The sequence below is a fragment of the Helicobacter heilmannii genome, assembly GCF_001283065.1.
Classification (GTDB): domain Bacteria; phylum Campylobacterota; class Campylobacteria; order Campylobacterales; family Helicobacteraceae; genus Helicobacter; species Helicobacter heilmannii.
Genome location: NZ_CDMK01000003.1, coordinates 36,621 through 94,291 on the forward strand (window position 1 = coordinate 36,621; position 57,671 = coordinate 94,291).

At 46.7% G+C, this 57,671-nt stretch carries 53 protein-coding genes and 1 pseudogene (1 of these 54 only partly in view); 34 read left to right on the plus strand and 20 right to left on the minus strand.

Going from position 1 to position 57,671, the window contains the following annotated elements; all coding sequences use genetic code 11:
* Window positions 1–507 precede the first annotated feature (507 nt).
* Window positions 508–960, plus strand: a complete 453-nt coding sequence (locus AOG36_RS06700; protein ID WP_129593193.1) for a tetratricopeptide repeat protein — start codon at window positions 508–510, stop codon at window positions 958–960.
* Window positions 961–1,898: 938 nt separating this feature from the next.
* Here the strand turns inward: AOG36_RS06700 and AOG36_RS06705 are convergent.
* From AOG36_RS06705 to AOG36_RS06715, 3 genes are all read right to left on the minus strand, one after another.
* On the minus strand, window positions 1,899–2,558 hold the full coding sequence (locus AOG36_RS06705; protein ID WP_129593194.1) for a hypothetical protein: 660 nt from the start codon (window positions 2,556–2,558) through the stop codon (window positions 1,899–1,901).
* Complete coding sequence (locus AOG36_RS06710) at window positions 2,552–4,771, minus strand: type I restriction endonuclease subunit R (RefSeq protein WP_015106688.1); 2,220 nt, start codon at window positions 4,769–4,771, stop codon at window positions 2,552–2,554. The genes AOG36_RS06705 and AOG36_RS06710 overlap by 7 nt, the downstream gene beginning before the upstream one ends.
* Before the next feature lie 123 nt (window positions 4,772–4,894).
* Window positions 4,895–5,230, minus strand: a complete 336-nt coding sequence (locus tag AOG36_RS06715; RefSeq protein ID WP_015106690.1) for a hypothetical protein — start codon at window positions 5,228–5,230, stop codon at window positions 4,895–4,897.
* A gap of 3,167 nt (window positions 5,231–8,397) precedes the next feature.
* Between AOG36_RS06715 and AOG36_RS09395 the strand changes: the two genes are divergently transcribed.
* The 4 genes from AOG36_RS09395 (at window position 8,398) to AOG36_RS06740 (ending at window position 14,002) form a co-directional block, all read left to right on the plus strand.
* On the plus strand, window positions 8,398–11,982 hold the full coding sequence (locus tag AOG36_RS09395; protein WP_442345814.1) for a putative barnase/colicin E5 family endoribonuclease: 3,585 nt from the start codon (window positions 8,398–8,400) through the stop codon (window positions 11,980–11,982).
* A 68-nt stretch (window positions 11,983–12,050) separates the two neighbouring features.
* The gene (locus AOG36_RS06725) at window positions 12,051–12,695 is read left to right on the plus strand and encodes a PBECR3 domain-containing polyvalent protein (protein WP_053825760.1); all 645 of its coding nucleotides are present in this window, start codon (window positions 12,051–12,053) and stop codon (window positions 12,693–12,695) included.
* Between the two features lie 91 nt (window positions 12,696–12,786).
* A complete protein-coding gene (locus AOG36_RS06730) occupies window positions 12,787–13,188 on the plus strand; it encodes a hypothetical protein (RefSeq protein ID WP_053825761.1) in 402 nt (133 codons plus the stop codon).
* A gap of 556 nt (window positions 13,189–13,744) precedes the next feature.
* Window positions 13,745–14,002 (plus strand): hypothetical protein, encoded by a 258-nt coding sequence (locus AOG36_RS06740; protein ID WP_015106700.1) that lies wholly within the window; start codon window positions 13,745–13,747, stop codon window positions 14,000–14,002.
* A 273-nt stretch (window positions 14,003–14,275) separates the two neighbouring features.
* Here AOG36_RS06740 and AOG36_RS06745 read toward each other — a convergent pair whose 3' ends face one another.
* Both AOG36_RS06745 and AOG36_RS09125 read right to left on the minus strand, forming a co-directional pair.
* Window positions 14,276–15,073 carry an HpaA family protein gene (locus AOG36_RS06745; RefSeq protein WP_015106701.1) on the minus strand — a complete coding sequence of 266 codons (798 nt, stop codon included), beginning with the start codon at window positions 15,071–15,073 and terminating at the stop codon, window positions 14,276–14,278.
* A 327-nt stretch (window positions 15,074–15,400) separates the two neighbouring features.
* Window positions 15,401–16,049: pseudogene (locus AOG36_RS09125) on the minus strand (HpaA family protein).
* A 170-nt stretch (window positions 16,050–16,219) separates the two neighbouring features.
* Between AOG36_RS09125 and AOG36_RS08600 the strand changes: the two are divergent.
* Together AOG36_RS08600 and AOG36_RS06755 are read left to right on the plus strand one after the other, a co-directional pair.
* Window positions 16,220–16,396 (plus strand): hypothetical protein, encoded by a 177-nt coding sequence (locus AOG36_RS08600; RefSeq protein ID WP_015106705.1) that lies wholly within the window; start codon window positions 16,220–16,222, stop codon window positions 16,394–16,396.
* Entirely contained in the window at window positions 16,393–17,451 is a 1,059-nt protein-coding gene (locus tag AOG36_RS06755) for a TRM11 family methyltransferase (RefSeq protein WP_084815813.1), read from the plus strand. The genes AOG36_RS08600 and AOG36_RS06755 overlap by 4 nt, the downstream gene beginning before the upstream one ends.
* Before the next feature lie 107 nt (window positions 17,452–17,558).
* Here the strand turns inward: AOG36_RS06755 and AOG36_RS06760 are convergent, their stop codons facing one another.
* Window positions 17,559–18,350 (minus strand): HpaA family protein, encoded by a 792-nt coding sequence (locus tag AOG36_RS06760; protein ID WP_015106708.1) that lies wholly within the window; start codon window positions 18,348–18,350, stop codon window positions 17,559–17,561.
* Window positions 18,351–19,621: 1,271 nt separating this feature from the next.
* On the minus strand, window positions 19,622–20,566 hold the full coding sequence (locus tag AOG36_RS06765) for a hypothetical protein (protein ID WP_053825763.1): 945 nt from the start codon (window positions 20,564–20,566) through the stop codon (window positions 19,622–19,624).
* A 77-nt stretch (window positions 20,567–20,643) separates the two neighbouring features.
* On the opposite strand from AOG36_RS06765, the gene AOG36_RS06770 reads away from it, so the two are divergent.
* The 12 genes from AOG36_RS06770 (at window position 20,644) to mnmE (ending at window position 28,112) form a co-directional block, all read left to right on the plus strand.
* Window positions 20,644–21,132, plus strand: coding sequence for a peptidylprolyl isomerase (locus AOG36_RS06770; protein ID WP_015106711.1), 489 nt, complete (start codon window positions 20,644–20,646; stop codon window positions 21,130–21,132).
* A gap of 6 nt (window positions 21,133–21,138) precedes the next feature.
* Entirely contained in the window at window positions 21,139–21,375 is a 237-nt protein-coding gene (locus tag AOG36_RS06775; RefSeq protein ID WP_015106712.1) for a carbon storage regulator, read from the plus strand.
* Window positions 21,372–22,142, plus strand: coding sequence for a 4-(cytidine 5'-diphospho)-2-C-methyl-D-erythritol kinase (locus tag AOG36_RS06780; RefSeq protein WP_015106713.1), 771 nt, complete (start codon window positions 21,372–21,374; stop codon window positions 22,140–22,142). Before AOG36_RS06775 ends, AOG36_RS06780 begins: the two co-directional genes overlap by 4 nt.
* On the plus strand, window positions 22,139–22,591 hold the full coding sequence (gene smpB, locus AOG36_RS06785) for an SsrA-binding protein (protein WP_015106714.1): 453 nt from the start codon (window positions 22,139–22,141) through the stop codon (window positions 22,589–22,591). The genes AOG36_RS06780 and smpB overlap by 4 nt, the downstream gene beginning before the upstream one ends.
* Window positions 22,592–22,593: 2 nt before the next feature.
* On the plus strand, window positions 22,594–23,061 hold the full coding sequence (gene exbB / locus AOG36_RS06790; RefSeq protein ID WP_015106715.1) for a TonB-system energizer ExbB: 468 nt from the start codon (window positions 22,594–22,596) through the stop codon (window positions 23,059–23,061).
* 9 nt (window positions 23,062–23,070) lie between these two features.
* A complete protein-coding gene (locus AOG36_RS06795) occupies window positions 23,071–23,469 on the plus strand; it encodes an ExbD/TolR family protein (RefSeq protein WP_015106716.1) in 399 nt (132 codons plus the stop codon).
* A 63-nt stretch (window positions 23,470–23,532) separates the two neighbouring features.
* Window positions 23,533–23,667 carry a 50S ribosomal protein L34 gene (gene rpmH, locus AOG36_RS06800; RefSeq protein ID WP_015106717.1) on the plus strand — a complete coding sequence of 45 codons (135 nt, stop codon included), beginning with the start codon at window positions 23,533–23,535 and terminating at the stop codon, window positions 23,665–23,667.
* A 10-nt stretch (window positions 23,668–23,677) separates the two neighbouring features.
* Window positions 23,678–24,037 carry a ribonuclease P protein component gene (gene rnpA, locus AOG36_RS06805; RefSeq protein WP_015106718.1) on the plus strand — a complete coding sequence of 120 codons (360 nt, stop codon included), beginning with the start codon at window positions 23,678–23,680 and terminating at the stop codon, window positions 24,035–24,037.
* A complete protein-coding gene (gene yidD, locus AOG36_RS06810) occupies window positions 24,034–24,354 on the plus strand; it encodes a membrane protein insertion efficiency factor YidD (protein ID WP_015106719.1) in 321 nt (106 codons plus the stop codon). The genes rnpA and yidD overlap by 4 nt, the downstream gene beginning before the upstream one ends.
* Entirely contained in the window at window positions 24,351–25,997 is a 1,647-nt protein-coding gene (yidC, locus tag AOG36_RS06815; protein WP_015106720.1) for a membrane protein insertase YidC, read from the plus strand. The genes yidD and yidC overlap by 4 nt, the downstream gene beginning before the upstream one ends.
* An 8-nt stretch (window positions 25,998–26,005) precedes the next feature.
* Window positions 26,006–26,764, plus strand: coding sequence for a Jag N-terminal domain-containing protein (locus tag AOG36_RS06820; protein ID WP_053825765.1), 759 nt, complete (start codon window positions 26,006–26,008; stop codon window positions 26,762–26,764).
* A complete protein-coding gene (gene mnmE, locus AOG36_RS06825) occupies window positions 26,757–28,112 on the plus strand; it encodes a tRNA uridine-5-carboxymethylaminomethyl(34) synthesis GTPase MnmE (RefSeq protein ID WP_053825766.1) in 1,356 nt (451 codons plus the stop codon). Before AOG36_RS06820 ends, mnmE begins: the two co-directional genes overlap by 8 nt.
* Here the strand turns inward: mnmE and AOG36_RS06830 are convergent, their stop codons facing one another.
* Window positions 28,113–29,855: a porin family protein gene (locus AOG36_RS06830; RefSeq protein ID WP_015106723.1), complete on the minus strand. Its 1,743-nt coding sequence runs from the start codon at window positions 29,853–29,855 to the stop codon at window positions 28,113–28,115.
* Between the two features lie 150 nt (window positions 29,856–30,005).
* On the opposite strand from AOG36_RS06830, the gene AOG36_RS06835 reads away from it, so the two are divergent.
* Window positions 30,006–30,851 (plus strand): ATP-binding cassette domain-containing protein, encoded by an 846-nt coding sequence (locus AOG36_RS06835; protein ID WP_015106724.1) that lies wholly within the window; start codon window positions 30,006–30,008, stop codon window positions 30,849–30,851.
* Window positions 30,848–31,504 carry a class II aldolase and adducin N-terminal domain-containing protein gene (locus AOG36_RS06840; protein ID WP_197271364.1) on the plus strand — a complete coding sequence of 219 codons (657 nt, stop codon included), beginning with the start codon at window positions 30,848–30,850 and terminating at the stop codon, window positions 31,502–31,504. Before AOG36_RS06835 ends, AOG36_RS06840 begins: the two co-directional genes overlap by 4 nt.
* A 9-nt stretch (window positions 31,505–31,513) precedes the next feature.
* Here the strand turns inward: AOG36_RS06840 and AOG36_RS06845 are convergent, their stop codons facing one another.
* Window positions 31,514–32,110: a peroxiredoxin gene (locus AOG36_RS06845; protein ID WP_015106728.1), complete on the minus strand. Its 597-nt coding sequence runs from the start codon at window positions 32,108–32,110 to the stop codon at window positions 31,514–31,516.
* Window positions 32,111–32,317: 207 nt separating this feature from the next.
* On the opposite strand from AOG36_RS06845, the gene AOG36_RS06850 reads away from it, so the two are divergent.
* On the plus strand, window positions 32,318–34,009 hold the full coding sequence (locus AOG36_RS06850; protein WP_082336670.1) for an ABC transporter ATP-binding protein/permease: 1,692 nt from the start codon (window positions 32,318–32,320) through the stop codon (window positions 34,007–34,009).
* Here the strand turns inward: AOG36_RS06850 and AOG36_RS06855 are convergent.
* The 3 genes from AOG36_RS06855 to AOG36_RS06865 are packed head-to-tail and all read right to left on the minus strand — an operon-like array spanning window position 33,954 to window position 38,130.
* The gene (locus AOG36_RS06855) at window positions 33,954–34,625 is read right to left on the minus strand and encodes an HAD family hydrolase (protein WP_053825769.1); all 672 of its coding nucleotides are present in this window, start codon (window positions 34,623–34,625) and stop codon (window positions 33,954–33,956) included. The genes AOG36_RS06850 and AOG36_RS06855 overlap by 56 nt on opposite strands.
* A gap of 15 nt (window positions 34,626–34,640) precedes the next feature.
* Window positions 34,641–35,321 (minus strand): di-trans,poly-cis-decaprenylcistransferase, encoded by a 681-nt coding sequence (locus AOG36_RS06860; RefSeq protein WP_015106730.1) that lies wholly within the window; start codon window positions 35,319–35,321, stop codon window positions 34,641–34,643.
* Window positions 35,314–38,130 (minus strand): FAD-binding and (Fe-S)-binding domain-containing protein, encoded by a 2,817-nt coding sequence (locus AOG36_RS06865; protein WP_015106731.1) that lies wholly within the window; start codon window positions 38,128–38,130, stop codon window positions 35,314–35,316. The genes AOG36_RS06860 and AOG36_RS06865 overlap by 8 nt, the downstream gene beginning before the upstream one ends.
* A 107-nt stretch (window positions 38,131–38,237) precedes the next feature.
* On the opposite strand from AOG36_RS06865, the gene AOG36_RS06870 reads away from it, so the two are divergent.
* Genes AOG36_RS06870 through crcB form a run of 3 tightly spaced genes read left to right on the plus strand, consistent with a single transcriptional unit; the run spans window position 38,238 to window position 39,656 of the window.
* A complete protein-coding gene (locus AOG36_RS06870) occupies window positions 38,238–38,555 on the plus strand; it encodes a rhodanese-like domain-containing protein (protein ID WP_053825806.1) in 318 nt (105 codons plus the stop codon).
* Window positions 38,555–39,235, plus strand: a complete 681-nt coding sequence (locus tag AOG36_RS06875) for a uroporphyrinogen-III synthase (RefSeq protein WP_015106733.1) — start codon at window positions 38,555–38,557, stop codon at window positions 39,233–39,235. Before AOG36_RS06870 ends, AOG36_RS06875 begins: the two co-directional genes overlap by 1 nt.
* 37 nt (window positions 39,236–39,272) lie before the next feature.
* Window positions 39,273–39,656, plus strand: a complete 384-nt coding sequence (crcB, locus tag AOG36_RS06880; protein WP_015106734.1) for a fluoride efflux transporter CrcB — start codon at window positions 39,273–39,275, stop codon at window positions 39,654–39,656.
* Here crcB and AOG36_RS06885 read toward each other — a convergent pair.
* The gene (locus AOG36_RS06885) at window positions 39,640–40,371 is read right to left on the minus strand and encodes an EI24 domain-containing protein (protein WP_015106737.1); all 732 of its coding nucleotides are present in this window, start codon (window positions 40,369–40,371) and stop codon (window positions 39,640–39,642) included. The genes crcB and AOG36_RS06885 overlap by 17 nt on opposite strands.
* Before the next feature lie 118 nt (window positions 40,372–40,489).
* On the opposite strand from AOG36_RS06885, the gene AOG36_RS06890 reads away from it, so the two are divergent.
* The 3 genes from AOG36_RS06890 to efp are packed head-to-tail and all read left to right on the plus strand — an operon-like array spanning window position 40,490 to window position 42,917.
* Window positions 40,490–41,404, plus strand: coding sequence for a peptidylprolyl isomerase (locus AOG36_RS06890; protein ID WP_053825771.1), 915 nt, complete (start codon window positions 40,490–40,492; stop codon window positions 41,402–41,404).
* 9 nt (window positions 41,405–41,413) lie between these two features.
* Window positions 41,414–42,337 carry a class II fructose-bisphosphate aldolase gene (locus AOG36_RS06895; RefSeq protein WP_015106739.1) on the plus strand — a complete coding sequence of 308 codons (924 nt, stop codon included), beginning with the start codon at window positions 41,414–41,416 and terminating at the stop codon, window positions 42,335–42,337.
* Between the two features lie 16 nt (window positions 42,338–42,353).
* Window positions 42,354–42,917 (plus strand): elongation factor P, encoded by a 564-nt coding sequence (gene efp, locus AOG36_RS06900; RefSeq protein ID WP_015106740.1) that lies wholly within the window; start codon window positions 42,354–42,356, stop codon window positions 42,915–42,917.
* Window positions 42,918–43,004: 87 nt separating this feature from the next.
* On the opposite strand, the gene AOG36_RS06905 is transcribed toward efp, so the two are convergent.
* The 7 genes from AOG36_RS06905 to AOG36_RS06935 form a co-directional block, all read right to left on the minus strand.
* Complete coding sequence (locus AOG36_RS06905; RefSeq protein WP_015106741.1) at window positions 43,005–43,577, minus strand: hypothetical protein; 573 nt, start codon at window positions 43,575–43,577, stop codon at window positions 43,005–43,007.
* A complete protein-coding gene (locus AOG36_RS06910) occupies window positions 43,577–44,716 on the minus strand; it encodes an ABC transporter permease (protein ID WP_015106742.1) in 1,140 nt (379 codons plus the stop codon). Before AOG36_RS06910 ends, AOG36_RS06905 begins: the two co-directional genes overlap by 1 nt.
* Entirely contained in the window at window positions 44,709–45,764 is a 1,056-nt protein-coding gene (locus AOG36_RS06915) for an ABC transporter permease (protein ID WP_053825772.1), read from the minus strand. Before AOG36_RS06915 ends, AOG36_RS06910 begins: the two co-directional genes overlap by 8 nt.
* Window position 45,765: 1 nt before the next feature.
* Complete coding sequence (locus tag AOG36_RS06920; RefSeq protein WP_370696103.1) at window positions 45,766–46,710, minus strand: HlyD family secretion protein; 945 nt, start codon at window positions 46,708–46,710, stop codon at window positions 45,766–45,768.
* Between the two features lie 54 nt (window positions 46,711–46,764).
* Window positions 46,765–48,282 (minus strand): TolC family protein, encoded by a 1,518-nt coding sequence (locus AOG36_RS06925; protein ID WP_015106745.1) that lies wholly within the window; start codon window positions 48,280–48,282, stop codon window positions 46,765–46,767.
* Window positions 48,282–49,568 (minus strand): hemolysin family protein, encoded by a 1,287-nt coding sequence (locus tag AOG36_RS06930; protein ID WP_053825773.1) that lies wholly within the window; start codon window positions 49,566–49,568, stop codon window positions 48,282–48,284. The genes AOG36_RS06925 and AOG36_RS06930 overlap by 1 nt, the downstream gene beginning before the upstream one ends.
* A 100-nt stretch (window positions 49,569–49,668) precedes the next feature.
* On the minus strand, window positions 49,669–51,270 hold the full coding sequence (locus AOG36_RS06935) for an inorganic phosphate transporter (protein ID WP_015106747.1): 1,602 nt from the start codon (window positions 51,268–51,270) through the stop codon (window positions 49,669–49,671).
* A 266-nt stretch (window positions 51,271–51,536) separates the two neighbouring features.
* On the opposite strand from AOG36_RS06935, the gene AOG36_RS06940 reads away from it, so the two are divergent.
* From AOG36_RS06940 to AOG36_RS06965, 6 genes are all read left to right on the plus strand, one after another.
* Entirely contained in the window at window positions 51,537–52,928 is a 1,392-nt protein-coding gene (locus tag AOG36_RS06940; RefSeq protein ID WP_015106748.1) for a hypothetical protein, read from the plus strand.
* A gap of 13 nt (window positions 52,929–52,941) precedes the next feature.
* Window positions 52,942–53,616, plus strand: a complete 675-nt coding sequence (locus AOG36_RS06945) for a vWA domain-containing protein (RefSeq protein WP_015106749.1) — start codon at window positions 52,942–52,944, stop codon at window positions 53,614–53,616.
* A complete protein-coding gene (locus AOG36_RS06950) occupies window positions 53,617–56,130 on the plus strand; it encodes a protein phosphatase 2C domain-containing protein (protein WP_015106750.1) in 2,514 nt (837 codons plus the stop codon).
* A gap of 78 nt (window positions 56,131–56,208) precedes the next feature.
* Entirely contained in the window at window positions 56,209–56,478 is a 270-nt protein-coding gene (locus tag AOG36_RS06955) for a NifU family protein (protein WP_015106751.1), read from the plus strand.
* Between the two features lie 9 nt (window positions 56,479–56,487).
* Window positions 56,488–57,096, plus strand: coding sequence for a hypothetical protein (locus AOG36_RS06960; RefSeq protein ID WP_015106752.1), 609 nt, complete (start codon window positions 56,488–56,490; stop codon window positions 57,094–57,096).
* On the plus strand, window positions 57,093–57,671 hold the 5' end (the start) of the coding sequence (locus AOG36_RS06965) for a UDP-N-acetylmuramoyl-L-alanyl-D-glutamate--2,6-diaminopimelate ligase (protein WP_015106753.1). It continues 756 nt past the right edge of the window; the window shows 579 of its 1,335 coding nt (coding positions 1–579); its start codon is at window positions 57,093–57,095; the stop codon falls past the right edge of the window. Before AOG36_RS06960 ends, AOG36_RS06965 begins: the two co-directional genes overlap by 4 nt.

Below are 57,671 nucleotides of genomic sequence, written 5' to 3' on the forward strand. Positions count from 1 at the left end.
CTTGCACATGCGCTCGGGAACTAGGATCAGCCCAAAGTGGGCTGTGAAACTTATGAAAAAATGAAAATTTTTGAAAATTTTGGCGACTTGAATGCATGAGAGTGCATGAGAAGGTAAGCCAAGCTTACGCTTGGCATCTATTTTTGCTCTTGGGGGTAAGCCCCCAAACCCCCAAGAGAGGGTTTTGAAGTGAAAAATGAGTTTGTGTTGTGGCTGTATTGCGCCATTGCAGTAAGGAAGGCTTTGGGGGGTTTAAAATGAGAATGAGTGTTAAAGGCTGTATAACGCCTTTAGAGTATTAAAGAGAACCCAAAATGGGTTAGGGTTGTTGTGTTGATTGTGAGGGCTTCTAGGGTGGTAGAAAGGGTATTAGCTCTCTAAGCTATTGTTTGGTTTTTCTTTTCTTTTGGGTTTGATCGGTGGTGTGTGTTGTCTTTTGAGTGGCTCTTTAGAGTTACTTGTAACACTCTAACACTGCCCCCGCATTAAACATAACTAAATATCAAAATGATAAAACCGATCCGCCTTAGTCTACTTTTTAAAAAAGGCTTAGGAGGTTTTATGGTCAAAACAAAAGAAACATACTGTATCAAGGCAGATGTCTTACTCGATGAAACAATCACCATCAGAGAAACCAAAGGTATCGCATATCTCAATATGGCAAAAACAGTCTATGATGACAAGAATTATCAAAAGGCTGCAGAATACTATCTTAAAGCTGGGGAAGCTGGAGAAGCCACAGGGCACTACGAATTAGGCGGCATGCATTCTTGCAGCCAAGGAATCAAAAAAGATTTTGCCAAAGCTTTGAATATTTTCAAAAGGCTGCAGATATGGGAGGCAAGGGCTCACCAAAAACTAGGGATGATTTACGAATACGGACATGAAAGGCCACAAGACATTGCCAAAGCTAAAGAGCATGATCAAAAAGCTGTGGAACTAGGAGACTTTGTTGCATAAGATGCTTTGGATAGATTGCTCAAAAATAGAACACTCAAGGGTTAACTAGTCCAACAAACCTGTGCTATGTCCCTTTAGGTGGCTCAAATCAGTTATTCTTGAGAGAATATCCATGGGTCTGCTTGGCAATTTCAAGAGTAGAGGGGCTGATTATCTCTCTTCTCTCCAATCTAACACAGATGGGAATTTTTACACAAGTTTTGCCAAAAAACAAATTTGATTTGGTCAAATGTAGATAAAAATGTTCGAAATAGTGTTGATAAATAGATAACACTACATATTTTGTTCGGTATAAATAAACATTTAAACATTGTTTAAAATTGTATTAAATATTTTTTATAACTAGATAGAGTCTGTGGAGCTTGATGGGATCAATTGCTGGAGCTGGAGCACTTAGAATTTATGAGGGATTAAAGGCAATTTCCTTTCATAAGAGAGCGCATGGGTGCTGCAAAATGTAGCACCAATTATCTCATGCCTATAGAGTGCAAGATCGGGAGTTGGAAGTACCAGACCACGGTTCAGGGGGTTTTGCGGTTACCACATCTTAGCTAGCCGTGCCTTTGAGGGTTTATGTGTGTTCTCAAAGTTATACACCGCACTTAGTCACACCTCGCCAAGGATGGCGATAGTTTTTTTAGAGGCCTTCGGGCAGACTTATAAGTCTAGGACAACTAGACCAACATAGCCAATGAGTGCTCTGCAACTAGATAGTGATAACTGCAGGAGGTTTGATAAAAGTGAATGGTTTGTAGAGGGCACTCTAATCTGTACACAAATACTCTCCATCACACCAATAAGCACCATCCCACTCATAAACAACGCACCCTTAAGGTGTGCCAAAACGCATGTGTAAATACTCTTGGTTCTTCTTGGCATCCCATCTGGATTTGTGGCGTGCGTTGTAGGCATCCACTTCCTATATTGCTCAATCCACTTTAGAACCCTTTTGGGCCATTGTGTGCGCCTCGCATCAAAATTTCAAAGAGTTTGCGCCGAATCAAGTCTTCAAAATCTTTATTTTTTGTTAATTCGTTATAAAGTTGTTCGTTGCTCTCAAGCAAGCTCAGCGATTCATCTTTAAATCGTTTGTTAAAACCCATCCATTGATTGTCGTGATCCGAGTTGTTAAAATTTTCCATGAATATGGGATCGGCACGCATGCGACCTAGGGTGTCTTTTAGAGCTTTAGAAGCTTGCTCGCCCAAGGGGACTCCATGCGCCCTACTAAATTCCTCTAAAATCTCTGAAAGCTTTTCTAGCTCGCTTTGGGGCGTGTGGCTAGAGCTATCGGCTTTTGAGGGGTGTAACTTGGCTTGCCCCTCAAGGGCAATGCCCACATCTTGTTGTGCGATCTGCAAGCGGTAATCTTTAAGTTCCACGGCTTTAGTGATGTCCTCATCATCCTCTCTAAAGGGGGCTAGCTTCTTGATGAGTTTTTGGAGCAGTCTAAAAAGTTTTTCTAAGGACAGATCTTGATAGGGCAAGATCTGCACCAAAAAGGCGTAATTTTTGAGATAAGTTTTGGCCTTGCTGTAAAATTCTTGTTGTTTGCTAGGCTCTAAGGCGTGGTAGTGCAGGGCCATTTGATCTAGCATGGCATGGATTTTAGGCAAGGGGGCTTTAAGAGGGCTAGATAAAAGGCCTCAATTTGCTCTTGTGTATACACCCCATAGCCCTCTAAATGGCTTTTTAAGTCATAAAGTTTATTGGGGTCGCTTGGCTTGGCTAAAAAGGTTTGTTTGTAATAGGGCTCAAAGGCTTTGCTGATTTTTTCAGTGTCGTTTTCAAAGTCTAAAATGCAGGTGTCCTTTTTATTTGGGTGTATGCGATTCAAGCGTGATAGCGTCTGCACACATGCCACCCCACTTAAAGCCTTATCCACATACATCGTGTGCAGTAAGGGCTGATCAAAGCCGGTTTGGTATTTGTCTGCCACGATCAAAAAGCGGTATGCATCGGTGTCAAAGGCCTTAGGGGTTTGGCTCTCGCTAAAGCCATTTAAACTTGCCTCGCTTTGTCCTTGCACTTCTCCAGAAAAGGCAACCAAGGCCTTATGGGGGCGTTTTTCCTCTGCTAGTTGTGCTTGAAAGGCTTTAAAATAGCGCATGGCCACTTGACGCGAGCTGGTAATGACCATCGCCTTAGCCCTGCCCCCGATTTTATGATGCGTGTTGGTGTAAAAATGGGCGAGCATCGCTTTTGTTTTTTCTTCAATGCTTTTAGGGTGCTCTTTGACATAGGTTTTAAGCTTTCTAAAGGCGGGGTCCCTTTCATAGAGTGGATCATCTGGGGCTTTAGCCACTAAATTGGCGTAGAATGTGTAGGTGGTGTAAAATTTTAAAACATCCAAGATAAAACCCTCTTCGATGGCTTGTTTCATGGAATACAAGTGGAAGGGAATGAACTGCTCTGCCTTGGTCTTTGTCCCAAAAAGTTCCAAAGTTTCAGGCTTAGGCGTGGCAGAAAAGGCAAAATAAGAGGCGTTTTTGTTAAATTGCTTGGCTTTAATGGTTTGCAGTAAAAACGCATCGGGGTCTAGCTCTTCTTGTGTGGGCGCGCCTGTGGCTTTTTTGAGAGCATCGCCATACGCCCCGCCCTGAGAGGAGTGCGCCTCGTCTATGATGATGGCAAACTTTTTATCTGTGAGGCTGGGCAATTCTTCTAAGATATAGGGGAACTTTTGGATCGTGGCGATGATGACCTTTTTGCCCTGGGCCAACGCCTCCTTAAGTTGGCAACTGCCCTCAGTGATGGCCTCCACAACCCCCTTAATAGAAAAAAAGCTTTGGATGTTCTCTTGTAATTGTTTGTCTAAAATGATGCGATCGGTGATGACCAAGACACTATCAAACAAGGGCTTTTCATCCACGCTAAGCCCCACTAAAGCGTAGGTGAGCCACGCAATGGTGTTGCTCTTGCCGCTGCCCGCGCCATGCTCAATCAAATAACGCCCCCCCACACGATCTTTTAGCACGGCCGCACACAGCCTTTGCACGGCACTAAGTTGGTGGTAACGAGGGAAAATCACCCCCCTGTCCACAGGTTGCAAGAAGTTAAAAATGAGATTTAAAACTTGATCTTTTTGCAGGACTTGCTCCCATAAATACGCGCTTTTGAACCCCTGCGGGTTTAAAGGATTGCCCGCCCCACACTCTAGATCTAAAGCAGCGCTCCCATCGTTTAGCCCCTTGTTAAAGGGGATAAAGTGGGTGCGTGTCCCCTCTAGTTTTGTGGCAAGATAAACAAAGCTTTCATCTAGGGCGAAGTGGGCTAGGGCGTGTTTAAATAGGGGTTCGTGGGGGTCTCTTTTGCCGTATTGTTTAAGGGCGTGCTTGGCATTTTGGGCGTTTAAGCTGTGCTTAAGCTCTAAAGTAAAAAGGGGCAGGCCGTTTAAAAAGATTGCCAAATCTACAGAATTGTTGTTTTTGGTGCTGTAGTGCAATTGGCGCATGAGAGAAAAAACATTGCTTTGGTAGTTTTGCCAAGCGTCTAAATTCTTTTGGGTTTGGGGTTTGTTGTAGGCGAGCTTAAAGCTTAGCCCTAAATGCTCTATCCCCTCTTTAAGCATTTTGAGCATGCCTTTTTCTTTAATTTTTTGTTTTAAGTGCTCTAAGAGGTGTTGTTTAAAATCTGGGTCTCTTTGGCCCAAGTCCTCTAAAGCTTTAGCCTGTGTTTTCTCTAAAAATCCCCACAACAAGGCGGTGTCTAAACCAAGTTCTTTGTGGTAGCAAACACCCCTGGTGTAGCCACTCTGCAGTAAATGCCCCTCTATAAGGGCTTCAAGGTCTTTTTCTTGGTGTTGTTTCAAAGCCTGTCCTTTAAAGGGATTTGGCCTAGCACGGCTTCGCTGATGAGCGCGCTTTTATAGGCTTTAAGGGCTTTTATTTGGGTTTGTAATTTAGCCATGAGACGATCTAACTTTTGGGTTTTTTCATCTAAAAACGCGGCGATGGCGTTGTGTAGCTGTGTCGGCTTGGTTAATCTGTGTAGCTTCTTGCTCTCTTTGCTCTCTTTTTGCTTGAGTGGCTGTAGCCACTCCTTGCACTAGATTTTTTCTAGGTCGCCCTACAGGTCTTTTGCCCTCAAGCTCTGCTGTGAGTATTTTTTTATTCTTGTTAGACAAAGCTAAGAGGTGCTTAAAACCCTCTTGAATCTCCAAAGCTTCTTCAAACAACTCTAGCAAGCCTGCTTTTTGCATTTTTTCTTTAATCTCTTGCAAACGCAGGGCATAGCTTGTGATGTCCGCTGTAGAGTTGATGTCAAACATGGTTAGCTCCTTTGATTGTGGATTAAACGATCGACATAAAATCCCTACATAATATAATAAGTATTTGTGCTTGTTTCAAGGCATTGATTAGGATTTTGGTGTGCTTTGTGGAGAAAAAGTGCATTAAAAATATGACTAATTAGCCGCGCTTTTAGAGCCGCGCTTTTAGAAAAGAGCTTGAAGAAGAGGGGTTGTTGAAACAAGAGGCGATGCCCTTTTTAGAGTTTGTGGAAAACAACATTTACAAAGAAGGGGGGGTGCACTTTAACCAGCTGAACAACGCCTTAAAGAATCTCAACAGCAAGAAATATTACAAAGAAATCAAAGACCCCGGGCTAGAAGACTACCTTAAAAGGGCGGTGCAGCAATTCTTAAAAAAGGATGTGAAGGAGGGCATAGATGCGCTCTTTGCCACGAAACCCGAACTTGCTAGGGACATTAAGGAGCTCTACAACACCACTCTAAAAGATTACGCCCACATGAAAGAAGCCCTGAAAATGGCTAAGCAATTTGGCTTAAGGGATGTGGGGCGGGCTAAGGAAGCCGTGGCGGATGGATTGATCAAGGCGATCAAGGGGCAGGGTGAAGGCGGTGTGGGCAATTTAGATCGGATGCATTTAAACCCCAGCCAAAGAGAAGCGGCAGAATTGCACATTTTAAACCGCCTCTTTACCAAGAGTCTATATGACGAGGAAGCCTTAAAAGTCTTTGACAGCCAAGACTTTTTTAAACGGGTGCAACAGATCGGAGAAAACACCTTCCAATCACAGGCGGCTAAAGACTTTTTAGACATGGCCAGTGGGTTTAACCGCCTCTTTAGAAACGATGCCAAGATCGCCAAAATGCTGGCCCCCGCTAGGACAGAGCGCATAGGCGCGAGCATTGCCACCAGTGTTAGTGGGGCGTTTCAACACCAAATCACCAAAGAGCTTTTTGCGTTTTTGACCCGTTTAGTGCCCCACATCCCTTTTGCCACCCGCATTAATGAAAAGGTGAGCGGAGAGGTGTTGACACACGCCATCAAACAAGCCTTGCTCAAAAGCCACACGATCCAAGACTTTAATAAGAACATCCAAGCTAGGGCGATCACCGCGCGCTTTGACAACTCCACAAAGCGGCTCATCAAGGCGTGGACAGAGGAGCTAGAGCAGGGGGTGGAGCAGATAGGGAGCAGGGCAGCCCCTAAAACCATTGAGCAAGAACAAGCCCTTAAGATTTTAGAAAACCCCCCTAAAGCTGAGATACCCCAAGAGTTAGATGTGCAGGGCTTTTTAAAAAGTTTAGAAGAAGTGGAGAATAAAGACAACTTCATCACCCACTTAAGCAAAAAGCAAGATGCTCAAAGCCGTTTAGCCTACCTTAACCTAGTGGAGCCCACTTTAAAAGAGTGGGATTTGAAGCTGGTTAGGGGTGAGAGAAGCGAATACATCAAAAGCTTTAGCGATGGCAATGGCGGATTTTTTAGCCTACTCATCACGCAAGAGGGGGATAAAAGGCTCATCACCTTTATCCCCAAAACACGGCTAAAATTCTTACAGGATAAAGTTAAGAGTGCCGACCTTATCCAAACCTTTACCGGCCGAGCGGGTGATGGTGTTTGGCCCCGCATAGACAACTCTACCACACCCTCCCTAAAGAGCGATTTAAGCGCGCAAGAGATCAAAGAAGCGGTCAAGAAGTGGGATTTAGCACACCCTAAAGAAACAGACGCTTTAAACTTTGCTTTAGTCAAAGGCCTAGAGCTTACAGAGCTTAAAGAAGTGTTTAAGGCCGACAAGCTCTTAAGACAACTTAGAAGCACAGAAGTGAAAGAAAGCCTAGACAAGGGCTTTAGCCTTGAAGAAGTGCTAAATTACACCCGCCACTTGCCCACTTCTCAAAGAAATATCATCGGCGATGAACTCCACTACTCTAAAGCCCTAGAGAATGGAAAGTCGTTAAAAATTGTTGAAACCTACCAAGCCCCAGAAACCTTACGCTTTAGCCGTATGGATGTGGTGGATGAAAGAATGCCCCCACCTAAAGTGGATGAAACCCCCAACACACCTAAAGGCGATGAGCCCCAAGCTGGCTTGCCTAAAGACGATGAGCCCCAAAGCCCCAACACCCCCAACACCCCCAACACTAATGGGGGAGCAGCTGTAGACTTTAGCCAAATCGCCGCCCAAGCCAAAGAGCAGGCCACAGAGCTTTACTCTAAAGCACAGGCGCAAGAAGGGGGGTTTAGGGAGCTTTTAGAAGGGCTAACACAGCCTAGCAGCACTTTACAGGCTGACAATTTGCTTAAAAGTGTGGGGAGCATTGAGAGTAAGTTAGAGCGTAAACAGGGCAGAGTAGAAAGCCTTAATGACTTGCTAAGGGGGGCTATTGTTGCTAAGAATAGAGATGTTATTAATGACCAGTTAGCCCAAATTGCTATCCATTTTAGAGACTCTAACATCCCCCATCGCATCGAATACAAAGAATACCGGGCGAGTGGCTATGAGGGCGTGCATATTCACTTTAAGCACAATGATGTACCCGCTGAAATCCAGCTACACACTTCTAAGAGTTGGGAAGTTAAGAAAAAGCAAGATGAAAAATACCACATCATCAGAGAAGAGGAAAATAAGAGAACTCTACCTTTTGAGCAGATAGAGAAGCTCAAACAGGAGAGCCGCGCACTAGGTCAAGAGTCCGACTTAGATATTAAGCTTTTTACATCGTTTGATGTGATTTCAACTGAGTCCACTTCTGCAAAATCACTAAAACGCCTAAATGCAGATGAAGAAGAGAACTTAACCCATATCTTGCGGTTAAAGTCAAATTCAAAGGCGACATCTTCAGATGCAGATATGGCGTATAAACGCCCCGATTCAGAGTTAAACCAAAAAGAGGAGATCGCAACCGGGGGTAAGGGGATAGATTCAGACATACAAACTCCTTTAAAAAACGATTCTACCACACCCCCGCTTAAGAGCACGGGTAAAAGCCGCTTGCAAGCAGCGCTAGAAGAGCAACAAGCAAAGCTAGAAGCCAAAGAAGCAGAGATCAAAGCCAAAGCCTTACAAGACAAAGAAAACGCCGACAAGTGGCGCGCTAAACTCGCCCAAATCACCAAAGAAAAGCAAGCCCTAGCCGGCCTTAAAGACAATGACCGCTTGCTGCACATAGGCGAACCCATCCCCATGCAAAGGCTAGAGACTAAGAGCAGTGTGAGCCTTGACGATCAGCACATCTACCCCTTAGATTACGCCATTGTCAAGGCCACAGATTTAAAACCCAACTTCACCAGTGGCACGGGGACACAGGTGCGCACCCAAGCCAACCCCGAAATTGTGGACAAGATCGCCAAAGACTTTAACCCACAGCAGGTTTTCTTAAGGGGGGGGTTTGATGATTTGCCCATTGTGCTTGAAGATGGACAGGTTTTAGCGGGCAACCATAGGGCGCAAGGCATGTTAGAGTTTAGCCCAGAGAGCAGGGCTAAATACGAGCAAGCGGTTTTAGAGCATTATAAAGTCCAGCTGGAGCCTGATGAGTTGTTGGTGCGCCTACCTACAAATGGTTTAGAGCCCAAAGAGCTTTTAAACCTAGCCATGGCTAGCAACATCGAAAGGAGCAGCACACAGGGGGATAAATTCTTAAGCGCGCTGGGCAGATACGATGCCCAGATCACGCCCGAGAATTTAAAACACCTCGATTTAAACGCCGCGAGTGTGGACGATATGGTTTTGCGGGTGGCTACATTCTTGGACAAGCAAGCCAAAAGCCCCGATTTAGAAAAGACGAACTTAGCCCTACTGGGGCACACCGCCCGCAACAATGCGGACTTTTCTCTATCTAGGGTTTTAGATCACGCAGAAAACATTTTGAGCACGAAGGATTTTGTGGCCTTTAAAAAGGGCTTTGTGAACAATGCCGGGTCGTTTTACAATCTTTTAAACAACCCGTATTTGCCAAGTCTCAATCTTAGCATGCACTTGACAAGAGCCATCGATGCGACCGCTAAAGAGCTTGCCACAGACAGCCGTGCCCAAAATTTAAAAGAGCTCCTCGATCTAATGGAGCACCTTTTACGGATCACAGAGCCAGACTTAAAAGCGACTCTAAAGCTTAATCCTAGTGTGTTTGACGACACTTTAGCGCAGGCAATGGGTGTGGGCTTTGCGCGCTTCATGCGGCTTGAAAACCCCGACAGGCATTTATTTGAGTTTTTGCAAAACACCCCCCAAGCTTTAAAAGAGCTGTTGAGCCCAGATATTTTTACCCAAAGAAGCGCGAAGACCTTAAAAGATGCCAGCGTGTATGATTTTGCCAAATTGCTTTTACAAAGCGGGCAAAAGACCCAAGAGCTGAGCAAGGCCGCAGGGCTCTTAGAGCCTTTAGAAGCGCGGGCCAAAGCTTTTAGCAGTGCTGCAGCTACCAAAGAAGCGCAAAACCCCAAGAGTTTAAGAGAGCAGCTAAAAGCCGCGGGCAAGAGCGTGAAAGAGACAAGAGCGCTCTTAGAGCAAAACAAAGAGCAGGGCAAAGAGAACCTTGCCGGCCTGTTGGCCTACAAGAGCCAAAGCGCGCACGAGATCATGAAGAAGGGCGAAGAAGCGGGCTTGAATGGGGCGCAAACGCTCACCGCCTTATATATGTTTGACATGCTCAAAGCTAAAGAAGTCCAAGCGCGCATGCTCTTTAAAAGGGCGGGGGTGTATGACCTGCATTTAAAACCAGAAATCCAAGAAGCGCTAGGCACAAGACAAATCCACCTAACCCCCCAAAGTTTTAGCAAACTAGAGCTCACACAGGCCAAAGAGTTTAGCCCTTTGCTCAAAGCCACCTTTGAAGAGCCCAATGCGTTTGTGAAACAAGCGGACGGGGCTTTAGTCTTTGTCAAGGACTTTGGCACAATGAAGCTCAAAGCCCTTTTAGACCGCCACAACTTCTTAGATTTTTACCCTGTGCGCTCGTTCAATAAAGTGCCCCATGATCAAGAGGTGGTCTTTAGCAACTTGCCAGACTTGCCCCCCACACCTAAGTTAGAAGGGGACAAGCAAGCCCTAGCCCCAAAAGCGGCCACCCGTGTAGAAGAAGGCATCACCCCCAACCCCGCTTTTGGAGAACATTTTGCAGAGTTTGAGCTCAAGGGAGCTGAAGCGGTTAAGAAGTTGTTACAAGAGAAGAGGGGGCAAGTAGCCGGGGCGTTTTATAGGGAGGATTTGGGCGAGAAGGGGGGGTATATTGATCTAATTTGGGGAGCAGATGACAAGAGTGTTAAGGGGCTTAAGGGGGCTAATGGCAAACCTCTTAAACCTTACGGATTGTCTAAGATTGTAGAAAAGCATATTGATGACTTTAGCCCTTTTGCAGGGGATACGCCTTTTGAGAAGTTGGCTAGGGGTATTGAAGAAATTACACAACAAGGTATTATTGTTAATAAGGATGGTGTGCACACCATATGGCTTAAAAGGGATGATGGTTACTACCTAGTGGGTTTATCTAAGGGGTGGTTTGGCAAGGGGAACAATGCGTGGGTGGTTACAAGCTATAAGAAGGNAGAAGGGGACAAGCAAGCCCCGCACGCCAAAGCCTCAAGAAGTGCAGAAGAAGGGGATATTGTGCAAAAATGGCAAGAGGCTTTTAATGTTAAAGAGAATGAACCTTTCATTCCTAAATTTAGTCAAGAAGTGCAAGAAGCCTTAAAACCTATCTTACAGGGGCAAGAGATTAAGCTAACAAAAGGGAGCTTAGAAAAATTAGTTAAGCGCAATAGAGAAGAGTTTTTGCCTTTAATTAGACCGACACTTGAAGGGCCTGATGCTGTGGTTAAACAAGCAGACGGGGCGTTAATTTTTGTTAAAGATTTTCAAGGGAAAAAGTTTTTTACCAGTGTTGCGCGCAGTGGTGATGATAGTGATAGCTGGATCATAAGAAGCAATGCGCCAAAAACGCTTAATAATTTGCAGAACAAGATTAAGGAGGGGGGAGAGGTTTTATATAGTGGCTTGCCCGAACTTCCAATAATCGCTAAGCCCGAATTACCCGCTAAAGCGTTGAATAGCGAGGCAAGTTCGACTAACTCTACCACACCCCCCCTTAAGAAACAAGAGAAAGGGGCTAAAGCTAAGCACGCAGAATATACGCAAATGATCGAGGACGCTACAAAAGAGGGGATTATTAATGAGCATAATTATAAAACGCTCTACGGTATGCTAGAAAAGTCCCCCGACCAAGTCCCCGGTTATATCGCGACAATAAGACAGAATATCGCAAACGAAGCACAAGCATTGCGCAATCATCAGGCTTTCGGTGGGGGTAGTCTTTATACTCCAGAATTTAGCCCCCAAGTGAAAAAAGCTTTAGAGGGGATGATGGACGACTCCACTATAGATGGGCTTTATTTGGATTTGGATCACTCAAGCAAGATTAGCTACCGCCTTAGTGAAGATTCCCCTTTCATCAGTAATGACAAAGTAGGCACGCTAGAGAAAGAAGCCCCTATGGTTAAGAAGACTTTAGAAGACCCGCATTATGTGTTGCACCCCAATGAGAAGGTATCCCCTATTGTCTTTATTAGAGAGGAGGGAGAAGGGTTTTTTGTGGTGAGTATGAGTCCATACCGGCTTGGCCAATGGGGTTTAGGGCGGGTCAATTTAGAGGAATTGGAGGCGTTTAGAAAAATTAATAAACTCACTAAAGCCCTTCAAGGTTTTAGCTTGCCCCCTAAGCCTAAGATAATACGCAAGGCAACTAAACCTAGAAGCGATAACCCCCAAATCTAGAGCTCATCAGCAACACGCCTACAATTAAAGCAAGCAAAGAGGACATCACGCCAGAGTTTTTAGAGGAGGTGAAGAAGCGCAAGAATGAGAAGGTGTGGATAGGGGAACTCACTAACCCACAAATCCTTGAGCAACTAGGGTTTAACACAGACAAGCCCGTTAAAATGTTGTTTGATGGGGATGCGTTAAGGCATATTGAGAGCCGGCATGGAGTTGAAGCACCTATGGTGAAGGATAGGGGGCAACCAGCGGTGGAGCTAGAAGACATTAAAAATTACCCTGAAATCGTGAATAATGCGGATTTGATGAAAGTAGAAAATACCAGCATGGGTAAGCGGTTAGTGATTGGCAAGCAAATTAACGGGTATATGGCGGTGGTGGAAGTGATAGGCACCAAAAACAACCAATTAACCCTAAAGATGATGTATAAAGAAAATGGCAAGCTAAAAAATGCCAAAGAGTTTAAAGAGTCCATCAGTAACCACAATGTGGCGGATTCACGCCCGTTACATACGGGTGATTCCTTAGATACTGCTATGGACGCGACTAACCCTACCACCCAAGAGGTTAAAAGTCAAGAGCGCGCACCTAAGGTGGAAGACCCCCAAGTAAAAGCGCTTAGACAAACCGTCATTAATGACTTAGGTGGGAATGCTTATAAGCCCCTAAAGTCTGCTATCTTGCCTAAAGAGGAGCTATTTAAACAACTTTAAGGGCTATGCGCACTTTGGCAAAGACTTTACCCAATACAGAGATAAGGGGCTAGAGGCGCTGAAGTATGTTGCCAAGAGAAGACAAGGGCAAGTGAGCGGGGCCTATTATAGGCAAGATTTAGGGGCAATTGATATAGGCTATGCGCTGCCTGTAAAAGGCACAGAGGGGCTAAAAAGTGTCTTGGCAGGCCAGTGGAGCCAGCGCATGGATGCAGAAAACAATATCTACTACTGGACGCAAGCCTTAAGGGCTTTTGAGGGGGAGAAAGACAGCGAACGCATTTTACACGCGGTGGATAGGATCATTAGGGAAGGCACTTACAGCTTTGAGGACAAGCATCACATCTTAAATCTAGAGTTAGAAAACGGCCTTTATAAGCTCGAGCTTTTCCCCATAAGCTTAGATCAACCTAGCCACTTTTTCCCTATAGGTATTCAATACCACCATAAGCCCAAACCCACAGACCCCAATAACCCCATGGAGCGGGAGTAGCGTTAAATGAGCTTTAAAACGGCTTTAAACAGCGATGATGGTTTAAAAGGTTAAATACCCTAATGCTTATCTATGGATTGTAACACCAAACAGGAGACTCAGAGGTCATAGATCAACAATGATTTTTCTGTGCTTAAAAAACACAATGGTCAGGAAAATGAAAATGGGCAAAAGAGAGATCCTTGGAGAACATCACTTTAATTAAAATCTTTGAAGTCTTTGGTTTTCTCTGAGCTTAATATTAAAGGCGACCGCGTGGTTTTTATTGAAATCATGGACTACAATATCTTTAATGTTTAGCAAGAAATTTACCGCAAGGGCAAGACCCCGTTCGTGTTTTTACCCATTGGTGGACTGGGCAAGTCCGATAAGGGTGGCCCAACTCCCCTATTCAGTCAAAATAGACAAGCTAGAATAGAGGACATTAACACTTTTGTGGCACAGATGGCATTGAACACCCTTTTTTATTGGCAAATTGTGATGGGGTGGGTCGGGCGAGGGGGTGCAAGATAACCCTAATTTTCATGTGAACATCGTCACACTCAAGGATGCCTTTATGGAGGGAGAGAGGGCTAAAACAGGTTTTGAAAACTTGTGCAACAAGACAAACATCGAACTTAAAACCCTTTTTACTCAAGAGGATCGAGAAAAATTCAGTTTCAAAAACACCAAAAAGCCCCAGATTAGCAGTGCAGTCTCCAGCCACTTTAAAAACACATCTAGAATTGCTAGACTCGCCACTCACAGAAGAGACAATCAAGAATCTAAACGGGCCTTGTTTGATTTTCTCGAGAGTCGGTTGACAGGGCTCTAAAACACCTCCAAAGATGGGCTAATGATGGGCTAATAAAGCAACTTCGCAGGCTTTTACTGTGCCAAGCTAAAAGCACACAACCCACACCCCGCCCGCAATGCCTTTGCACACAAGAAAGGGTGTGACTTGTAAGCCTTGCTAAAAGTCCAGCTACCAAAGACTCAAAAGTAAATATATAGTCTTGGTGCTGCATGCCCCATAACCTTAACCTAGGGTTTTCGCTGGGATTTATGGTAGATTGTGCTTTGTTGGCCACTTTGCTTGTACTCAAGACTACTTCCTCATTTGGTCGATCACTTGCCTATACCGCTTCAAATTGGCGGTTTGTGCCCAAGAAACCACCTTTTCGAGCACCACTTTATACACCTTATTGAGGATTTTATGGACAGCATCGTCATGATTTTTGTCCACAGGTCCACCCACATCACCATTATCTTCTTTGTCTGCTGTGTCGCCAAGGCTGACGGAGCTCGCCCCTGCAAACCCGCTTAAAATCACCGATTCTTGGAAGTTAGAGTAGGTGATGGCGTGTTCCGCGCCAATATTGATGGGGATGATGTGCGTGGTGCGCCCCGTTTTGGGTTCAACAAATTGTAAGATCACCGCTCCAGCACTTTCATCCACCTTTGTTTTGATATGGGTGTCCTGGGGATTTGTTGTGTTGATGTCGGCATTTTCTAGAATGCCAATCCACCCCTTGATCTTTAAGAGAGAGTAGACCGTGTCCTTTTGGGTAGGAGTGAAGTCTTTAGCGGAATCAATGCGTATGATGGTGTAACCCTTTTTTTGGAGAATTTCCTGGATTTGCGCCACTAGGGCGTTTTGGAATTTAGCGATGTAGGGCTTGACATTTTCATCGGCTTGGATGTGGGGAGGTAAAATCGCCGTGATATGGTCGTTTAAAGGTTCTTGGTTGATGTGAATAGGGTAGTTAAAGTCGATGGGAGATACATTTATCTTGGGATGTGCTCGGTTGCTTGCGCTCTGAGTTCCTGTGTCTGTGGCACAGCCAAAAAACATGAGAGAAATACCCATCAATGCCGATACAATGCCCTTTGTGTGTATTTGCATAAATGTCCTTTAATCTTTCGTAGTTGCTATAAGAGTGAAAAAGAGCCAAAATTTGGCTAAAAGGGCTTGTAAAAGAGGTTTATAGCCACAATAACCCGCACTTGCTTGCCTTGTTGCCATACCAAGACCTTTAAGAGATATAAATAAACCCCAAATGCTAGCACAAAGGCCATAACTTGTCAAATCATGCGCTTTGCATGTGGGGAGTCACAACACCCAAGTCAAACCCATTTTGATCCACTTGTTAAAGATAGGGTAGGGTGGAGGAATAGCCGGAATTTGCGGTGGGTTTTGTGCTCTGCTTGTAACCCACCTGTGGTAGCTGTGCTACTTTTTGATTTGGTCGATCGCGTTTCGGTATTGTTCTAGATTGGTGTTGGTTACCCAATGCACCAATTTCTGCACCACAGCTCTGTACATTTCACTGAGAATTTTACGGATGGCATCGTTGTGGTTTTTATCCAGTGTGCTATGACTGATAGAGCTAGCCCCCTCATAGCCACCAGAGTTGGTCTTGTTTGGCGTAAGAGTGGACAAGGGCTTGCTTAGCACCCACATTGATGGCAAAGTTGTGTGTGGTGCGTCCTGTTTTAGGTTCAAAGAATTTAAAGATGACCGCCCCTGCACTTTGGTCTACAATGCCCTTCATACCGGTATCCTTAAGGTTCTCTGTGTCCATATCTGCATCTTCTAAGACCCCCATCCATCCCCTGATTTTCAAAATAGAGGAGATGTTCATTTTCTGCTCAGCACTGAGATTTTGTACATCTGCTAGGCGGATGATGTGGTAACCCTTTTTCTCTAGGATTTCTTGGACTTGCTTTGCCAATGCACTTTGGAATTGGTTGATGTAGGGCTGGACATTTTCACCTGCTTGGATGTTTGGGGTTAAAATGGCGATGGTGTGGTTATTGGAAGTCTCTTGCTCGAGATTGACAGGATAGTTGAAGTTTAAGGGAACTGAACTACTGGTCACGGTGCGCTTGTGGGCTTAGCTGTGGGCTTTATACCTGTGTGGCACAGCCAGAAAGGGCAAAAGACACACCCGCTAAGATGAATAAAAGGGGGTTTATGTGTTTTCGCATAGACTTCCTTTGAAATTTAAAATGGTGAAAAAACAAATACAGGGGCGTGGTGTAGAGTTTTTTGGTTAATGTTGGGTTAAAAATTTACATAAAAATCAACTTCTACAACGAAATCGACCGCCCCCAGCAAAGAGGCATGTTTCAATTTTTTGATTGTGCTTTCATTGGAAAGCCCATTGATAGGGATTTCATTAAACCCCTAAGTCATCTCATCACATACATCAAAGATAAACTATGATCGCCAGTATTTATCATCCAAAATACGATTTTTTGGGGCAGAGCTATGCGTCCTTTACCCCCAATCTGCATAAATACCCAGCCACGATGTTGCCCCAGATTGGTTTAAAATTACTCCAAGAATTTAAAGCCCAAAAGACAAACTTGCTCGATCCTTATTGCGGGAGTGGCAGCAGCTTTATCAGTGCTTTAGAATATGGGATCAAGGACCTTAGCGGTTTCGATCTCAACCCTTTAGCCATCCTCATAAGCAGGGCTAAATTGAGCCACATAGACAAAACCGAACTTTTAGACGAAAAAGAGTCCTTGCTTGAATCGATGACACAACCACATGCCGTTGTGGATGTCCCCATCACAAACGCCCATTTTTGGATAGAAGAACAGGCACAACAAGATTTGAGCAGTATTTTTCACCACATCAGCCAAGTCAAAAGCCTAGCTAAAACTCTTTTTCTGCTGGCCTTTAGCGAAACTTTAAGGGAAGTGAGCTACACACGCAACAACGAATTTAAGCTTTTTAGGATGAAAAACCACCAAGAGTATAAGCCAAACACCTATGGAGTTTTTCGCCAAAAGTTAGAGACCACTACCGAGTATTATCTGCATTTTTACCAACGGCACACAAAGGACATTGTCTTTAATCTCTACAATTCTAGTTTTCAGGCACACCACAAGACTTTTGACACTCTGCTGACCAGCCCACCCTATGGGGATTCTAAAACCACCGTGGCCTATGGGCAGTTTAGCACCTTCATTAATGAGTGGTTAGGTTTTAAGGACGCACGGAAATTAGACACAAAACTCTTAGGGGGCTTGAGGGCGAAAACGCTTTACACAAAAGGGAGTGTGGGCGATGCCATCCAAGAGATCGCAAAATTGGATTTAAAAAGAGCTTTGGAGGTTTCCAGTTTTTATGCTGATCTAGAGCAGAGCATCCACCATATCTTGCCCTCTTTGGCAAGCGGGGCTTTGATGTTTTTTGTGGTGGGGAATCGGTGTGTGAAAAATTTAACATTTGCATGGAGAAAGACAAGGGTGGAAAAACCTCATCACTAGGCTAGAAGGAGATTGATATGGGTGAAAGGATGCACACGCTTGGTGTTGCTTTAGCTATTTGAGCCCAACAGTGTGGTGCAGCAAGGCCTAACCATATATGTGAAAGTCTATTTCCTAATTTGGTCGATCACCCTTCTATATTGTGCCAAGTCCGTATTTGTCACCCAATAAACCATTTTTTTGATCACAAATCCATAAACCTTATTAAGAACGGTGCGGATAGCTTCTTGGTGCCTCCTCTGCATTTCAGCATGACTTGGGATGTTTGTCTCTGCAAGATTCTCTAGACTTGCCCCGCGGCTGATCGCGTTGGCTCCACTAAAACCATCCACTTTGATCTCTTGTGGAGAATGGGAATAAGCGATGGCGTGTTCTGCGCCTATGTTGATGGCAACGATGTGGGTGGTCCGCCCCGTTTTGGGCTCAAAGAATTTAAACCAAATAGCCCCTGCACTTTGGTCTATAGTGGTGTCCATGTTGGTGTCTTGTGGGTCGTTGATGTTGATGTCAGCATCTTCTAAGACTCCCATCCATCCCTTGATTTTTAAAATGGTGTAGATGTTGTTTTTTTGCTCTGGAGTTAACTGTTGCTCTGATTCAAGGTGGATGATGATGTAGCCCTTTTTTTGGAAGATTTCTTGAATCTGCCTTTCTAATGCGTTTTGGAACTTAGAGATGTAGGGCTGGACATTTTCATCGGCTTGGATGTTTGGGGTTAAAATGGCGATGGTGTGGTGGTTGGCCTCTTCTTGGTTGATATCGATGCGGCGGTTAAAGTCAAGGGAGACAATACTCTTTTTTGCATTGGCTGTAGTGGATGCCATGTTTGTGGCGCAACCTGAGAGTGCTAGGGATATTCCCAACAACGCCCATAAAACACTCTTGGTGATTTTTTGCATGGGGCTCCTTACTTAAAAATCCCCTATTGTAAGGTTTTCTTTGTTAATGTCTATTTAAGGCACTATTAAAAATTAAAAATAAAGATACACTCAATATTAGATGGTGCAAGGGCCTTCAACACACCTGAATGCCATCTTATGGTGCCGAACCCCTAGACACAGTGCTGATAAAACCTACAAGAAATGTCACAAGGAGCATTTAGCAACACAAAATTCCTAAAAAAGACGGTGGTTCGCTTGGTTTGCAAGAATAAGCCATTTATTGTTCTGAGATAATAAAGCTAGTTTCTACAGCATCTCAAAAGAAAATAACATAACATGGGTTAAACTGTGCGTTGGACATGGGAAAGTTGGGGTTGCAAAGTTCTCTCCTTTTTGGGTAGTGCACTGCGTTTTATCATTGAACTAGGGTGTTGCCTATCTTTAGTGAATTTGTGATCATACAGGTTATAGTCGTTGCAAGAACAAAGCAACTTCAGCTAGATACAAATCCCTTTAATAGACAACATCAGTGTGGGCAACTTTCCATCTGTCATCTTGCTCTTGTCCTGTATGGCTTAAGAGCATTAGGAAAAAAGTTTTTAGAAGACAGCGACAGCCACAGCTAGATCACCTAGACAATGTATGGTGACTGGCTTGTTTTACTTGGATGCAACTTTTGGTTATCTATGTGTTCTTGATGTGGGTTGGCAAAGGAACCTCTTAAAAAGGTGATAAAATCTAGCGTAAACTCTATTTTAAAGAACAATGTGGTCGCCACAGTAGCAGTCATTATCATCAATAATATGATGGCAGTAATCCAGCTGGTGTGAGAACAAGATTTCTAACATGCAATGCCTAAAAGCATCGTGGAGGGGGGTGTGGTGGTGTGGCCTGGGGGTGTGGCTAGGCCGCTCTCACTGGGTTTTGTTGGCAAAGCCACTTGGGTGAGCACCATCAAGATAGAGTATGGATTTACACCTAGCTTTAGCTAAGTTGGACTAAGGTTAACATTGCAATCTTATGCCAGTATCCAAATTACAATCGGGGTAAAGTCCTTGTGGTTGGAGCATCCATTTTTTGGAATAGGGAATACAAGACTCCAATGTGGAGTTGACTCAAAACCACGATCCTTGCTAAAGTTAGAATCCTCTAACTTTAGTCTAGCAAGCAGGGGCAGAGCTGTTGCAAAAAATGTCCTGGCCGTGGCAAACAATCCATAAGCAACTTAAGTAACTGGTGCACCATAGGAGATATAAAATCCCCCTAGGCTTAAGCATTGGATAGGTTTATCAGAATATCTCCCTATGCTTGAGCTCGTTTAAGAAGGCATCGACGGCAGTTCTTGGGGCAATGGCACTTGGGTTGACCGCCATGCCCACAAACACCCCTGTGCTATTGAAAAAGGGTCTGCCATAGGCATTGCTATCTTGCTTGGACAAGAGAGGATGGGCGTGGTGTTCGTGCAAACTCTGCACTTTAAAGGCATTGTCATTGCCCACTTTGGGGTAGTACATCCGAAGCCCGAGCGTGGTGCTTTTATCCAAAAAAAGGTTTTGGGCGTAGCGTGTGTAAATGCGAGCGTGATAGAAGCTCTCAGGGCGGGTCTGACAAAAGTCGTTGGTGAAGGCATGGGTGTTGAGTAAGGCTAGCCCCTTGTTGCGGTCAATCGCCTTGATGTGTAGCCGTGCCACACAAATGAGCACGGGCGCGCTGTCATCTTGCATCTGCGCGATGAAGGTTGTGGCGTACATGCCCTTGTCGTAGGCAAGTTCCGCCGAGGTCAAGACATGTCCTTTTTGCAATAAAAGCCCATAACCTTGCTTGTAATGCCCATCCCCAAAGTAGGCGGTCAAAAATACAGAGCTGTAAATCCACGGATGCAAAGAGGTAGGGGTATGGTGGGGCTTGGTACTATGGGTCTTATGGGTGGCATGGCTTGTGGCTTGCTTTTGGGGGCTGTGTGGTGTTGGGGCGTGGGCACTTATGGAGGGAGCGGCATGGCTTTGGGCTTTGTGGTTGTGGGGGGCGTGTTGTGGGATTTTAGCATTGTGGGTGGGGGTGTTGCGTTCTAGGGTATGCTCTTGTGTGGGGGCATAGGAGTTTGGCTCGTGGTGGGGTTCTTTGTGGGGATGGTGGTGGATTAAAGAGGTGTCTAAGGCTTCTTGCGCTTGCACCCCTAGTAGTCCCCCTCCGCCTAAGACAAGCCAAACCGCCAACACAAGAGCAGACCGCATAGACACCCCATAATATAAATTAAGGGGGAAATCGGTAAAATGCCCCAACCATTTTAGTTTTTTAAGGACAAATGCCGATGAAACCCCTGAAAATTTTTGAAACCAATCTTAAAGATTTACAAAGCTACCACACCGCCACGATCAATACAAGCAAGGGGGCGATCAAGGTCCACCTCTTCGGCAACGATGCGCCCCAAGCGGTGACGAATTTTGCAACCCTAGCCAACGAGGGCTTTTACAACGGCTTGAATTTCCATAGGGTTATCGCTGGTTTTGTAGCCCAGGGGGGTTGCCCACTTGGCACAGGCACAGGCGGACCGGAATACCGCATTAAATGCGAGGTTATAAATAATCCTCACAAACACAAAAGGGGGGCGATGAGCATGGCGCACGCCGGACGCGACACTGGAGGCAGTCAGTTTTTCTTGTGCTTTGCACCTCAACCGCATTTAGATGGCGAGCACACGGTGTTCGGGCAAATTGAGGATGAGGCGAGCTTACATGTCTTAGACAACCTCAAGCAGGGCGATAAGATTGAGAGCATCCATATTTCGGCGCAATCGTAAGTTTATATGCTGATTTTGTCGCGCAAATTGGGGGAGGGGGTTGTTGTGGGTGACTCGATTTATGTGCGGGTGATTTCCATTGACAAGGGGAGCGTGAAATTGGGTTTTGAAGCCCCCCCTCACACTCTCATTTTGCGCTCGGAGCTTAAAGAAGCGGTGGCATTAGAGAACAAAAAAGCCTCTAAAGATGTGAGTAACTCGCTTTTGGCGGGCATTGGCAAAGAATTAGGCAAGATTGATTGACATTTTCTTGCCCCGTGTACCCCAAGGTCAATGTCTTTTTGAAAGTGCTTGGCAAAGAGGGGGACTATCACTCATTACATTCCCGCCTGTGCTTGGTGCAAAATTTGAGTGAAACGCTAAGAGTCAAAAGCGCACCTAGCTTTAACCTTAGGGGCAACTTTAACTGCCCCCTAGAGCAAAACACAATTTACAAGGCGTGGTGGCTCTTAAAAGAGAGTTTGAGCCCCGCTTTACGCCCCCGTTTAGAACAAATCAGTATAGAGGTGGATAAACAAATCCCTCTAGGTGGGGGACTTGGGGGCTCTAGTGCTGATGCTGGGGTGTTTTTAAGGGAGGTCAATCAGCATTTAGAGCTGGGCTTAGGTTTGGAGCAACTTTATAGAATCGGGGCACAAGTGGGGGCGGATGTGAACTTTTTTATCTCGGGTTTTAACAGCGCAAATGTCAGGCACTTTGGGGAGGTGGTGCGAGAGTTTAAAGAAGAGCCCTTAAAAGTGCAACTTAGCACCCCACCCTTAGAGTGCACCACAGCTAGGGTCTACGGAGCGTTTAAGGGTTTTAAAGAGTTTCGGCACGCATGGCTAGAAACCCCAAGCCCTACACTCTTACAAACCCACACCGCCAAAGAGCTCAACGACCTGCTTGCCCCTGCTTTAGAGTGCTACCCCGCTTTAAAAGAGTGGGCTAAGTCTTTAGACCCTAGTTATGCGTGGTTTTTTAGCGGGAGTGGGGCTAGCTTTTTTAGGCTTAAAAGGGCACATCAGTGAGAGAGATTGCCAAAAACAAGAAAGCCTTTTTTGACTATGAGATTTTAGAGAGTCTAGAGGCTGGGGTGGTCTTGGTGGGTTCAGAGGTGAAGGCGATGCGGGCGGGGCGTGTCAATTTAAAGGACAATTTTGTTAAAATCATCAAAGGCGAAGCCTTTTTATTCGGCGTGCATGTGGCGCATTTACAAACTGCAAACGCCCACTACACGCCCGATGAGAGGCGGGTACGTAAGCTGTTGTTCCACAAAAAGCAGCTTGTTAAGTGGCACGCTCAAGTGGGACAACAACGCTTGAGCATTGTGGCTTTAAAGTTGTATTTTAATGCGAGAAATCGAGTAAAATTACAAATCGCCCTCGTGCGGGGCAAGAAACTTTACGATAAGAGAGAGGACATGAAACAAAGGGTTTTAGACATGGAGGCCAAGAGCCAATTAAGGCATAGAGGATAGCGATGGGTGATTTTAATTTAAAAGAAATGGTGGATTATGGGATTTTAGGCTTTTTGGCCTTTTTGTCCGTGATTGTGATTGCTATTGGCATTGAGCGCGTATGGTTTTACGCCACGGTGCGCGTGGATGATTACAGCGACAAGCGCAAACTAGAGCTAGATTTGCACCGCCGTTTGACCCTAGTCGCCACCATTGGCTCCAACGCACCCTATGTGGGGCTACTAGGCACGGTGACCGGGATTATGATCACTTTTATTCAGCTGGGCAACACCACAGGCGTAGACACGAAGGCGATCATGGTCGGTTTGGCGTTGGCGTTAAAATCTACGGGCATGGGGTTGATTGTGGCGATCCCTTCTGTGGTGATTTACAACATGTTGGTGCGTAAAAGTGAAATCATCGCCACCAAGTGGGATATTTACCACCACCCCGCCGAGGGTCAAAGCTTCAACCGCCTAGACATGGATTAGGATAAGCCCATGAAAAAAATCGACTCAATGAATGTGGTCCCGTTCATTGACATTATGTTAGTGTTGTTGGTGATTGTGCTCACCACCGCGTCCTTTGTCAGCACTTCTAAGTTGCCCATCAATATCCCCAAGGTGGATCAAAGCTCCAACAAAGCCGAGGATATTTTAGATAAAAAGCAGGTAAACATCGCCATCTCCCATAAGGGCGAGTTTTATCTAGACAAAAAAAGGGTGAGCTTTGAGGCACTAAAGCGGGCGGTTTCAAGCTACCCCAAAGACACGCCCATCATTTTACAAGGCGATAAAAACAGCAATCTAGACAGCTTTGTCAAAGTTGTGGATTTGCTCCAGACCCATAATCTCAACCAACTCTATATTCTTGTAGAAGACAAAAATAGCAACCACTGAATTTAGATAGCTTTTAGCCAACTTTGGCTAGAATGGCCCTTTTGAAAATTTTAAAGGAAGACAATGAAACGGACTTACCAACCCCACAACACGCCTAGAAAGCGCACGCATGGTTTTCTTGTAAGGATGAAAACCAAAAATGGGAGAAAGGTCATTAAAGCCCGCCGTGCCAAAGGACGAAAACAACTAGCCGTTTGATTTTTGCGGCGTGCAATCCCTAAAAACCACCCAGCAATTTTCTTACACCTATAAAAAGGGCATGCGGACACATCGGGCATTTTTCGCCATTTACAGCCTGCCCCTAGAGGATTTACCCCCTTTTTTTGGCAACCCTAAAAACCTCTTGCTCGGGCTTAGCGTGTCTAAGAAGGTGGGCAAGGCGGTGCAAAGAAACTTACTCAAAAGGCGGGTACGCACCATTTTAAACCATGTCCACCTAGAAAAGCAGGTGTTGGTTTTTGTAGCAAAGGCGGGGATCACTAGCCTTAGTTACCTAGAGTTGAAACAGCAGATTTTGGCATGCCTTAAGCGCAAACACCCCAACAAGGGCGTACTGAGGCGTGTATGAGAGTTGTCCTAGCCTTGCTTGCCTTTTATCGCAAACTTGTATCTCCCCTAAAGCCCTCCACTTGCCGTTTTTACCCCACCTGCTCTACCTATGCACTGTGGCTCTTAAAAAATGAGTCTTTGCTAAAAGCCCTTTTGAAGGTGGCTTGGCGGGTGCTATCTTGCCACCCCTTTCACCCCGGCGGGATCGATTACCCCGTCACAAGCAAGCCCCTAAGTCCTAAATTTTGCGCCCCAAGTGCGTTTAAACTGGTTTATTACCTAGTGCCGACAAGCCCGGGCATCCACACTTACTATATTCTCAAGGTACACTCGTGAACGACAACAATTCCAAATTCATTTTAGCCATTGTCCTCTCCTTTATCTTTTTGATCGCCTACAGCTACTTTTTTCAGCCCAAGCCCGAGAATAAGGTGCAACAAATCACCCAAAGTACCCACAGTTTACAAGGCCAAGCTACCCAAGCCTACAGCACTCCCCACTCTACCCCAAGTGCCCTAGAACAAAGCATTCAGCCCACGCAAAAAACCCCCCTAATCGCCCTTGTGCGCTCTCAAGGCATAGAGATTGAGATCGACTCGCTCGGGCGCATATCTCAGGTGTATTTAAAAGGTAAAAAATTCACCGCCCACCGCCAAGAGGGCTTTGTTGAGCATGTCAAAGAATTATTAGGACTCGCCAAACCCAAACCCCCTTTAGAAAAACTGCCCCTACTAGGCGCAGATTCTTTAAAGCCCTTAGAGCTGCGCTTTGTGGATAATGCTTTAAATGTCCAGGCGTTTAAGACCCCCTACACAGCTTCGGCAAAAGAAATCACCCTAAGCAACGCCCCCCAAAGCTTGGTGCTAACCCAAGAGTTGCCCGGCCTAACCCTCATAAAAACTCTCACCTTTTACCCCAACCTTACCTACGATCTAAAAATCCACCTAGAGTCCAAAGGGGCAATGAACACCGCCTATGTACTCTCCAATGGCGCAAGGCCTGTGGCCGATGCAGACGGCTACGCTTTTCATGGCGTGCTTTTAGGCACACAGGATCATAAACTAGAAAAGATCGAAGATGGTAAGGCAAAGGAGACAAAGACCTTTAATAACACGACTTTTATCGCCAGCGTGGATCGTTACTACACCTCGCTCTTTTTTGCCAACACCCCGCTAGATGCTATTGTAGACACCCAGCCTAGCAAAAACCCCCTGCCCTTTGTGTCCTTAAAGGGCGATGCCAGCTTGCATGGCTACATAGGCCCTAAAGACCACCATTTATTAGCCCAAATCAACCCCGCTTTAACCGAGGTGATTGAGTATGGGATCATCACCTTCTTTGCTCGCCCTGTGTTTCTATTGCTAGACTTTTTGCACAACTACACCCATAATTGGGGATGGGCGATCATCTTGCTAACTTTAATCGTGCGCATCATTCTTTATCCACTAAGCTACAAGGGCATGGTGAGTATGCAAAAAATCAAAGACCTCGCCCCCAAAATGAAAGAATTACAGGAGAAGTATAAGAGCGATCCGCAAAAGCTCCAAATGCACATGATGCAACTTTATAAAAAACACGGGGCCAATCCTTTGGGTGGGTGCTTGCCTTTGCTCTTACAAATCCCCGTGTTCTTTGCCATTTATCGGGTACTTTACAACGCTGTGGAGCTCAAAAGCGCGGGGTGGATGCTGTGGATACATGACCTATCCATCATGGACCCTTATTTTATCCTACCCCTTTTAATGGGGATTTCTATGTACGCCCAACAAGCCCTAACCCCAAGCACCATCACCGATCCCACGCAAGCCAAAATCTTTAAAATGCTGCCTCTATTCTTTACGATTTTTTTAATCACTTTCCCAGCTGGGTTAGTCCTTTATTGGACGATCAATAATATTTTTTCTATTATCCAGCAGTGGATGATCAACCAAATGCTTGATAAGAAAAAAGCTAAAGAAATCGCCGAACATAAAAAATAGGAGTTGACATGCAAACCATCAACGCCCCCAGCCTAGAGGAGGCAATCATTAAAGCGTCTTCGGTGCTTGGCTGTTCGGTTGTGGATTTGGAATATGAAGTGGTGCAAGCCCCCAGCAAGGGCTTTTTAGGCTTAGGCAAAAAGGAAGCTATTTTAAGTGTACAAAGAAAACCCCAAGCAACTAACCCCCAAGCCCAAGAGCCTGGGCAAACCACTGCCCCTGCCGCCCCCCAAGACCAGCAAGCCCAACACACACAGGTCTACAACCCCCAAGAGGAACTCCCTTACACGCCAGAAAAGCTAACCCCCCAAATCCAGCCTAGCAACAAACTAGCCCAAATCCAAGCTGAGCTAGAGAGTTTGTTTAGCCACCTACCCTATGATATCGAGCACATACAAGTGAGCCTTTATAACCCCCAAACGCTTTTAATTGACATCAGTGGCCCCGACTCGGCACTCATCATAGGCGAAAAGGGCTACCGCTACAATGCCTTATCTTACTTACTCTTTAATTGGATACACCACCGGTACAATTATAATATCCGCTTAGAGGTGGCCAGCTTCTTAAAAGACCAAGAGGAGATGATGGAGTTGTATTTGCAGGGTGTGATGATGGCCGTGCATGAAGTCGGCAAGGCCCAAACCAAGCCCCTAGATGGCATGCTCTTACACATTGCCCTAAAACGCCTAAGAGAGGCCTTCCCTAATAAGCATGTGGTGATTGAACAAAACAGCCAAAACGAGTCGGTTGTCGTGGTGAATGACTGACACCATCGCCGCCATCGCCACCCCCCCCGCCCAAGGCGCGATCGCCATTGTGAAACTAAGCGGGACCAAGAGCCTAGAGATTTTACAAACCCTCACCCACCGCCAACACTTCCCCCCTAGACGGGCTATCTTGGTGGATTGCTACGATGGTCAGGACTTGCTAGATCAAGCCCTAGCCCTTTACTTTCAAGCCCCGCATAGCTACACGGGCGAGGATGTGGCTGAAATCCAATGCCACGGAGGGTTGCTTGTGGCACGGCTCATTTTAGAGGCCTGCTTAAAAGCGGGGGCAAGGCTCGCAATGGGGGGGGAGTTTAGCAAGCGGGCGTTTTTCAATAACCGCATGGATTTATCGCAAATACAGGCCCTGCAACAACTCATAGAGAGCCAAAATGCGTCCATGGCAAAGGCGATGGCTAAACAGCTTAAGGGCGGGCTTAAAAACTTCGTGCACTCTATCCGCACCGCCCTTTTAGAACTCATCGCCACGGCTGAGGTGTTGATCGACTACGCTGAGGAAGACCTGCCTGTAAATTTGCCCGAAAGCCTGCGCGCTAAAATGCGCCCCACTCTAGAGAAGTTGCAACACACCCTAGAGGTGTCTAAAGCCAAAAAAGCCCAACTTGAGGGCTATACCTTAAGCATTGTGGGCAAGCCCAATGTGGGCAAGAGCTCGCTTTTAAACGCCCTCTTGTTGCAAGAGCGCGCGATCGTGAGCCCACTAGCGGGCACCACTAGAGACACGATTGAGGAAGTGGTGTATCTCAATGGCTCTTGTGTGCGCCTTGTGGATACAGCGGGCATTCGAGAGGGGGCGGATATGGTAGAGAGTTTAGGCATTTCTAGAAGCAAGGCACGCATGCAAGAGAGTCAAATTATTTTGGCTTTATTTGATTTGAGCCATGCCTTAGATGCCCAGGACATGCATATTTTAGACTTGCTTGCGGAACAACAAGAAAAAACGATCCTCGTGGTGTTTAACAAAAGCGATTGTGTTAAAAAGCTAGACACCAACACCCTTTTAAAAAACCTGCCCTTTATCAAAGCCCCCCCACTTGTTTTAAGCACCAAAGAAAGCCCTTGTTTGCCCCTAATCCAAGAAGCCCTAGCCCCCTTCATGCAAACCGACTTGCCCGATGTGATCTTGCCCACCTTAAGCCAACAAGAAGCCCTAGAAGCCACGATAGCCCACCTACAAAGCGCACAAAAGCCCCTAAAGAGCCTTGAGCTAGAGCTCTTTGCCTACCACATTAAAGACGCGCTAGAGAGTTTAGGGCAAATCACCAGCCCCTACAACACCGAGGAAATGCTCGGAGTGATGTTTTCTAAGTTCTGCTTAGGCAAGTAGTTAAAACACCCAGCCGTAGTTGAAGAGGATATTGAAGTGGCTCACGCCTTCTTGGATGGTGAATGTGCCCACTAGATTGCTGGTGTTGATTTTAGCGACGAGGTTTTGCTGGACTAAGGGCAGGGCGATACCGATGCTGTATTTGGAGTGCTTGTAGCGGTAGTTAAAACCCACATCTAGGTTTAAATTGCCGCTGTTGAAAAACCCCGCCCCCTTCAAGCCATAACCCTTCCACAACGCCCGAAGGCCTACGAACATGCCATAAGAGCTTTTGAATTGACGGCGCACGATCCTAACCCCCATCTTGTTGCGCAAGCGGTAGGTGCTGTAATTGGTTTTAAAGTCGATGAGCGCGTCCATCCCCCACCCAAAGGCGATTTGATTGATGGTGTTGATGATGCCCATTCTCTTGGCGTAGTTGTACTTAATGATCCCATAGTAAGACAGCCCGAAGTAATCATTGAAGTATCGTTGGTAACCGCCCATCAAGTCAAAGCCCACCATCGCCGAATTGGCAGAATTGTTGGCGGAGAGGATATTTTGCAAGACGCGCAAGAAGGCGGGGGGCATAGAGGGGGGTGCTTGGCTGGCCAGTTGGTTGTAGTTGATGGGCAAGCGCCCCGCTTTACCAAGCTCTGTCCATACATTTTCACCAACACCCCCCATTCCAGCACGCACATACTTGTCACCAATTTTGTAATAGGTACAAGCCGAACAATTGTGTTCCACCTTGCCACCAGGAGTGCTGTAGGAACCATTAGGGTAGGTCATATTACCATTGTGGTTGAAACCATTCACATGACCAAATTCATGCATGATCAGCGCTAAAGGAGTTGCATCATCGTTAAGACTATCTGTCATTAAAATTTTAGCTTGGGCTGGATTGATTAAATATTCTTGGATACCAAAAACAGCAGGACTTCCCAAACCATCGTAAGGAGAATGTGGAGAAAGTGTATCGATTAAAATGCGTTTGTTAGAAGTATATTGTTCATAAACCTTTTGTTTGTTTAAAACATATTTTTGTAAGGAATGTGGCACTTGCCCATTAGGACCAGGAATGACATTAGGGTGGTAGGGGCCGACATTGCCCGGACCATTTGTGAATTCAAAAGGAGCATTGAGTACTGCTTGTTTAAACTGCGGAGAACTTAGCATGGCAGTAAGATTAAGGAAAATCTCTGCTAACTCTTCTGCCTCTTTTGGAGTTGGGGGGTTGGACCAATTCTTTGAGGCTGGATTTTCTGGGTTGGGGTAGGGACTCTTAAAGGTTCCTTGGATGTCTACCGTGATTTTGGCTAGATTATTTAATACTTGCGTGGTGACAGGATCTGAGGAGGAGGAAGGAGCTAAACTGAATGTAGAGTTGGCATTGCCCCCGGCTTTGGCAATGGCAGGGAGCAAATCCTCGGCCACCACGCTTTGGGTAAACTGGGGGATGTCTTTAAACAAGCCCACCTTGACCTCTTGCCCGTTGGCATTTTTCATGTAAAGGTCGACATTGTGCAGATTGTAGGGCAAGAAACTTTCAATCTGTAATTTGCCGTTTTTGAGCTGCATTTTCACGGGCTGAGTGGTGTTGAAGGTGATGGGGTTTTTGATATTAGCAAGTCTACCTTGTGTAAAGGTGGGGGCAGCGTTTTGCATGATCTCTTCGATACAGATCGTGCCTAGAGGACAAGGAGGCTTTTCTTTAATGTCTCCCTTGGTTTCTAATAAACCCGTTATGAAACCTCCTTCCACAAAAAAACCATCCTTGGGATGTGCTGTCAAAAAAGTAGAGCCACCAATGACAAGGGGGAGGAACCATTTGTGCATGCAAATACCTATGTTAAGATAGCCACAAGCTTTTATCGTAGCATTCTGAAACTTTAGACTTGTTGAGATGAAACCATGTTAGAGATTTTAATCCAAAAGCACTTAAAAGGGGCAGGGGGGGATTTTAAGTTAGAAGTAAATTTGCGCTTGCAACCGAGGCAAACCTATGCCCTAATGGGGGCTTCTGGTGTGGGTAAAAGCACTTTGCTGCGCACCCTTGCGGGGTTAGAAACCCCAGATATTGGGCGTATTGTCTTTAATAACCAAGTGTGGTGCGACATACAAAAGCGCATTAACCTAAGCCCACAGGAGCGCAAAGTGGGCTTTGTGTTCCAAGATTATGGGTTATTTCCCCATTTAAACACTCTGCAAAACATCGTCTTTAGTGCCCCTAAACATCCAAAAATAGATGAGATCATCGCTCTTATGGAGCTAGAGGGGCTGTTAAAACGCCCTATTAGCACGCTCTCAGGCGGGCAGCAACAAAGAGTCGCCTTGGCGCGGGCGATTTTGCGCGTACTAGATGGCGGATCGCTTTTATGCCTAGATGAGGGTTTGAGCGCGCTAGACCCTTGTATGCGCTCTAAATTACAAGAGCAGATCAAGTTCTTAAGCGCGCATTTCAATCTCACCACACTGCTCATCACCCACGACCTATTCGAGACCTATCAAATGGCAAGCACTTTGATTTTTTTCCAGCAAAACACGCAGACCACCACCGCTCATATTCAAAACTTAAGACCCAAGCAAGCCCTGCACGCTAAAGTGCTTAAAAGCCAAAATCAAGAACTCACACTAGCCCTAGAGCCGCAAATGGTGCGCATGCCCTACGATAAAGAGTTCAAAGAAGGGGTGTGCGTGGTGCTAGAACCCAAAAATTTACAAATAAAACAAATAAATTTGTTAGAATCCCCCCTATGAAAAATGTTTATGTTAGAGAAGTGGATCAAAAACTTTTGCAACAGCTCCAAAAGGTGTCTTTATCGATGTTCCGCAAGGGGTTTTTCAGTATTTTCAGAGGCTCGATCTCGGCACGCATGGGGGCGACTCGCTTTCTCATCAATAAAAACAATGTCATTTTTGACAATTTAGATGAAGAGTCTTTTATTGTCTTGCAAGACAAATTAGATTACCGCTGGCGGGAGGCGAGCATGGATGTAGGCATCCACGCTAGTATTTACCGCCACTTCACAGAAGCCCGCTTCATCGCCTATGGTCGCCCCCCACACGCCATCGCTTATTCGCTTAACCACGAATCTTTAGCCCCTAGAGATTACTTAGGTGCCACGCTTTTAGGGCAAAAAATTGACATTTACGATCCCAAGAGCTATAAAGACTGGCAGGATCGTTGCTCCGTGGACATTTCACACTACTTGCAGGCGAGCAAGAGGTGCTTTATTTTCATCAGGGGGTGCGGAATCGTGGCCTACCATAGGGAACTACAAGGCTTATTAAAAATTTTTGATTTGATTGAGGGGGGTTGTGAGATTTTGCAACTATCAAACCCAAACCCCCAAGGGGAGATTGTGCCCAAAAAAGAACAAACCCTAGAGCCAAGCCCTAGCCAAAACTAGGCTTTAGACTTATAGGTGACTGGCGTTTTCTTTGAGATATTCAGCCACACCTTCGTGGCTGGGTTTCATGCCCGCATCGCCTTTTTGCCAACCTGCAGGGCAGACCTCGCCATGTTCTTCAAAGAAAATCAAGGCATCCACCATGCGCAACATTTCATCCACATTGCGCCCTAGGGGGAAGTCGTTGATCACGGCGTGGCGGATTTTTTGGTGTTTATCGATCAAGAAAGACCCCCTAAGAGCCACGGCGTTTTCAAAGAGTACATCATAAGCCCTAGCGATGTCCTTAGTCACATCTGCCACAATGGGGAAAGTGACTTGACCGATACCACCTTTTTCAACAGGGGTGTTTTTCCACGCATAGTGAACCACCTCGGTGTCGGTGGAAATCCCGATCACATTAAAGCCCCTTTCGTTGAAGTTTTTCACGCGGTGGTCAAAAGCGATGACCTCAGAGGGACAAACAAAAGTAAAATCTTTGGGCCAAAAGAACAACACTGCCCCATTGTGGCCTAAATTTTTTGACAATTCAAAATGCTCATCCACCTGGTTATTGGGTAAAACAGCTGTGGCCTTGAAATCGGGAGCAACCTTTGTAACTAACATAAAAAATCTCCTTATAAAATTTTGGTTTTGTTAGCGAGCTAACGAGCTAACGGGCGTATTGTAGCCAAATATCCATTAACAATCAAGGTAGCTTTTAGCTATAATTTGGACTTTAATTTGGACTTTTACCTTGTATTTTAAGGATTTGCCTTGGCTTTAAAGAAGCGCATCAACCCCTTTAAAACTTTTTGGCGTTCACTCTTGCAAATGTCCGTATTGATCAATAAAAGGGACAAAAAAATCTTGATCGTCTTGGTTTTGATGTCCATTTTCATGTCGCTGATCGAGGTCTGCTCGATCAGCGCGATCATGCCCTTCATCACGCTGGCTAGCTCACCAGATTTGGTTTTATCTAACCACTACGCCCGCGTGATCTACGACACCTTGCACTTTAAAACCCCCCTACACTTTGCCTATTTTTTCAGCTTTGCGCTCGTGGGGCTGTATGTGTTCCGCTTAGGCTACAGTGTGCTTTTTGCTTATGTCAATAGCCGCTTTGCAAACCAAAAGGCGCACGCCTTAGCCCAACGGCTGTTCATGCACCACTTGAAAAACTCCTATCTAGAGCACATCAACATCAGTCTAGATAAAATCCGCCACACCATCATGGAAAAGAGCGGGGGGGTTTTACACGGTCTCAACGCCTTGCTGGGGTTGCTTGCCGAGGTGAGTGTGATGTTGTTTTTGTATGGGCTATTGATTTACACGAATTGGAAAATGACCTTTGCTTTGACCTTTATCCTCGCCCTGCAAGTCTTTTTCATCACCAAATACATGTCTAGGTTCATCCAAAATAAGGGGCGGATATCCAACAACGCCCAAGCGCAGTCTTTTAAAATCTTTTCTAAGTTCTTTGGCAATTTTAAAATCACCAAACTCAAAGATAACCACGAGCAAGCCTACCAAGTCTTTAGTCAAAACAGCCTAAACAACGCCAAAGCCAACACCACCTACCGCACTTTGCAGGTAATCCCCAACCGCTTTTTAGAAACCGTGGGTTTTAGCTTGCTCATCTTGGCAGTCGCCTATGTTTTACATAAATACGGCGAGGCTAAAATGGTTTTACCCATCATCTCGATGTACGCCCTAGCCCTGTATCGCATGTTGCCCTCCTTAAACCGCATCTTGGACCAATATAGCATCATCTGCTACCAGCAACAGGCGATCAACGGTGTTTACAAGGATTTGAGTCGTCCGATCCAAGAGGAAGGGGCACTAGATTTGTCCTTCAAAGAGACGATCCGCCTTCAAAACATCAGTTTTGCCTACAAGCGCACCCACCCCGTTTTGCAAGGTGTGGATTTAAAGATCAAGCGGGGCCAAAAAATTGCCTTCATCGGGCCTAGCGGTTGTGGCAAGTCCACCTTGGTGGACATTATAATGGGCGTGCTCTATCCTAGTGCGGGGCAGATTTTTATAGACAATACCCCCCTAACCCCCAAAAACATCCGCACATGGCGGCAAAAGATCGGCTATATTCCCCAACAAATCTATTTGTTCGATGGCAGTGTTGCCGAAAATGTCGCCTGCGGTAGCTCCATAAATGAAGAACGGGTCATAGAGGTCTGCAAGATGGCACACATTTACGACTTTTTATGCCAACATCGGGGGATTGAAACGACCATTGGCGAGGGGGGAATCAACCTCAGCGGAGGACAAAAGCAACGCCTAGGCATCGCTAGAGCCTTGTATGATAACCCGGAGATTTTGGTCCTAGATGAAGCCACCTCAGCCCTAGACACCCCCACAGAGGCGAAGATCATGGATGAGATTTACAGCGTGGCCGAGGGTAAAACGCTCCTAGTGATCGCGCATCGCCTCAGCACCATCGAGCGTTGCAATGTTAAAATTGATCTAAGCAAGCCCTCTGTGCAAGGGCTCCTAAGTCCAAATCCTTAAAGTCTTGGATGTAAGAGCTGGGCAACAGCTCTTTTAGGGCCGGGTTGTTGTAGCCCAAAAAGGCGATTTTATTAGCCTTTGCGCTCTCATAATCGCTCTTAGAATCCCCGATCAACACCATTTGGCTAGGATCATAGCCATATCTAGCGCACATGTTCGCTAGAATTTTTGCCTTCGCTGGGGGTGCACCCTCCACGCTCTTAAAATAGGGCAAAATCCCCAAAAACTCGCAGAGAACCTGTAACTCTGTATGCAAAGCTGCCGAAGCAATGTGGAAAATATACTTTTCATCGTTCGTCTTGATAAAGTCCATCACTTCTAAGTTTAAATGCTCCCTAGAAAACAAGTCCTTTTCAATGATCTGCCCGAACTCCTGCACTAGGGCGTTGATTTTATCCGCGTCTATGGTTTTCTTTAAAATTCGGGTGTAAAAGTGCGCGATTTTATCAGAGCGGCTCACCCCCCCATTGGTGTAGTGATATCCTTCAAACGCCTTTAGAGCCACCTCATCTGCCTTTGTGTGCCGCCTAAACAATTCCTTAAACCCCTCCCCCTTTAAGTGCATGCTGTCAAACACCACGCCATCAAAATCCCACACCACAACTTCCAACGCCATGCCAAGTCCTTTCTGCTACACTCTACCAAATTTGCGTTGTCTTTGATTAAATGAAGCGATGATTTGGGCTAAATCCTCTGGCGTGAAGTCGGGCCAGAGCACGGGGCTAAAAAATAGCTCGGCATAGCTGGATTGCCACAGCAAGAAGTTAGACAGGCGCATCTCCCCACCCGTGCGTACCAACAAGTCTACATCAGGCAAGCCTGCCGTGTCTAAATGCGCCCCAATGAGCTCTTGCAAGTCCCCCTTTAGCCCCGACTCCAACACCCGCTTGCACGCCCGTGCGATCTCATCACGCCCCCCATAGTTTAGGGCTAAAATCTGTATCATGGCGGTGTGGCTAGCGGTTTCTTGCTCCAAATTTAAAATGGTCTTTTGCAGGGCGGGGCTGAACTTCTTTAAATTGCCGATCGCCTTGAAACGGATTTTATGCTCTAAATAAGTGGGGCGCTCTTGCACAAGATATTTTTTGAGCATCCGCATCAAAAAATCTACCTCTGCTTTGGGGCGGCTCCAATTCTCTGTAGAAAAGGCATAGAGCGTGAGATAGGCAATCCCCTCTTTGGCGCACCAAATGGTGATGTTTCTTAGGGCGTTGATCCCTTGTTGGTGCCCGTGTGTGCGGGGCTTACCCTGCAACTTCGCCCACCTCCCATTGCCGTCCATAATGATAGCCAAATGCGCTAAGTTATTCATCGCTGCACGAATCAACCAAGTAGGCAATGTGCTGGAAGGGGATGTTAGAGTGCTGGCTTAAACCTACTTCGCAGGTGCTAGAGCTGCAAAAGCCTTTTTTAAGTTTTTTGTCTTGGTAGAATCTTGTGAAGTCTAATAGGGCATGGTCATTGAGTTCTGGCGTTAAAAAGCCCTTGTTGCCCGCAAAGCCACAACAGCCCGTATCGATGTGCTCTACAATCTCCCCGCGCACACACGCCTTAGCCAAATCCCGCATGTTCTGCGCATAACCTAGGCGTTTAGCCGCACACATCGTGTAAAGGGCGACATCTTCTTGTAGGGGCGTGATTTTTAAATGCGGCAATAAATGCTCTTGAATAAAAATGGGCATGTCGTAAATTTTTAGCCCCGTGTGCTCCAATTGCTCGATCAAATACGCGCTGCATGCGCTGTGATCCAACACGATGGGGATTTGCCCATTTTTGGAGAGCTCTTTTAAAAGTTTGGCATTTTTTTCAGTGTTCTGCACACTCAAATCTTGGTAGTCAATGAACGCCTTACCACAGCAAAACTTAGATAATTCTTTAGGATAAATCACCCCAAAGCCCGCCTTTTGGCATAGCGATTCAAAGACCTCTTGCAGACTGCGTTGATCGGGCATCAGTTTTGAAGGCGCAAAAGCACGGTTAATGCAGGTGGAAAAGTAGAGCACGCTTTGGGTGGCGGGCTTGCTGGTGAGTTGGAATTTATTTTTTCGTGGCATGTAATTAGAAACTAAAGGCGTGCCTAATTTGGTGTGCAATTTTTGGCTGCATTTATGGATGAAATCCGCGCCTAAGGCCACCTGCCCCACTTGCACCGCACCAAGCCCGACCTTCAAGCCCCCCACCACAAAATCCATGTGTTTTAAAATCTCTTTAGCCACAAGAGGGGCCTTTTCTTTTCGGCGGGTTTTAAGTGCAATGGTGGCGCTGTCAATGCCAAGCGGGCAGAGTGTGGAGCACATATGGCAGGCTGCACAAGTTTCATCGCTTAAATACTGATACCCTTCCAAGAGCTCTTCTAGCAAGGTGCGGTCGGTGGCTAGTCCTTGGGCGGCTTTTTGGCTCAAATAGGCGATTTCTCTTTGTAGGCCTATGCGCTGGCGGGGGGTGAGCGAAAGATAACGGCTAGGGCAAATGCGCTCGCAAAACCCGCACTCCATGCAGGCTTCTATTTCAGGGGCGATGGGCACACTCTCTTTTAAATTCTTGGTATGGATTTGCGGATCGCTTGATAAGATCACATCGGGGTTTAAGAGTTTATCCGGATCAAATAGGGCTTTGATGCGCTGGCAAATTTGGTAGGCTTTTTCACCCCACTCCAATTTAACAAAGGGGGCGACCATGCGCCCTGTGCCATGCTCGGCTTTGATCGAACCCTGTAAGGACACAACCATTTGGGCCAAATCCTCCATGAGCGCGCTAAATTGCGCCCGCTCGGTGGGGTTTTCTAAAACAGGGGTGATCAAAAAGTGCAAATTACCGCTTAAAGCGTGCCCAAAAATCACGCTGTGATCTTTGAAGCCATGCTTTTCTAACAAGCCTTGTAAATTGGCGATCCCCTCTTGCAAATGCTCCATGTCAAAGCATAGATCCTCAGTGATTACACTCGCCCCACTGCGCCGCCGTCCCGCCACAATGGGGAAAATACCTTTTCTAATCTTCCACCATGTGTTATAAACCTGCGGATCTGTGCTTTGCTCTAGGGGCAAGATTGTGGGGGTGGCTTGCAATTTCTCAAGCACAAAGGCACTATTTGCCTCAAGGGTGTTTAAGTCAGTGCTCTCCAGCTGGGCTAAAATGCACGAATAGCCCGGCTTGATCTCGTTTAACACGCTAGGCATGCCCTCTGTGCCCTTCACACTGGCTAGACATGCATAGTCCATAAGCTCTGCGGCACTGATTTTATCTGCACTTTGTGCCAAAATTTGCACCCCCTTTAGGCCCGCCGCCAAACTCTCATAAAAGAGCAAGAAGCAGGTTTTATAAGGGTAGTCGGACACACAATGCAGCTCACAGCTGGAGATAAAGCCTAGCGTGCCCTCTGAGCCTATAAACAAATGGCTTAAAATGTCTATGGGGTCTTCAAAGTCTACGAGGGCATTTAGACTATAGCCCGTGGTGTTTTTGATTTTGTATTTCTTTTGGATTAAGGCGTGCAATTCGTCGTCCTCTAGCACCTCTTTACGCAAAGCCAATAATCCGTCTAAAAGCGTAGCGTGGCTTTGTTTGAAGGACTCGACACTCTCTTTCTTGCTCGTGTCTAAGAGCGTGCCATCGGCTAGGATCACGCGGATGGATTTTAAAGTTTGGTAGCTGTTTTGCGCCACCCCACAGCACATGCCACTGGCGTTGTTGGCTAAAATCCCCCCCACCATGGCAGTCGCGATGGTTGCCGGGTCTGGTCCGATCTTTTTTTGGTAGATTTTTAGGGCGTTGTTGGCCTGTGCTCCGATCACTCCACAGCCAAGCCGCACACTCTCCCCGCTATCTTGTGGCTTGATTTCTTGCCAGCCTAAATTTGCCATCACCAAAACCCCACTGCCACACGCTTGTCCAGATAAGGAGCTGCCCGCCGCTCTAAAGGTTAAAGGGGTGTTATGCCTCTTAGCCAAAGCACACAAACGCATGATCTCTGCCTCGTGGAGGGCTTTGACGACCAGCTCGGGAACATAGCGGTAGCAGGACGCGTCTATGCCATAAACCACACGGCGCAAATAATCCTTGTAAATACGATCGCCCAAGAACTCTTGAGCGTCTTGGTAGAATGCAGTGTAATTTTCTTGCATGTATTGCCTTTGTTGTCAAAATAAGGCAATTTTACTACTTTTTTGGCTGTTTATCTTTATGTATGAAAATGTGCTACAATCCCCCCAAAATTTTAAAGGATTTTGACATGGAGAGCAGTTACACCCACCAGCTCGTAGAACTGAAGTCTTTCAACCCCAAGGATTATTGCGTGATCGACATTAGGGACGCTGAGAGCTACCACAAGGCGCATCTAAAAGAAGCACTCCACATGGACGATTTGAACGCCATTAAAAAGTTTGCCCTAGAGCACCCCCAAGATAAAGTGTTGTTGCAATGCTGGCGGGGCAACACCGCCGCGCAATACGCTAATGCTTTGCACGGGGCAGGAGTGTCCAACATTTACTTTTTAAAAGCGGATTTTGACGACTTTAAGACATCGGGCTTAGAAGTACTAGAAAGTTAGTGCGCTCGATTGTTGTGGTGAGCAGCGCGCCTACGGGGGGTGTAGGAGTGCTAGAACCTAGTATCGGTTGCTTAGCTTGTGGCCGGATCGTCTATTTACCTCTAAATTTAGACAATCTAGCCACACCCACGGGCGTGCCCTTACAGCTCGCTCATGTGAGAGCCTTGCTTTTCACCTCCAAACATGCCCCTTTAAGTTTAGAGCACGGTCTAGCAAACAGCGATGCCCTCACCTTTTTAAAGAGCCTCCCCGCCTTTGTGCTCGCCCCAAAGAGCGCACAAGTAGCCAAGGATTTGGGCTTTAATGTTGCCTTCATGGGGCAAAGCGGGCATGCCAAGGGCTTTATTGAGGAAATCAAAGGCCTTTTGCCAAACCCCACACTCTTTGTGCGTGCCCAAGAGACCGCCACAAATGCCCTAGACTTTCTGCCCTCTTTGATCGCTTACCAAAACACCCCCTTAAAACTGCCCCAAGAACAAAAGCCAAAGCCTCACTCTGTGCTGATATTCACAGCCCCTAGCAGTTATAGGCATTTTTTGGCTAATTTTGCATGGGATTCTAGCTACAGTGCTGTAGCCATCGGTCAAAGCACCTTAAACACTCTTGATCCGCACATTTGCGCCCATCTAAGCCCACAGCCTAGTCTTGAAGCCTGCATTGCATTAGCCAAAACGCTTTAAAGCTTTGCTAACATTGTGAGAAACTTAAAGGATTGGTATGCATTTTATGTTTTTATTGGCAGCACTGGGCGGAGCTGTGGGGGCGAGTTTGCGCTATTTTGTGGGCAAGATCGCACCCACGAAGTTGTGGATTTGGCAGAGTTTTCCGGTCGGCACCTTTAGCGTGAATTTAATTGGGTGCTTTGTGATCGGATTTGCAGGGCATTTAGTGGCAAAGTCTATCCTAGGCGATAAAATGAGTGTATTTTTTATCACGGGGGTTTTAGGGGGCTTTACGACCTTTTCTTCCTTTGGACTAGACACTTTAAAACTCCTACAAAAACAAGCCTTCAGCGAGGCGATCGCCTATGTGGTGGGTAGCAACCTCTTAGGGCTACTTTGTGTGGTTCTAGGCTGGGGCTTGGCTAAACTGATACACTAGCTTTTTTAGCCTTAATGTCTAAAAAGAAGCGCGCCAGGATGATGGTCTGCAAGAGCGTGGCAAAGAAGTTAAAGATGGGGATGAGCGAGAAGAGATAAGCCACGATGGCGATTTTGTGGTGGGGGATTTTGTATTCTCTTAGCACCTCTTGATAGGTTTCTTGATTGTAAATGGAGCTACCGATGTCAAAAGAGAGTGTGTTTTTAAAGAAAAAGTAATGCGGGATGAGCGACACGAACACTCCAATGAAAGGGATGAAGTACAGCGGGATGCACACCACCAAGAACATACACAAGTAGGCGAGTTGCTTTAAGAAATGCTGGATACAGCCCATGAAATCCCCGAAGTTTTCTAGGGGTAGGTTGGTGTAGTCGTGTTTGTGTAAATAGCAGATCACCACGGGGGTGTAAAAGAGCGACACAAAGAGATTGCCAATCAGGCTTAACATCAACACACTTAAGAGCAAGAGCACATAGGCAAAGACCTTAATCGCCAGCAAGAACATGGCGGGCAAGAGGCCGTTGGTGTGGGCGTAGTGATCCCAGCTTGTGGGCAAAAAGCCCTCGATGATGCGCACCATATTGCCCCCAAAGTAGAACAAGACCACCCCCCAAAATAGCACGCCTAAGAACACAGGACCTAAGTTTAAGAACAGCATTTTCCAGCTTAAAAAGTCTTTCCAACTTTTGTGGATGGTTTGCAGCGGTGTCTCCATTTGACTCCCTTCTGATTTGTGGAATAGCCCACTTTTATTTTAAGTTTAGCATGATAGAATAACTCTTTCATGCCTTTGCAATGCAAGGCTTCAATTCTACAATACTTTGGAGAGTTTTATGGTTAAGAAAAGCGTCATGAGTTTGGTTGTAATGGGGTTTTTGGGTGTGGGTTTGGTCGGGGCAAAGACTTTAGCCACCGTCACCTTCCCCGCTCCACAAGACACACCTACTAAGGGCAAACACCACAGAAAACACAAACAAGTTGCCGCCAAACCTGAAGTGGTGAACATCACAGAGAGCAATTTTGATGTGTTGAAACAACGTAGTCCCAACTTTGACTTTGACAAACTTAAACCCGAACAAAAAGAAGCCTTGATCGAACAAGCCATCAACAACCTGTTGATTGAAAGAGAAGCGAGGAGAGAGAAATTAGACGAAACCCCAGAATTTGCCAAAATGGTGGAGAGTTATAAAAAACAACTCCTTGTGGAAACTTGGGCAAAACACCAGGCCGAAGTGATCGGCAAAGAGGACATCCCCGAAGCCAAGTTGAAACAATACTACGAAGCCAATAAAGCGCAATTTGTGCAACAAGAGGCCCACGCCCGCCACATCTTGGTGAAAACCGAAGCAGAGGCTAAACGGGTCATCTCTGAACTAAATAAAGTCCCTAAAGCCCGTGTAGAAAAAGAGTTTATCGACATCGCTAACCGTGAATCCATCGACCCAAACACCAAGAACAGCAAGAATGGCGGGGATTTAGGTAAATTCCAAAAAAACCAAATGGCCCCCGAGTTCTCTAACGCTGTCTTCGTACTTAAACCTGGCACTTACACAAAAACCCCTGTCAAAACCGAATATGGCTACCATGTGATCTACTTGATCAGCAAAAACGAACCAAAAACCCCCAGCTATGAAAAAGCCCGCCAAACCATCATTGGCATCTTAAAAGAACACCAATTCCAAGAGTATGTCAAAGGGGAACTAGAAAAATTGCGCAAACATGTGCAAATCAACATCAGCAAAGATTAAAGGGTTTATATGCTAGTCACGGGCATTGAGATTTTAAACAAAGCGCACCAAGAGGGCTATGGCGTTGGAGCGTTTAACTTTGTTAATTTTGAGATGTTGCATGCGATCTTTGAGGCGGCTGAGATGGCCCAATCGCCCTTAATCGTGCAGGCCAGCGAGGGGGCAATCAAATATTTGGGCATCGACATGGTGCTTAGCATGGTCTACACCATGAGCAAGCGCCACTCAAGAATCCCCGTGGCTTTGCATTTAGACCATGGCAGCAGCTTTGAGAGTTGCAAAAGGGCGGTGGATGCGGGCTTTACCTCCGTGATGATCGATGCCTCACATCACCCCTATAAAGAGAATTTACAGCTCACTAAAGAGGTTGTGGATTACGCCCACTCTAAGGGGGTGAGCGTGGAGGCTGAGTTGGGGCGTTTGATGGGCATTGAGGATCATATCTCTGTAGATGAGAAAGATGCGGTGTTGGTTAATCCTAATGAGGCTGAGGAGTTTGTGAAGGTCAGCCAAGTAGATTACTTAGCCCCTGCGATCGGCACGAGCCACGGGGCGTTTAAGTTCAAGGGCGAGCCCAAGCTAGACTTTGAACGGCTTGTGGAGGTGAAAAAGCGCACCAACATCCCCCTAGTCTTACACGGAGCAAGCTCGATCCCTGAGAGTGTGCGTCAAATCTTTTTGAGCACGGGCGGAGACTTAAAGGGGGGCAAGGGTGTACCCTTTGACTTCATCGAGCAGTCCATCAAGGGCGGGATCAATAAAATCAACATCGACACCGATTTGCGCCTCGCCTTCATCGGCCAAGTGCGTAAAATGGCGCAAGAAAACCCCAGCGAGTTTGATTTGCGCAAGTATTTCACCCCCGGCATGGAGGCAGTGAAAGCCGTCATTGTGGAGCGCATGCATGTGCTTGGCAGTGCGGGTAAAATTTAAGGATTAAAGGAATTAGATGGCCATTGGCATGGGCGAGTTAAAAAAGAATTTGAAGATTGAAATACAAGGCGTGCCTTACCGCATCGTGGAATACCAACATGTCAAACCCGGTAAGGGTGCGGCCTTTGTGCGGGCGAAAATCAAGTCGTTTTTAGATGGCAAGGTGATCGAAAAGACCTTCCACGCGGGCGACAAATGCGATGAGCCCAACTTATTGCAAAAACCCATGCAATTTCTCTATTTTGATGGAAGCAGCTACCAGTTCATGGACACGGAAACCTACGAGCAAATCGCCCTAAGCGAGGATCAAGTAGGCGATGCGCCCAAGTGGATGCTCGATGGCTCTCAAGTGCAGGTGCTCTTCCATAATGAAAAGGCAATTTCTGTAGAGGTTGCCCAAGTGGTGGAGCTGAAGATCACACAGACCCCCCCCAACTTCAAGGGCGACACTTCTAGCGCAAGCAAAAAACCCGCCACGCTTGAAACCGGCGCAGTGGTGCAAGTGCCCTTTCATGTACTTGAGGGTGAAGTCATTCGGGTCAACACCCAAACAGGTGAATACCTAGAAAAGGTGAAATAACCCTTCTACTTCGTGCTCCCTTTGGGGGCTTTTTGCAAAGATACCTTTTTAAAATACCTCTTAGGTGCTTTACAAGCCCCTTAGGCATTAACGCCCCCCGCGGTCTTTTGTGAAGTCGTGGTGGTTTTTTGTAGCGTTCTCTAAAAGCACTTCATCAAAAATCTTTTTTATCCCCAGTGTGATTTGTTGGATCGTTTCTGGAGCCAGGGCTTTGATGTTCTCTAAGGATGTCCGCAATTTAGCAGGGTCGTAGCTGTTCACCTGTACCAGCATGAAGACCTCTTCGTTATTGGGGTTGATGTACTCGCCCAGCTGCACGCCATGCCCTAGACTGCTAGAGATGGCTTGGATGATTTGGTTAAAAATCGCATCATCGTAGGGTTTTTGGTGGGCATTTTGGCTGACAGTGTAGGTTTCCTTGAGTTTATTAGCGATGTGGATCGCTACCCTAAAGCGGGCACGCTCTCTAGCAATGCCTTCCGATCGGGCGGTTTGTCCATCAATGACATGGGAGCTGTCAATTCCCTGCGTGGTGTACCCACTCATGTCTTGCACCATCCAGTTGGGCATGTTTTGTAAAAAGACCGCTTGTTTGGGCCCTGAGTTGCACGCCCCCAAAAGCAATACACTGACTAAGGTTAAAGCAACACGCCTATACATTAGACCTCCTTTGATTTCGTTTGGCTACGCATTGTAGCAAAATCTCGCCTCTGCATCCGCCATGCCCCGATCAACAAACTCCCCACTGCCAAAACAACCAAAGCGCATAGATCATAAAGCACCGCACTAATGGGGGCAGCAAACTGGTTGAGCATCACAAGGGCAGAGATGCCATGTGTGGCTGGGATGAGCTGTAAAGGCAGGCGCAAGAAGGCAGGCATCAGTTCAGATGGCCAAATAAAGCCCATCATAAACACGAGGGGTAGGGAGGCGACTAGAACGATTTGTGTAATGTGGGCGGGTTTGCTGGCAAACGCCCCCATGAGCACCCCAAAGCTTGAGACAGCAAAGAGAAAGACCAAACCACAAAGGAGCAATTCCGTGGGGTGAGCGTGGATGTGCACGCCATAGTAGGGAAAGAGCACCCCAAAATAGAGCAATAAATGGAAAGTGTAAATTAAAGTGAAGCACAACGCACGCACTAAACAAGTTTGTAGCGCTTCAACAAAGCCCTGAAAGCGCCTAGGGTTGGCGCAAGTGATCCCCCCCGCTCCGATCAAAAGCGTTTGGTGCAAGATGAAAATAAAAACATGGGCAATGGCATAGTTAAGATAACCAAGGGAGGGGTTGTAAAGCGGGATGTCTTGCAAATCAAAGAGGTTGTGCTCTGTGGCATGCTCGCCTAAGTATAAATCCTTGTAGATTTTGAGCTTTTGGCTTAGGGCTTGCACGGTCTTGGCAGTGGCGTGTCCGATGGTGCTGTAGATGAGAAAATAGTTGGCGTTGGCGTACAGCTCGATTTTTGCGGGGACGCTGGTGTAGACATGCCGCTCAAAAAACCTAGGGATCAGTACGATCCCAAAAATCTTTTCTTCTTCTAAGAGTTTCTTGGCTTCTTGCATGGAGCTTGGATAGGAGGCGATTTTGACCTCTTGGGATGCCTCGAGCATTTTAGTGAGTTGGCGAGATAGGTGGCTGTGGTCTTGATCCACTAGGGCGATTTTTTGGGCCGTAACAATGTCGTTTTTGTAGGGCAGAGGGTAGAGAAAAGCGTAAAAGAGTGGTCCACCAATCACCACCACTAACACACCCAAATGACTAAAAATTTGCCTAAACTCTACGGCTATGGCCCTAAACACGGCAAAACCTTTTGTCAAAAATCAATAAACCCACTGGCAAAAAGAGCATAAAAAAGGCCAAATGAGACAGAGAGCCCAAAGCCAATTTGAGATCCGCTTGGTAGTAGTCTAGGGCGATGCTGGTTTTGATGAAATAGGTGGCGGGCAAGAGCGCGCTCCAAAACTGCGCAAGGGCTGGCATGTTGTCTGTGGGGTAGGTAACCCCTACAAAGGCAAAGGAGGGGGCGGTGTATAGAGCGATGAAAGAAGCGGTGCGGAAGGGGTCTTGGATAGTGGTGTAAAAGAAAAGCACTACGCTAGAGATCGCCACCACCAAGAGCACACAAGAAAGTAACAACAGCCCCCAATGGGCATTGTAGGGCTTTAAGTAAAAGAGCATCAACGCCCCCCATGCGCTAAAAATGAGCGTGTTTAGGCCTAAAGCCCTCCACACTTCACGGGAATTTTGGCACACCTGCACGAAGTTAAACATCCCCAACGCCGCTAAGATTTGCCACATGCAGGGCAAGATTGCCATGAGCAAAAACTGGGCATAGTTGTTGTGCTCGTTAAACAGAGCATGTAAGTCCACATACACGGGAAAGGCTAGGGCTTTGGCAATCTTTAAATCACTGTGCAACTTTAAATTCGTGGCAACATCTTGCTTAATTTCTAAGGTGGAGAGGGTATATAAAAAGGCGTTCAAGAGGGTCTTGCCCACCAGTACATAGGTGGCGTTATAATACAAAGCTATGGGGGTCTGCACGCCTAGTTTGACCTGCCGCTCTAAATTCTTAGGCACCACCACCACTCCATAGATTTTCTTAGAAGCCAAAAAGGGTTTGGCCTGGTCCAAATTGCTGTAAAAATGCGCTACTTTAAGGGCACTATTGGCATTGAGGGAGCGCACCATTTCATGGCTCAAGTGGCTATTATCTAAATCCACCACCCCGATATCAAGTCTCGTGGGAATTTGCCGGTAAAACAAGGCAATCATAACTAGCCCAAAAAAAAGTGGAGCTACGCACACCGCCACCGCAAAGCGTGATTGAAAAAACTTCGCCCACATCTTAATCGCTAGGGATGTCCACCAACACACTCATGCCGACCCTTAGAGCTTGCATGTCCTTTAGGGGCGTGGCTTCGATGCTAAAGCTTTTCATATCGTAGCTTTGGCTGCTGTTCGTGCTTTTCCAAGTTGCAAAATCGCCCATCACCGCAATATGCGTAACTTTAAACTCCACACTCTCTTTTAAGGCGGGAATATAGCCCGTAAAGCTAGCCCCCTTTTTAAAGCGGCTCAAATACTTCTCAGGTACACTCAAATCTAGCCATGCATGCGCAGTATCTGTAACCAGTACCACAGGAAAGCCCTTAGGACTAAGTTCCCCGCCATAAAGTAGTACATTGCTCACCTCCCCATCGATGGGGCTGTAGGCCTTTTTGTCTCTTAAAAATGCCTGCACTTCGTTGAGCTGCCCTAAAGCGGCCTGCTCTTTCTCTTTAGCGGCGATCTTGCTCTCATTGGACGCGCCCTCTAGGGCGAGCTGGTATTGCTCATAAGCGGCGTTTTTCTTAAAGGTCGCGCTTTGAAAGGCCGCGTAGGCCTCATCGCGCTTTTGTAGACTCGCCACGCCCTTATCATAAAGGCTTTGGATTCGTTTATAGGTTTCTTCGGCTAAATCGCTTTGCGCTTTGGCGGCTTGGTAGACATCTTTTGCGCTTTTAATGGTTTGGCTGCGGCTACCCCTTAGCACTTCATTGCTCAAGGCTTTGGCGGCTTTGTGGCTAGAGCTGGCTTGTAGTAGTTTTGCCTCCGCTTCAGGGCTATCGATCGTAAAGACTAAATCTCCTTTTTTGATGTAATCGCCCTTGTTGACAAGCACACTCTCCACCCGCCCGGCAAGCTTGGAGCTCACGCTGTACTCCCTAGCTTCTATGAAGCCTTGCAGGCGTTGCTGTTTGTGGTTGTAAGTGCTGTAATACACCTGTCCGAGCCAAATTAAAATCCCCACTGCCGCCAAAGCGGCCAGGATGATCGGGGTCTTTGTCGTCTTCACTCCATTTCCTTAGTAAACAAAATCGTAAAATAGGTCTGTATGCCCGCTAAGCACCATCAAATCCACCAACGCGCTGATGTACTTATAGGCGTGGGTCTTTTGCTCCACCAAAATGCCCGCCAACGAGTTGCGCGCATCCACCACCATCGCATTGGTCGCCATGCCCTGATTAAATGCCTCTTCTTGCAATTTCAAGTTTTCTTTGGCTAGCTCCACACTCGCATCCAAACTTTTATATTCCTTCAGCAAGGCTTGGCATTGCAGGTAGGTTTTATGTACCAAGAGTTCCATGTCTTTCTTGGCTTGGCTTTGCAGGGCGGAGGCTTGCAGCTCATCAATCTTGGCGGCTTGGTAGTGCATGATACGCCCGTGAGGGGTTAAAATAGGCAGTCTTGCGCCCACGCCCACGAACCACTCGGGGATCATGTTGAGCATGGTGGAGTTATTCTGTTTCATCAAGTAGGCCCCAAAGAAATTAAAATGGGGGAGAAACTTCGCCACTTGTAATTTTGTCATCTGTCTTGCGCTCTGCTGTTTGATGGCGAGACTTCTTAGCACGGGATAAGAGCTTAGAGTTTCTTGCTCAAAAAAGGCTAAACTGGGCAGGGCTTTGGGGCGGATGTTTAAATGCGCCGTGGGGGCGAAGTGGGCTCTTGATACAGGGATGTTTTGGCTGCTCAAAATGGTATTGAACGCCAAAGTCGCAACCTCCAGCGCATCGTCTGCTTGCATGGACTTGGTCTTGCTCTTTTCATACGCCACTTGTGCGCTTAGAGCCTCCACTTTGGCAATTTGCCCAGCCTTTAGGCGTTTTAGGGCGTTTTGGTAGTGCTTCAAATGCCCCGCTTGCACATCTTTAAGCACCTCATCCACCTCCATGTTCAGTACCAAGCCATAGTAAATCTTCACCAGCTCTTGAAAGGTGGAGAGCCTTTTAAGGCGGGACACCTCCATCGACTCCTTATGCGCCAAAGAGGCGAGCTTTGTCATATAAAAGCGCTCTCCGCCCATATACAGCGGATAAATGATGCTCAAAGCCCCCATCACAATGTTTTGTTTGGAGAACAAGAAGGGTTGGCTTAAGGTGTTAACCATCCCCCCGATCCCTTGTGCCACCGCCATACCTCCCATTTGTGCTAGGGCGGGCTGGCCTAAGAAGTGCTCCATGCCATTGGCAAAATTTTGCAATTGGACTTTATTCTGGCTATTTAGTGGCGAAATAGTGATGGGCTTGCCTAGGTGCACATAAAAGGCACTTAAATCAATTTCGGGTAAGAAAGAGAGCTTAGCCGCCGTGCTTAATTTTTTAGCCTTCTTCTCGGCGTAGTCCTGGGCCTTGATGCCATCGTAATTGGCCAGTACCATGCCCCACGCCTGCTTGAGCGTAACCTTAGTGGGCTTATCCATCTGCAGCGTGCTTAAATTTGTAGAGTTTTTAGCTTCTATTTGCAAAGGGCTTAACTCTGTTTGTGCTGCCAACACGCCGCTAAGCAGCCCCACCAACACCCCAAACCGATTATTGTGCATCATAAATCCTTTTTCACGAGCTTGAGTTTGCGAATCCGCGCCTTATCCATGTCTAGCACCTCAAAAATGCACCGCTCATCGCCCACCACATCGCCCACCTCCGGCAACCTTTCTAGCAAGCTAAAAACATACCCCCCCAAGGTCACCTGCTCATAGTCATGCTCAAATCGAAAACCCAAGAGTTCCTCCACACTCTCTAAATCCACTCGTCCATCACACTCAAAGGTGTATTCATCGATTTTCTTAATCCCCTCCTTATTCTCATTTTGCCCCTCAAAAATATCCCCCATGATTTCCTCAAAAATATCATCCATCGTTAAAACTCCCGAAGTCCCTCCGTATTCATCCACCACCAACGCCATGCGCCTTTGCTGTTGGTTCATTTTAATTAAAATTTGCGAAATGGACGCGCTCTCGGGCACAATCAACACCTCTTGTAGTAGGTGCTTTAAATTGGGTTCTTTGCGCTCTAAAACAGGGGCAGATAAAATGTCTTTGATGTGCACCATACCCAAAATGTTGTCCTTATGCCCATCGCAACAAGGGTAGCGGGTGAAGGGGTGCTTTAAAATCGTTTGCAAATGCTGCTCGTGGGTCTGTTTAATGTCTAAGCACACCATGTCGTTACGCGGGGTCATGATCTCTTTGGCACTCGTGTCGGAGAAATCCACGGCATTTTTAATCAGCTCCTCCTCCACATAGTCGATCACCCCGCCTTTTAAACTCTCCCCCACAATGATCTTGATCTCCTCTTCTGAGTGCGCACTGTCCTTTTGCGGCTCAATGCCAAAGAGCTTGAGCACCAAGCGCGCCAAGAAGTCAAAGAGATTAACAATGGGATAAGAGAGCATCCAAAAGGCGTGCAAGGGCCGTGCCACCCACAAAACCACGCTCTCGGCGCGCACGATGGCGATCGATTTAGGCACAATCTCGCCCAAGATCACATGCAATAAAGTGATGCAGCAAAAGGCGAGCACCACGCTTAGGGCGTGCACAATGGTGTGCAGGGCAGAGAAATGCACCCATTTATGCAGCATGAGTGTGATCAAATGCGCTAGGGCGGGCTCGCCCAGCCAGCCAAGCCCCAAGGAAGCCAAAGTTACACCTAGCTGCGTGGCACTTAAGTAGGTGTTCACCGAAGCATTGATCTTCAGGGCAAGGGTGGCGTTGGGGTTGTTATGCAGGCTCAGCTCCTCTAGTTTGGAGCGCCTGACCTTGACAATAGCAAATTCAGAGAGTACGAAAAAAGCGTTGCACAACACCAAAAGAAGGGCGAAAGTGCACATTATCAGCGACTCGTAAACTTCCAACAACTCTCCTTAAAATTAGCCTAAAACACCCTATTTTATAGTCTATTCTACAAAGAATAATTAACGGATAACAAGCCTAGAGTCTCTTAACAATGTTGAAAGTGTCTATTAAATAGTATCCTAAGGCCCCAAGTAGGGCGGAAATGGGCACGGTGATGAGCCATGCGGTGATGATCTTTTTGATCACCGAGCGTTTAAGCAACTCGCTTTTGTAGGCCTTTTTTAAGCCTTTGCGCTCCTTTTTACTCAAACCCACTGTGTATTCTAAAGTGTTGTTTTCTTTTTGTAGGGTTTTGAGGTAGGCGAGCATTTCTTTTTTCTGCTTGGGGTTGGCCTTTTCAAAGCGATCCAAGAAGTTCTTGATGACACTCGCATCTTCGCCGTGGTGCGCGTCTAAAATCATTTGCTTCATCTCAAAGAGCCGTTTTTGCAAGAACTCGCGCAAAAAGCCCACTCCAAAGACCGCCCCGATGGTGATGTGCGTGGAGCTCACGGGTAAACCAAGCTTTGAGGCGAGTAGCACCGTGATCACCGTTGCCATCGCGATGCAAAAGGCTTGCATTTTGTCTAGCTCCGTGATTTCACTGCCCACGGTTTTAATGAGCCTTGGACCATATAAACTAAGTCCCGTGGCAATGCCAAGCCCCCCAACCAGCATGATCCACAAGGGCGCATAGGCTTTTGTGGGGATGGCGTGGTGTCCCCACTCTTGCAAACTCTGCACAATCGCCGCTAGGGGTCCCACGGCATTGGCTACATCATTAGCCCCGTGCGCAAAGCTCAGCAAAGCGGCACTAAAGACCAAGGGCAGAGTAAAGAGTGTGTGCACGCTCTCTTTCGTGTTTTCTAGGCTGTTGATCTTAGAAGCCACATAGCCGCTAAAGGTGCTGTAGGCGAGCAGCCCCACCCCCACGCTTAAGAGAAATTCGTTAACCAAGCCTAGCGGCGTGCGTAGAACCTTTGCCAGCATATACCAGCTAAACGCCAAGCCCATCACCCCCACCACTAGGGGCATCGCCTTTAGGGCGGCGTTTTTCTTGTCTTCTCGATCGCTGATACTCTGCTTAAACAAGACCATAAGGCCCATGGCAATCCCCCCGCCCATCACAGGCGAGATGACCCAACTAGCCACAATCCCACCCAAAAATTGCCAATCTACAGCCCCAGCCCCCCCTGCCACCAACCCCGCTCCAAGCACCCCACCCACAATGGAGTGTGTGGTAGAAACGGGCGCACCAATGGCTGTGGCTAGATGCAGCCAAATTGCCCCTGAGAGCAGAGCCGAAAACATCATTCCGACAAAAACCGTGGTGTTTTGGATGTGCTCGGGGTCGATGATTTTGCCCTTAATGCTCTGCACGACTTCACTGCCGGCCAACACCGCCCCCAACACCTCACACAGCGCCGCCATCAAAATCGCCATGCCCAGCGTGATTGCCTGTGAGCCCACCAGCGGGCCGACATTATTGGCGACATCGTTGGCCCCGATGTTCATGGCCATATACCCCCCCACCACTGCGCTCAAAGCTAGCAATGCTAAGTGCGTGGGCGTGTGGCTAAAGATAAGGGCTAACCCCGCCGCCGCCACAACAAACACGATGGCTAGGGTGATTTTGACATTGTCTCTTTGGAGCTCTTTAAAGGCCTTTTGGATAGAACCGCTTGTTTTAGATTTCATGTGGAGCTTTCATTGACGGGTAGGACTTTAATATAAAAATCTCTAAGAAACGCTTAAAGAATGTGTTTAAAGCCATTGCCTTTTGACGCTCTCTATGTTTTGATTTGACTAAAGTTTGCTAAGCATAAAAAACCATTAACTTTTTGCCCCTTTTGATTTACCTTTTTATGCTACTCTCACCCATTCACCCATTCACCCATTCACCCATTCACCCATTCACGGGGCGGGGGCGGATAGAGGGGATAGGGGCTTAGGAGTTTGGTTGTATGCAAGACCCTGATTTAGCCACCTTGATCCAAAGCCACGATGTGCTCTTGATCGATGAGAGTGCATTGATAGAAGGGGCGTTTTGGAAAATCTACAAAGACAACCTCCAAGAAATCCTACAAAAAACCAACAAGAAAATCGGGGTCCCTGAAGATGTCCTAGAACGGATCAACGACCAACGCGCAGACGATGCCCGTTACCAAAAGGCATACAATAGGTATCTTTCTATCCAAAAGGAGGTTGTCAGCGTGCCGGGCAAACTCACAGAAATCATCAGAGCCACGAAAAACCTGTTTTTCACCAAAAACAAGACCCTCGCCAACATCGCCACCCGTTTTAAACAAAGCACCATCTTGTTCCTCTCTAGCAGCAAAAAACGCCTAGAGTTTTACATCGCTAAAGCCAAAGAGGACATCAGCAAACCCAAGCACAAAACCCCCCACACCTCTCAAGGTAAATTACACATCAGTGCAGTCCCACAAGAGGGGCAAGATGTCTATTATGATCACAATGGCAAGCAACACAGCGTCAGACTCACCCAAGAGCTAGGGCAAGGAGGCGAGGGGATCATTTACACCACCAACACGCCCATGCTCGCCAAAATCTACGGACACCAGCACAAGAGCACACAGACCGGGGGCGTACCCGACTTCACTCCCCAAAAAATCGCCCTACTCACTAAGATCAAAACCAACCAATGGGTGTGCATGCCCACTTGTCTGCTCAAAAACCAACAAGGCGAATGTGTGGGGTATTTAATGCCCAAAGCGGAGGGCAAGACCTTGCAACACATCTTAGGGGGGTCTAAAGATGTCAAACAACACATCCCTAATTGGAATTTAAAAGACCTTGTCCGTCTGTGCATGAGCTTTTTAAAAACCGCCCAATCTCTGCATGACAAGGGGATCTTAATCGGCGACATCAACCCCAATAATCTCATGTTCACCCCCAACGCTGAGATGTTTTTCATCGATTGCGACAGCTACCAAGTGGACAAATACCCCTGCCCTGTGGCTGACCCGGCTTATCTCGTCCCCGAGCATTTGGGCAAGCACATGAAAGATGTTTTGCGTTCTAAGAGCGATGAATACTACGCCATCGCGTGCTTGTTGTTTGTGATCCTCACTTTGGGCATGCACCCTTACAACCACAAGGGATTGGGCAGAGATGAGGCGATGAAGCAGGGGGCATTTGCCTACCCCTTAAAGGGAGGGGACATGTCTTTTGTACCCAATGAAAAGGCACGAGATCAATGGGTACGCCTCAGCCCCAAATTGCAAGAGTATTTTTACGAGAGCTTTCAAAAAGGGGGTAAGTTTTTTGCCCCTAAAAAACGCCTCCCCCCAATCAAGTGGCTCGATGCCTTGAATAAATTCCACCAACAACTTTAAGGAAAGGATAACTATGAGTGATTTAGACACAGAATACGAGAACGACTTAGCCGACAACCCCACCAAGCGGGTACCCGTGTGCCTTTGCTTAGACACGAGCGGGTCTATGAGTGGTGCACCCATCAGCGAGGTCAATCAAGGCGTGGATTTGTTTTACCAAGCGGTCAATGACCACCCCATTGCCAAACAATCTGCCGATGTGTGCATTGTAACCTTTGGGGATTGTGGGGTGCGTTTAGTGCAAGACTTCCAAAGCATCCGCGATGAATCCGCCCCTAGGTTTAGTGCCGATGGGGGTACGCCCATGGGCGAGGCGGTGAATGAAGCCCTAGACCGCCTAGAGGAACGCAAGCAAGAGTATAAAGACAATGGCACGGAATACTTCCAACCATGGCTGGTCATCATCACCGATGGCGCCCCCACAGACGACATCAGCAGTGCCTGCAAACGCACCAGCGACATGGCAAACAATAAAAGACTCACTATTTTTCCCATCATTGTGGAGGGGGGCGATGCGGGCATTTTAGGGCAATTTTCGCCCAAGAATCCCCCCGTTAAACTCAAGGGCTTGAATTTTAAAGAGTTTTTTAAATGGCTGGCGGCCAGCGTCGCTGTGGTGTCGCAATCTCGCCCCGGGCAAAAAGTCGCTTTGCCCCCCAAAAACGAATGGGAAGAATTGGAAGTTTAAATGGCAAAATGGTGCGTCATCGGGCATGCCGTGCAGGGCAGGGGGCATGCGCTAGAAACCCCACCCACCCCATGCCAAGATAAAATTTACCCTCCAAAACCCACCACCTACAGCACCACAGACGGGGGTGCTTTTATTGGTTTAGCCGATGGGGCGGGCTCAGCGAAGTTTTCCCACTTAGGGGCGGCAAAAACTTTAGAAGTCGTGGCAAAAGAGCTAAGCCAAGACTTTGCAACCTACCTCAACATGCCCAACCAAAAAGAGATGAGCGCCACACTCTTAGAGCGCATTTTGCAAGCCTTGCAAGAGCTTTGTGTCCAACAAACAGACAAACTCCAAAGAGATAAAAGCGACATTGATGGCATTTTCAACGCCCTTTTAGAGGAAGCACAGGGGCTTTTAAAGTGGCAAGAAGCACACCGCTTACCCTTAATGCAGGGCATGCAAAGCGTGCAAGAGAGCTTTAGCCAAGATCAAGAAAAACGCCAAGAAAGCGTGCAACACACCATCAAAACCGCCCTAGAGGGCATGGCAGAGAAAATCAAGAATTTACAAGGGGGGTTTAGCGGCGAGGCTTACCAACTCCAATTCATCCCCCTCAAAGACAGGCTAGAAACCTTAAAAGCGGAGATTAGGGGAGCGGATTTTACGCTGTTTAGTGCAGAAAAGACAGCAGAATTATTAAAAAAACATGCCCCTAGCAAACAATACAAAGAAATTAAAGACAAAATCCACAAGAGTCTTAAAGAAGCCGAAGAGAGAGGTGATGGCTGGCTTGATAAGCTTGTGGATGTAGGTAAAAAGGCTAAACAACTCTTTCTTGGAGGTGATGACATCCAAGAAGAAGCTAAGGAGCAAGTGGATCGCTTAAAAAACGCCTATGTGTTTAGAGCGAATTTTGCACCCTTAAACCTGCCCACCAAAGACCTAAAAAGCTACAGCACAGAGCGGATTGAAAATACGCTCAAAACCCACAAACGCACCCTAAAACAACAAATCACTCGTTGTTGTGAAGATTACCAAGAGTTTTTAGACAAGGTGGAAAGGATAGTTAAACAGAAGGATTTTGATAAGTGGAATGAGGACAACCTTAATGCTTTGTTTAACACTTTCACAACCACCCATGACGATACATTTAAAGGACACTTACAAGAAATCGCCAAGCATATCCAAAACAGCAACGCCACCGCCCAAAACTATAAAAAAGACTTGTTAGAGCAACTGGGCACTAAAGAACAAGAATACACCCACTTAAAAAGGCGTTTTGAGAGTCTAAAAGGCGATGTCTTGAGTTTGGAGGGGGATTTAAAGCACACGCTGGACAGACTGCAAAGAAAAATAGAAACCCTAAGCCCCCCCTACATGCTCTCAGGGGTGCAAAATCTGCTCTTGTCCAAAGCCACCTTGCAAAAGGATTTTGCCCTTTATGAAACCTACGCTAAAGACAGCACACAACTTAACCACGATTTGCAAAGTTTAAATTTAAGCCTACCCCCTCAAGCCATAAAACCCCTTAGCCATGTGCATGAGAGCCTAGAAAAATCTAAACTCAACACCCCCACCACCCCCACTAAAGAATTTTTAAGTGCCCCTAGAACCAAGGGCTTTTTAGAGCATGCCAACACCCTAGAGAGCCAAGCCAAAGAGTGGCAAACCCTACACACCCGCCAAAAACAGCTAGAAAGTTTTAGCGAGGAAACAAAAGTCCTAGAAAAAACCCTAAAAGAACACCTAGAGGCACTGGGGGTTTGTTGTGCCCACTTGCACGAGGGCATAAAAAAGCTCCAAGCCCAAAGCCTTTGGCAGACCAAGGACTTAAGACCCCTAAACAACCTCCCCCTAGACGCGTGCAAGAGCAAATTAGAACACACCCTACACAAAGAAAAAGTCCTCACACAAGAGTTTAACCAAGAGTGGCATCAGTCCATCACCCCCACCACCCTCCCCAAAATCACCCTCAAAGACAATCTCCAAAAACTTTATGACAGCATCCAGAACAAGACGTGCTCTTTGCAGGACTTGGCTTCGACCTTACTGGCGGTGGCGTTGCGGGGTGATGACTTCTTATTGTTGCACCTAGGTGATGGCGTGTGTGGGGTGTTGAAGGGGCGGGAGTTAAAGGTGGCAAGCCACCCAGACAATGGCGAATTTGGCAATGAAACCACCTTCACCACTTCTAAAGACGCTCCCTTTAGCATGAAAATCTTTAAGGGCAAACTGAGCGAGAAGAATTTCACGGGCTTTGCGCTGATGTCCGATGGGGCTAGCGAGTCCTTTTACCACAACAAAGATCGCATTTTAGTGCCCCTACTGCAAGATTACATGAATGTCGCCCGTGTGCCGGGCATGCAAGAGGGCGTACAAAAGGCGTTAGAAACCTTGCTTGAAGGGCGGGTGAAAGAAAAGACCTTTGATGATTGCAGTGTGATCGCTTTGGTGCTAGAAAGCCACGACCCCCTAAGCGAAACTGAGAAAAAATTACAAGCCAAAATCACAAATATCCCCCTAAATTGAGTCTTAACGTCGCCTTTTAGCGTGATAAACGAGGTTTAGGGTATATTGCGTTATAATAAGAGCTTTTGGAGGTGCTTTATGGTTTTTAGCGATGAAGAATTACAAAAACCCGTGGAGTTAGCCCTAGAGAAAATCCGCCCCATGCTCTTAAGGGATGGGGGCAATGTGGTGCTCTTAGGCATTAAAGATGCAAAAGTGTATGTGAATTTAGTGGGGGCGTGCAAGGGCTGTGCATCTAGCGCAAATACCCTAAAGTTTGGTATTGAGCGTTGCTTGCAAGAGGAGATACACCCGGACATGCAAGTTGTGCATATGTCGCCTGAACGCTATAAAGAGTTGTTTTCTTAAGCCCCTTGAATGACAAATGACCCTAAGAAGCGCACCTTTTGCGCGCAGGGCTACAAGGCGTTTTTACACAAGGAGTATCCAAGGGCTGGGTTTTTATTCGGGCAGGCGTTGTTCTTAGACCCGATGGATTCACACGCCAAAATCGGCTTGCTTCTAAGCGACATTGCCCTAGACTTCCCCAAAGAGGCGCACAGTTTCTATGAGTTGTACCAAAGTTTGTTAGACTCCCAGCCCCGCCGTTATAAGCTCAGTATCCAACACCAAATCTTAGATTTGATCGCGTCTTTTGACGATAGCCTGAGCAAAATGGCACAGGCCTTTAGTGCCGAAAACCAGCTGAAAGCCGAAAGTTTGGAGGGGATTTTATACACCGACTTTAAAAAAATGTGTGTGGGTAGGGACTTTAAAGAGGTTTTTGAGGATTTAATGTTCAGCACAAAAGTCATTTTTGACAAGAAGGAGGACTTTTACGAGTTCTTAGAGAGCCTTGTAGAAAATGGCTTTTATGAAATGTCCATCTCCTACATTGAGAACATGCGCGAGCTCTTGTGGTATGATGAGCGCGTGAGCGCGATTTTACAAAAAGCCCTAGAGCTAGAAAAGCAAGCCAAAAAATGAGACACTTTTACCCCATCACCCACTACAACCGCTCCTTCACCCACTTAAGCGAGGACACAAGAGAGTTAGACAATTGCACCCTTTTGGTGCAAACCCCAAGCAACGCCCCCTTCGTGCAAGTGTACCTAGCCAAAGAGCCCACCACCCCCACCATCCACGCCCTAGAGCTCTACAAGCTTTTAAAGTTGTCGCTTCAAATCGTAGGGGTTACGGGCACGAATGGCAAGACCACCACTGCAAGTTGCATTTATTCGCTCTTGCTAGATTTGGGGCACTCTTGCGCCCTGCTTGGCACAAGAGGGTTTTTCATCAACGATAAGCGCGTCAAAGAAAAGGGCTTAACCACGCCGACCCTATTAGAGTTATATATGGACCTAGCCACAGCACAGGCTGAAGGTGTGGCGTATTTCATTATGGAGGCAAGCTCACACGCCATCGCCCAAGAGAGGATTTTAGGTTTGGAGTTTGGGGCAAGGGTACATACAAATATCACCAGCGACCATTTAGACTACCACAAGGACCTAAAAACCTACCAAGCCGTGAAAAATTCCTTTTTTCAAGGCGAGGGACTGAAA

Excerpts from the sequence above, each read along its gene's own strand:
- AOG36_RS06700 (WP_129593193.1), top strand. The coding sequence starts at position 508 with ATGATAAAACCGATCCGCCTTAGTCTACTTTTTAAAAAAGGCTTAGGA.
- AOG36_RS06705 (WP_129593194.1), bottom strand. The coding sequence starts at position 2,558 with ATGCTAGATCAAATGGCCCTGCACTACCACGCCTTAGAGCCTAGCAAA.
- AOG36_RS06715 (WP_015106690.1), bottom strand. The coding sequence starts at position 5,230 with ATGTTTGACATCAACTCTACAGCGGACATCACAAGCTATGCCCTGCGT.
- AOG36_RS06740 (WP_015106700.1), top strand. The coding sequence starts at position 13,745 with ATGGAGGGAGAGAGGGCTAAAACAGGTTTTGAAAACTTGTGCAACAAG.
- AOG36_RS06745 (WP_015106701.1), bottom strand. The coding sequence starts at position 15,073 with ATGCAAATACACACAAAGGGCATTGTATCGGCATTGATGGGTATTTCT.
- AOG36_RS06755 (WP_084815813.1), top strand. The coding sequence starts at position 16,393 with ATGATCGCCAGTATTTATCATCCAAAATACGATTTTTTGGGGCAGAGC.
- AOG36_RS06760 (WP_015106708.1), bottom strand. The coding sequence starts at position 18,350 with ATGCAAAAAATCACCAAGAGTGTTTTATGGGCGTTGTTGGGAATATCC.
- AOG36_RS06765 (WP_053825763.1), bottom strand. The coding sequence starts at position 20,566 with ATGCGGTCTGCTCTTGTGTTGGCGGTTTGGCTTGTCTTAGGCGGAGGG.
- AOG36_RS06770 (WP_015106711.1), top strand. The coding sequence starts at position 20,644 with ATGAAACCCCTGAAAATTTTTGAAACCAATCTTAAAGATTTACAAAGC.
- AOG36_RS06775 (WP_015106712.1), top strand. The coding sequence starts at position 21,139 with ATGCTGATTTTGTCGCGCAAATTGGGGGAGGGGGTTGTTGTGGGTGAC.
- exbB (WP_015106715.1), top strand. The coding sequence starts at position 22,594 with ATGGGTGATTTTAATTTAAAAGAAATGGTGGATTATGGGATTTTAGGC.
- AOG36_RS06795 (WP_015106716.1), top strand. The coding sequence starts at position 23,071 with ATGAAAAAAATCGACTCAATGAATGTGGTCCCGTTCATTGACATTATG.
- rpmH (WP_015106717.1), top strand. The coding sequence starts at position 23,533 with ATGAAACGGACTTACCAACCCCACAACACGCCTAGAAAGCGCACGCAT.
- yidD (WP_015106719.1), top strand. The coding sequence starts at position 24,034 with ATGAGAGTTGTCCTAGCCTTGCTTGCCTTTTATCGCAAACTTGTATCT.
- AOG36_RS06820 (WP_053825765.1), top strand. The coding sequence starts at position 26,006 with ATGCAAACCATCAACGCCCCCAGCCTAGAGGAGGCAATCATTAAAGCG.
- mnmE (WP_053825766.1), top strand. The coding sequence starts at position 26,757 with ATGACTGACACCATCGCCGCCATCGCCACCCCCCCCGCCCAAGGCGCG.
- AOG36_RS06835 (WP_015106724.1), top strand. The coding sequence starts at position 30,006 with ATGTTAGAGATTTTAATCCAAAAGCACTTAAAAGGGGCAGGGGGGGAT.
- AOG36_RS06840 (WP_197271364.1), top strand. The coding sequence starts at position 30,848 with ATGAAAAATGTTTATGTTAGAGAAGTGGATCAAAAACTTTTGCAACAG.
- AOG36_RS06845 (WP_015106728.1), bottom strand. The coding sequence starts at position 32,110 with ATGTTAGTTACAAAGGTTGCTCCCGATTTCAAGGCCACAGCTGTTTTA.
- AOG36_RS06850 (WP_082336670.1), top strand. The coding sequence starts at position 32,318 with ATGTCCGTATTGATCAATAAAAGGGACAAAAAAATCTTGATCGTCTTG.
- AOG36_RS06855 (WP_053825769.1), bottom strand. The coding sequence starts at position 34,625 with ATGGCGTTGGAAGTTGTGGTGTGGGATTTTGATGGCGTGGTGTTTGAC.
- AOG36_RS06860 (WP_015106730.1), bottom strand. The coding sequence starts at position 35,321 with ATGAATAACTTAGCGCATTTGGCTATCATTATGGACGGCAATGGGAGG.
- AOG36_RS06865 (WP_015106731.1), bottom strand. The coding sequence starts at position 38,130 with ATGCAAGAAAATTACACTGCATTCTACCAAGACGCTCAAGAGTTCTTG.
- AOG36_RS06870 (WP_053825806.1), top strand. The coding sequence starts at position 38,238 with ATGGAGAGCAGTTACACCCACCAGCTCGTAGAACTGAAGTCTTTCAAC.
- crcB (WP_015106734.1), top strand. The coding sequence starts at position 39,273 with ATGCATTTTATGTTTTTATTGGCAGCACTGGGCGGAGCTGTGGGGGCG.
- AOG36_RS06885 (WP_015106737.1), bottom strand. The coding sequence starts at position 40,371 with ATGGAGACACCGCTGCAAACCATCCACAAAAGTTGGAAAGACTTTTTA.
- AOG36_RS06890 (WP_053825771.1), top strand. The coding sequence starts at position 40,490 with ATGGTTAAGAAAAGCGTCATGAGTTTGGTTGTAATGGGGTTTTTGGGT.
- AOG36_RS06895 (WP_015106739.1), top strand. The coding sequence starts at position 41,414 with ATGCTAGTCACGGGCATTGAGATTTTAAACAAAGCGCACCAAGAGGGC.
- efp (WP_015106740.1), top strand. The coding sequence starts at position 42,354 with ATGGCCATTGGCATGGGCGAGTTAAAAAAGAATTTGAAGATTGAAATA.
- AOG36_RS06905 (WP_015106741.1), bottom strand. The coding sequence starts at position 43,577 with ATGTATAGGCGTGTTGCTTTAACCTTAGTCAGTGTATTGCTTTTGGGG.
- AOG36_RS06915 (WP_053825772.1), bottom strand. The coding sequence starts at position 45,764 with ATGTGGGCGAAGTTTTTTCAATCACGCTTTGCGGTGGCGGTGTGCGTA.
- AOG36_RS06925 (WP_015106745.1), bottom strand. The coding sequence starts at position 48,282 with ATGCACAATAATCGGTTTGGGGTGTTGGTGGGGCTGCTTAGCGGCGTG.
- AOG36_RS06930 (WP_053825773.1), bottom strand. The coding sequence starts at position 49,568 with ATGTGCACTTTCGCCCTTCTTTTGGTGTTGTGCAACGCTTTTTTCGTA.
- AOG36_RS06935 (WP_015106747.1), bottom strand. The coding sequence starts at position 51,270 with ATGAAATCTAAAACAAGCGGTTCTATCCAAAAGGCCTTTAAAGAGCTC.
- AOG36_RS06940 (WP_015106748.1), top strand. The coding sequence starts at position 51,537 with ATGCAAGACCCTGATTTAGCCACCTTGATCCAAAGCCACGATGTGCTC.
- AOG36_RS06945 (WP_015106749.1), top strand. The coding sequence starts at position 52,942 with ATGAGTGATTTAGACACAGAATACGAGAACGACTTAGCCGACAACCCC.
- AOG36_RS06950 (WP_015106750.1), top strand. The coding sequence starts at position 53,617 with ATGGCAAAATGGTGCGTCATCGGGCATGCCGTGCAGGGCAGGGGGCAT.
- AOG36_RS06955 (WP_015106751.1), top strand. The coding sequence starts at position 56,209 with ATGGTTTTTAGCGATGAAGAATTACAAAAACCCGTGGAGTTAGCCCTA.
- AOG36_RS06960 (WP_015106752.1), top strand. The coding sequence starts at position 56,488 with ATGACAAATGACCCTAAGAAGCGCACCTTTTGCGCGCAGGGCTACAAG.